This is a genomic window from Cupriavidus sp. HMR-1 (assembly GCF_000319775.1).
GTDB classification, from domain to species: Bacteria; Pseudomonadota; Gammaproteobacteria; order Burkholderiales; family Burkholderiaceae; genus Cupriavidus; species Cupriavidus metallidurans.
The window spans coordinates 1-45,292 of the sequence record NZ_ANKP01000078.1 but is presented as its reverse complement, the minus strand read 5'-3'; the positions used below and the strand labels follow the sequence as shown (position 1 = coordinate 45,292).

The 45,292-nt window shown below is 64.7% G+C and carries 37 protein-coding genes and 1 pseudogene; 25 read left to right on the top strand and 13 right to left on the bottom strand.

What is annotated here, in order from left to right; genetic code table 11:
- Window positions 1-206 (bottom strand): annotated as a pseudogene (locus D769_RS32520) (hypothetical protein); the annotation flags it as partial.
- A gap of 34 nt (window positions 207-240) precedes the next feature.
- On the opposite strand from D769_RS32520, the gene D769_RS31010 reads away from it, so the two are divergent.
- On the top strand, window positions 241-4,800 hold the full coding sequence (locus D769_RS31010) for an autotransporter domain-containing protein (protein ID WP_241227854.1): 4,560 nt from the start codon (window positions 241-243) through the stop codon (window positions 4,798-4,800).
- Window positions 4,787-4,984, top strand: coding sequence for a hypothetical protein (locus D769_RS31805; RefSeq protein ID WP_152414974.1), 198 nt, complete (start codon window positions 4,787-4,789; stop codon window positions 4,982-4,984). The genes D769_RS31010 and D769_RS31805 overlap by 14 nt, the downstream gene beginning before the upstream one ends.
- Window positions 4,985-5,029: 45 nt before the next feature.
- Here the strand turns inward: D769_RS31805 and D769_RS11900 are convergent, their stop codons facing one another.
- The 6 genes from D769_RS11900 to D769_RS11875 form a co-directional block, all read right to left on the bottom strand.
- The gene (locus D769_RS11900) at window positions 5,030-6,328 is read right to left on the bottom strand and encodes a DUF1254 domain-containing protein (protein WP_008645323.1); all 1,299 of its coding nucleotides are present in this window, start codon (window positions 6,326-6,328) and stop codon (window positions 5,030-5,032) included.
- A 21-nt stretch (window positions 6,329-6,349) separates the two neighbouring features.
- Complete coding sequence (locus tag D769_RS11895) at window positions 6,350-7,375, bottom strand: tripartite tricarboxylate transporter substrate binding protein (protein ID WP_008645321.1); 1,026 nt, start codon at window positions 7,373-7,375, stop codon at window positions 6,350-6,352.
- 9 nt (window positions 7,376-7,384) lie between these two features.
- A complete protein-coding gene (locus tag D769_RS11890; RefSeq protein ID WP_008645316.1) occupies window positions 7,385-8,638 on the bottom strand; it encodes an alkyl sulfatase dimerization domain-containing protein in 1,254 nt (417 codons plus the stop codon).
- 200 nt (window positions 8,639-8,838) lie between these two features.
- Entirely contained in the window at window positions 8,839-9,795 is a 957-nt protein-coding gene (locus D769_RS11885) for a LysR substrate-binding domain-containing protein (protein WP_040010995.1), read from the bottom strand.
- Between the two features lie 129 nt (window positions 9,796-9,924).
- Complete coding sequence (locus tag D769_RS11880) at window positions 9,925-11,508, bottom strand: acyl-CoA synthetase (RefSeq protein WP_008645313.1); 1,584 nt, start codon at window positions 11,506-11,508, stop codon at window positions 9,925-9,927.
- Between the two features lie 43 nt (window positions 11,509-11,551).
- Entirely contained in the window at window positions 11,552-12,364 is an 813-nt protein-coding gene (locus tag D769_RS11875; RefSeq protein ID WP_008645312.1) for a helix-turn-helix domain-containing protein, read from the bottom strand.
- Window positions 12,365-12,574: 210 nt separating this feature from the next.
- Here D769_RS11875 and D769_RS11870 point away from each other — a divergent pair, with 210 nt between their 5' ends.
- The 5 genes from D769_RS11870 to D769_RS11850 all read left to right on the top strand — a co-directional run bounded on the left by D769_RS11870 (window position 12,575) and on the right by D769_RS11850 (window position 17,704).
- A complete protein-coding gene (locus D769_RS11870; protein WP_008645311.1) occupies window positions 12,575-13,753 on the top strand; it encodes a thiolase family protein in 1,179 nt (392 codons plus the stop codon).
- Window positions 13,754-13,790: 37 nt separating this feature from the next.
- On the top strand, window positions 13,791-14,558 hold the full coding sequence (locus D769_RS11865) for an SDR family NAD(P)-dependent oxidoreductase (RefSeq protein ID WP_008645304.1): 768 nt from the start codon (window positions 13,791-13,793) through the stop codon (window positions 14,556-14,558).
- A gap of 10 nt (window positions 14,559-14,568) precedes the next feature.
- Window positions 14,569-15,333, top strand: coding sequence for a crotonase/enoyl-CoA hydratase family protein (locus D769_RS11860; protein ID WP_008645301.1), 765 nt, complete (start codon window positions 14,569-14,571; stop codon window positions 15,331-15,333).
- Between the two features lie 171 nt (window positions 15,334-15,504).
- Entirely contained in the window at window positions 15,505-16,494 is a 990-nt protein-coding gene (locus D769_RS11855; RefSeq protein WP_008645299.1) for a tripartite tricarboxylate transporter substrate binding protein, read from the top strand.
- A 64-nt stretch (window positions 16,495-16,558) separates the two neighbouring features.
- Window positions 16,559-17,704: an acyl-CoA dehydrogenase family protein gene (locus D769_RS11850; RefSeq protein ID WP_008645297.1), complete on the top strand. Its 1,146-nt coding sequence runs from the start codon at window positions 16,559-16,561 to the stop codon at window positions 17,702-17,704.
- A 66-nt stretch (window positions 17,705-17,770) separates the two neighbouring features.
- Here D769_RS11850 and D769_RS11845 read toward each other — a convergent pair whose 3' ends face one another.
- The 3 genes from D769_RS11845 to D769_RS11835 all read right to left on the bottom strand — a co-directional run bounded on the left by D769_RS11845 (window position 17,771) and on the right by D769_RS11835 (window position 20,715).
- Complete coding sequence (locus D769_RS11845) at window positions 17,771-18,679, bottom strand: LysR family transcriptional regulator (RefSeq protein ID WP_008645295.1); 909 nt, start codon at window positions 18,677-18,679, stop codon at window positions 17,771-17,773.
- Between the two features lie 209 nt (window positions 18,680-18,888).
- A complete protein-coding gene (locus D769_RS11840) occupies window positions 18,889-19,683 on the bottom strand; it encodes a crotonase/enoyl-CoA hydratase family protein (protein ID WP_008645293.1) in 795 nt (264 codons plus the stop codon).
- A 45-nt stretch (window positions 19,684-19,728) separates the two neighbouring features.
- Entirely contained in the window at window positions 19,729-20,715 is a 987-nt protein-coding gene (locus tag D769_RS11835) for a tripartite tricarboxylate transporter substrate binding protein (RefSeq protein ID WP_008645291.1), read from the bottom strand.
- Window positions 20,716-20,948: 233 nt separating this feature from the next.
- On the opposite strand from D769_RS11835, the gene D769_RS11830 reads away from it, so the two are divergent.
- The 12 genes from D769_RS11830 (at window position 20,949) to D769_RS11775 (ending at window position 33,698) form a co-directional block, all read left to right on the top strand.
- A complete protein-coding gene (locus D769_RS11830; protein ID WP_008645289.1) occupies window positions 20,949-22,172 on the top strand; it encodes a CaiB/BaiF CoA-transferase family protein in 1,224 nt (407 codons plus the stop codon).
- A 35-nt stretch (window positions 22,173-22,207) separates the two neighbouring features.
- Entirely contained in the window at window positions 22,208-23,170 is a 963-nt protein-coding gene (locus D769_RS11825; RefSeq protein ID WP_008645288.1) for a tripartite tricarboxylate transporter substrate binding protein, read from the top strand.
- Window positions 23,171-23,173: 3 nt separating this feature from the next.
- Window positions 23,174-23,632 (top strand): MaoC family dehydratase, encoded by a 459-nt coding sequence (locus tag D769_RS11820; RefSeq protein WP_008645287.1) that lies wholly within the window; start codon window positions 23,174-23,176, stop codon window positions 23,630-23,632.
- 18 nt (window positions 23,633-23,650) lie between these two features.
- Window positions 23,651-24,433, top strand: a complete 783-nt coding sequence (locus D769_RS11815; RefSeq protein ID WP_008645286.1) for an enoyl-CoA hydratase/isomerase family protein — start codon at window positions 23,651-23,653, stop codon at window positions 24,431-24,433.
- A gap of 118 nt (window positions 24,434-24,551) precedes the next feature.
- Window positions 24,552-25,709, top strand: coding sequence for an acyl-CoA dehydrogenase family protein (locus tag D769_RS11810; RefSeq protein WP_008645285.1), 1,158 nt, complete (start codon window positions 24,552-24,554; stop codon window positions 25,707-25,709).
- Between the two features lie 18 nt (window positions 25,710-25,727).
- Window positions 25,728-26,711, top strand: coding sequence for an acyl-CoA dehydrogenase family protein (locus D769_RS11805; RefSeq protein WP_008645284.1), 984 nt, complete (start codon window positions 25,728-25,730; stop codon window positions 26,709-26,711).
- Between the two features lie 108 nt (window positions 26,712-26,819).
- Window positions 26,820-27,944: an acyl-CoA dehydrogenase family protein gene (locus D769_RS11800; RefSeq protein ID WP_008645283.1), complete on the top strand. Its 1,125-nt coding sequence runs from the start codon at window positions 26,820-26,822 to the stop codon at window positions 27,942-27,944.
- An 8-nt stretch (window positions 27,945-27,952) separates the two neighbouring features.
- The gene (locus tag D769_RS11795; RefSeq protein WP_008645282.1) at window positions 27,953-29,191 is read left to right on the top strand and encodes an acyl-CoA dehydrogenase family protein; all 1,239 of its coding nucleotides are present in this window, start codon (window positions 27,953-27,955) and stop codon (window positions 29,189-29,191) included.
- Between the two features lie 75 nt (window positions 29,192-29,266).
- Window positions 29,267-30,844, top strand: a complete 1,578-nt coding sequence (locus D769_RS11790) for a fatty acid--CoA ligase (protein WP_008645281.1) — start codon at window positions 29,267-29,269, stop codon at window positions 30,842-30,844.
- Window positions 30,845-31,055: 211 nt separating this feature from the next.
- Window positions 31,056-32,780, top strand: coding sequence for a ribonucleoside triphosphate reductase (locus D769_RS11785; protein WP_008645280.1), 1,725 nt, complete (start codon window positions 31,056-31,058; stop codon window positions 32,778-32,780).
- A 47-nt stretch (window positions 32,781-32,827) separates the two neighbouring features.
- On the top strand, window positions 32,828-33,019 hold the full coding sequence (nrdD, locus tag D769_RS11780) for an anaerobic ribonucleoside-triphosphate reductase (protein ID WP_008645279.1): 192 nt from the start codon (window positions 32,828-32,830) through the stop codon (window positions 33,017-33,019).
- A complete protein-coding gene (locus D769_RS11775; protein ID WP_234707072.1) occupies window positions 32,997-33,698 on the top strand; it encodes an anaerobic ribonucleoside-triphosphate reductase activating protein in 702 nt (233 codons plus the stop codon). The genes nrdD and D769_RS11775 overlap by 23 nt, the downstream gene beginning before the upstream one ends.
- 1 nt (window position 33,699) lies before the next feature.
- Here D769_RS11775 and D769_RS11770 read toward each other — a convergent pair whose 3' ends face one another.
- The 3 genes from D769_RS11770 to D769_RS11760 all read right to left on the bottom strand — a co-directional run bounded on the left by D769_RS11770 (window position 33,700) and on the right by D769_RS11760 (window position 39,119).
- Window positions 33,700-34,446, bottom strand: a complete 747-nt coding sequence (locus D769_RS11770) for a hypothetical protein (RefSeq protein WP_008645275.1) — start codon at window positions 34,444-34,446, stop codon at window positions 33,700-33,702.
- Between the two features lie 57 nt (window positions 34,447-34,503).
- Window positions 34,504-37,635, bottom strand: a complete 3,132-nt coding sequence (locus D769_RS11765; RefSeq protein ID WP_241227853.1) for an autotransporter outer membrane beta-barrel domain-containing protein — start codon at window positions 37,633-37,635, stop codon at window positions 34,504-34,506.
- Window positions 37,636-38,228: 593 nt separating this feature from the next.
- Complete coding sequence (locus D769_RS11760) at window positions 38,229-39,119, bottom strand: LysR family transcriptional regulator (protein WP_008645272.1); 891 nt, start codon at window positions 39,117-39,119, stop codon at window positions 38,229-38,231.
- A 108-nt stretch (window positions 39,120-39,227) separates the two neighbouring features.
- Here D769_RS11760 and D769_RS11755 point away from each other — a divergent pair, with 108 nt between their 5' ends.
- The 6 genes from D769_RS11755 to D769_RS11730 all read left to right on the top strand — a co-directional run.
- Window positions 39,228-40,781, top strand: a complete 1,554-nt coding sequence (locus D769_RS11755; RefSeq protein WP_008645270.1) for an AMP-binding protein — start codon at window positions 39,228-39,230, stop codon at window positions 40,779-40,781.
- A 10-nt stretch (window positions 40,782-40,791) separates the two neighbouring features.
- Window positions 40,792-41,967, top strand: a complete 1,176-nt coding sequence (locus tag D769_RS11750) for an acyl-CoA dehydrogenase family protein (protein WP_008645269.1) — start codon at window positions 40,792-40,794, stop codon at window positions 41,965-41,967.
- A gap of 100 nt (window positions 41,968-42,067) precedes the next feature.
- Window positions 42,068-43,066, top strand: coding sequence for a tripartite tricarboxylate transporter substrate-binding protein (locus D769_RS11745; RefSeq protein WP_008645268.1), 999 nt, complete (start codon window positions 42,068-42,070; stop codon window positions 43,064-43,066).
- A 314-nt stretch (window positions 43,067-43,380) separates the two neighbouring features.
- Entirely contained in the window at window positions 43,381-43,734 is a 354-nt protein-coding gene (locus D769_RS11740) for a PepSY domain-containing protein (RefSeq protein ID WP_008645267.1), read from the top strand.
- Between the two features lie 5 nt (window positions 43,735-43,739).
- The gene (locus tag D769_RS11735) at window positions 43,740-44,411 is read left to right on the top strand and encodes a response regulator transcription factor (RefSeq protein WP_008645266.1); all 672 of its coding nucleotides are present in this window, start codon (window positions 43,740-43,742) and stop codon (window positions 44,409-44,411) included.
- Window positions 44,408-45,292, top strand: an 885-nt coding sequence (locus tag D769_RS11730; protein WP_008645265.1) for a HAMP domain-containing histidine kinase, incomplete at its 3' end; no start/stop codon positions are given. The genes D769_RS11735 and D769_RS11730, both read left to right, overlap by 4 nt.

Genomic DNA, 45,292 nt, shown 5'->3' with positions numbered 1-45,292 from the left:
CTGGCGGCCGCGCTGGCCATCATCGGCAGCCCGCCGGGCGTCTGGGCGCAATCGGTCACGGGCGGCGGGGATGTTGCTCCGGGGGGAGCGCCCGCCCAGACGCCATCCTGGATCGTGAGCTCCTTGCTGACAGTGGGGGGTGGTGGCACCGGCTGGCTGAGTATCGAGGGTGGCGGCACGCTGATAACGACCGCGGGGGCTTCCATCGGTGCCCGTGCGGCTGGAATTGGGGCGGTCAGCGTGTCCGGCCAAGGCTCGCTTTGGGATAGTTGGCAGAGCATGGAGGTCGGCGGCTACGGCACCGGCACGTTGAACATTGCCGATGCGGGCCGCGTGTCGGTGGTCAACGTACTAACGTTGGGGCAGACCGTCGGCAGTGTCGGCACCATCAACATCGGCGCCGCCAGCACCAATGCGGCCGACGCGCGCGGCGCAGGCATGCTCGACACCCCACGCATCGACTTCGGCGCCGGCGCGGCCACGCTCAACTTCAACCATACCGACAGCAGCTACACGTTCGGCACGGTCTTGAACAGCGCCAGTACCGGCACGCACGCACTCAATCACTATGCCGGCGTCACGCGGCTGACCGGCGACAGTTCTGGCTTCAAGGGCACCACCACGGTCGCGGGCGGCACGCTGGTGATTGCCAACGTCCTGGGCACCAGCGCGGGACAGATCGACAGTGCCAGTGCGTTGGCACCGGCCGGCGTGGAGGTGTCTGGCGCGCTGGCTGCCTGGCGGGCCAACGGCGACATTCTCGTCGGCGGCAATCGCGATGGCCATCTGACGATCGACGGCGGCGGCCAGGTGACCAACACGAGCGCCAGGATCAACGCCACGCAAGGCACGGCACGGGCAACGGTGACTGGCGCGGGCTCGCTTTGGGCGAGTCGCAGTGGTCTCCATGTCGGCGCCGATGGTGGCAGTGGCCGGCTCGATGTGATGGCGGGCGGCAGAGTGACCAGCAACGATGCCTTCGTCGGGCGGTACGGCGGCAACGGTGCGGTCACCGTGTCGGGGGCGGGATCGATCTGGAGTAACGACGGTTACCTGCGCGTCGGCGAACGGAACGGCATTGGCTCGGTGTCGATCGAAGCCGGAGGCTTGCTTGTCACGCAGCACAGCATCATTGGCAGGCTGCCGGACAGCTTCGGCTCGGTCAGCGTGAGCGGTGCCGCATCACGCTGGAGCAACGCCGGCGGTCTCATTCTGGGTGACGGCTATCTGACCAACTATGGCTCGGGCGCGCTCACCATCGCCGATGGCGGTACAGTCGAGCTTGGCATCCGGGGGAGCAGCGCGTTGTCATTAGGCGTGAACGGCAATTTTGCTTCGGCGGGCGCCGGCACGCTTACGATTGGCGCGGCGTCGACCGATCCGCTGGCTGCGGTGGGGGCAGGCATTCTCCAAGCGACACGCGTCGAATTCGGCACGGGGTCGGACTCGCTCAACTTCAACCACACCGCTGTCAATTACCGCTTCGACCCAGCCTTGATCGTCGTCGGCACGGGCAGCCACGCCGTCAACCACTATGCCGGCGTGACGCACCTGGCCGCCGACAGTTCCCGTTTCGACGGGACCACGACGGTGGCGGGCGGCACGCTGATCGTCGATAACCGGCTGGGTGGCAGCGCATCGGTGATCGGCACGGGGCATCTGCGGGTCGATGGCACGTTTATCGGCAACGTCAGCGCGTCCGCGCGAGGCGAGGTTGGTGGTGTCGGTCGCATCCAGGGCGACCTGGATGCCAGTAGCAGCGGCGTGATCGGGGGCCAGCAAGGCCAGACGCTGGCCGTGACCGGCAACCTGACGCTGGGTACGAGTAGCGCCATAAACGTCGCGCTTGGCGGGGCTACAGGCAACGCACTGTTCGACGTCGGCGGCAACCTGAGACTGGAGGGCACGCTCAACGTGACCGATCAGGGCGGCTTCGGTGCAGGCATCTATCGCCTGTTCAACTATGGCGGCAGCCTGACGTACAGCGGCGTTGTTATCGGCACGACACCGGCAGGGGTTCGAGCGGACAACCTCAGTGTGCAGACCGCTGTCGCGGGCCAGGTCAACCTGCTCTCTACCATCGGCAACTCCCTTGGCTTCTGGGACGGTGGAGACCCCACGCGCCGGAACAACGGCGTGGTCGATGGCGGCAACGGTACGTGGCGGGCCGATGGGTACAACTGGACCGGCGCCGACGGTGCTGCGAATGGTCCATTCCAGCCCAATCCGACGTTTGCGGTGTTCCAGGGCGTGGCGGGCACGGTGCAGGTCGACGGCAGTGCCGGCGCCCTTGGCGTAACCGGCATGCAGTTCGCTACCGATGGCTACCGCGTGCAGGGTGACGCCATCACGCTGCAGGGGGCGGGCGGTCAAAGCATCATCCGCGTTGGCGATGGCACGACGGCCGGCACGGGCCAGACGGCCACCATCGCCTCGGCGCTCACTGGCGCGAGCACGCTGGTCAAGTCCGACTACGGCACGCTGGTGCTCTCTGGCGTCAATACCTACACGGGCGGCACCGAACTGCGTGGCGGCACCTTGCGAGTGTCGGCGGACGCCAACCTTGGCGCGGCACAGGGTGGGGTGACCTTCACTGGCGGCACGCTGGCGAGCACCGGCAGCTTCGACACAGCACGCGCGGTGATGCTGACGCAGTCGGGCGTCTTCGATGTGGCTGCTGGTACCGAGCTAGGCCTGACCGGCACGGTCTCTGGCAGCGGCAATCTGACCAAGTTGGGTACTGGCACGCTGCGGCTGGACAACACCGGCAACGCCTATGGCAATACCGTCGTGCAGTCCGGCACGCTGATCGGCAATGCCGCTTCGATCTCGGGTCAGGTTGGCAATGCGGGCACCGTCATCTTCGATCAGGCGACCGATGCCCATTTCGCTGGCGACATCGTCGGTTTCGACGGTACGAACGGCAGCATGGTCAAGCGTGGGGCGGGCGGGCTCGTGCTCGGCGGCACCTCGGTGCTGGACTGGTCGATCCAGGCCGGCGGCCTGACCAGCGCCGCCGAACGCTTCAGTGGCAACGCGGCCATCGCGTCGGGCGCTTCGCTCACCTTCGGGCAGGCCACCGATGCGAACTACGCAGGCGTTCTCTCCGGCAGCGGCGTGTTCAACAAGACGGGCACGGGCACGCTCAGCCTGAGCGGAAATAGCGCAGGCTTTGCAGGTACCACCTCGATCGCGGGCGGACGGCTGGCATTGAATGGCGCGCTCGGCGGATCGTTGATTGTCGGTAGCGGCGCGGTCCTCGGCGGTAATGGAACGATCGGCTCTGGCCAGGGTTCGCACGTGACGATCGCTTCGGGCGGCACGCTGTCGCCCGGCAATTCCATCGGCACGCTCACGGTGAACGGCGACCTGACCGTGCAACGCGACGCGCGCTTCGTCGTCGAGGTCAATCCGCTGGGCACCGAGGCTGATCTCGTCCACGTCACCGGCAAGGCCACGCTGGATGGCGGCACGGTGGCCCACGTTGGCGCCAGCGGCGACTACCAGCTGCGTTCGACCTACACCATCCTGACGGCACACGGTGCGCTGTCCGGCAAGTTCGACAGCGTCACTTCGGATTTCGCATTCCTCGCGCCCAGCGTGAGTTACGACTATGCCGCCGGCAAGGTCATGCTGGACCTGAAGCGCAATGACATTGGTTTCGCCACGGTCGCCGGCACGCGCAACCAGCGTGCCACAGCCGCCGCCATCGACAGCATCGGGCTGGCTGCGGGCCACGCGGTGTATGACGCCGTCGCGCTGTTGCCCGATGATCAGGCGCTGGTCCGGGCCAGCTTCGATGGGTTCTCCGGGGAGATCTACGCTTCCGCGAAAACGGCGCTGATCGAGGATAGCCGCTTCGTGCGCGATGCCGCCACCGGGCGCTTGCGCGCGGCGTTCGATGGCGTCGGGGCTTCGGCCGCGCCGGTGATGACGCGAAGCGACGGTCGCAATGTACTGGCTGCCCCCAACGCCGCAGGACCGGTCAGCTGGATCCAGGCCTTCGGCAGTTGGGGCCACAGTGACAGCGACGGCAATGCCGCCCGCCTGAGGCGATCGACGGGTGGTGTGTTGCTGGGCCTGGATACCTCCGTGCTTGGCGACAACTGGCGCGTGGGCGCGCTGGCCGGCTACAGCCATACCAGTCTCGATGCGGACAACGCATCGTCCGGCGGCAGCGACAACTATCATCTCGGCCTGTACGGCGGCACGCAGTGGGGCGCGCTGGGTTTGCGCACCGGCGTGGCCTATAGCTGGAACAACCTCGACACGCGGCGCTCGGTGGCCGTGGCGGGCATGAACGACTCGCTCAAGGCCAATGCCGACGCGGGCACCGCGCAGGCTTTCGCGGACCTCGGCTATCGCATCGACGCGCGCGCCGTTGCGTTGGAGCCGTTCGCCAACCTCGCGTATGTCCATCTCCACACCGATGGCTTCCGCGAGCAGGGCGGCGCGGCCGCATTGCAGGCAAGCGGACAGAACACCGACACCACCTTCACCACCCTTGGCACGCGCGTCTCGACCCGCCTCGAATTCGGCGGCGCGGACGTCACCGCGCGTGGCGCGCTGGGCTGGCGCCACGCGTTCGGCGACGTGACCCCGCTCGCGACGCTGGCCTTCTCGGCCGGTGGCGCCTTCACCGTGGCCGGGGTGCCGATCGCCAAGGACAGCGCCGTGATCGAGGCCGGATTCGACGTCAAGGTCGGCCGCACGGCAACGCTGGGTCTGGCCTATCAGGGACAGATCGCCGGCAATGCCCAGGACCATGGCGTCCAGGCCACGCTCAATGTTCGTTTCTGAGCGCAGGCAGGCAGCGCCAATCGCATACCCAACTATAAGAACGTACTGGGAATTCGTCGATGCGATGACGCCGGAAGCGGGTGCCAAGCCCTATGGCCGAGCCGTGCCCCGCTTCCGCGACAGCGATATGCGCAAGTTCCTCAACAAGAACCTGCCGGGCGACTGGAAGGGCGGCAAGTTCTGACGGCTGTCAGGCGGGGCGCCGACGCATCGGACTGCCCCGCCCAGATTACCCGGCGACGCGCTCCGTGTCCGCCATCACGAACCGGTGCTCGATCAGGTCGGCCTGTGGGTGGTAATACCGCAGGGCCATCGAGAACCGGCCCGCAGGCGCGGGCAGCCAGTTGGCGGTGCCGCCCTCGGGTTGCGCGTGCTGGATGGCGATGTCGAGCGATCCGTCCGCATTGCGTATCAGTCCGGGTGTGCGGTCCCCAATCGCATAACGGCGGAGCGGGTTGGCCGTGAAGAAGCGCCGGCCATCCGGTTCGAACTCGTACATCGACAACGACCAGAATGCGTCGACAGGCATGTTCGCAGGCACGCGCAGCCGATAGCAGTGCCCACCGTCGAATGCCTGTCCGTCGCCATCCACCAGGGCGGTTGCATAGATCGCTTCCGCGCGTTCCAGCGCGCCGAGTCCGACGAGCGCGATGTAGGCGCGGTACACGTAGTCCTTGCCGAAGTTGCCGATATGGTCCATGCCACTGAACCACGAGCCCTTGGGACCGCTTCGACGGATGCTGCCCTTGGGCGGGTGTTCGAGCCGATGGCGCAGCGCCGGCCACAGCCGCGTCCAGGCATCGCGCACCTGCGGATCGAGCGTGCTCCATGCGTCCAGCGCGTCTGCCCGGATGCCAAGATCGGCCCACCCGTCGACCATGAACTGTTCGTCGGCTGGTACGCCGTTGCGCGCCAGGGCCTCGTTGACGAGCGACAGATATGCGGCCGGACTGGATTCGTCGGGTGTGGTGATGAACCGCTTGGGTTCCATGGCGCTGGCCTGCAACAGCATCTGGTCCTGTAGCGCATGTACGGCGGGTGCATCGTGTTCGCCATCGACGAGCGTGCGCGTCAGCAGCCAGACATCGTTGCAAGGCGCCCGGACCAGGGTCGCGCCGACCGGTAGCACCTTTGCCGCGCTGGCATGGTGTGCCGGGCCGGCTATCACGAACGTGTGGGCGCCGGGGCCGTTGGTGCGCGGGCCCAGGCAGGCGAAGTTGTTCGTGAAGGCATCGAGCAGTGCCACGCTGTAGTAGCGGTCACCCATGTCAGGCATCGCCAGCGTCACGGGTGCGTCGGACAGGTCGAGCCACGCCGACGAGTACAACGTGTCGTTATTGGGCATTGTCACTTGCCGGGCGCGATCGTCCAGCAGATGCCGGTTGTGATACAGCCGGTTAGCCGGCTTGCCGCGCGTGGGCGCCTGCTGCGTGAAGCGCCAGCGCGTGCGCGCCACGTCATGCAAGGGGAAGGTGTAGGCGAAGGCGTCGCCAATGCGCTGGTCAAGTGTGGTGGCGTTCAGGGTCATGGTGTCTTCGGGTTTCGATGGTCAGTCCACGGTGATGTGGTTGGCGCGGATCACGTTGCCCCACGCCGTCACGTCGTCGCGCACGGTCTGCGCGAACTGCGCGGTGGTCTTGATCGGTGGATCGGCCATGTTCAGCTGCATGAAACGTTCGCGCATCTCGGCGCTGGCAAGGGCGAGGTTCACTTCCGCGTTGAGCCGTTGCACGATCGCGTCTGGGGTGCCTGCTGGCGCGAACATGCCGTACCAGCTGTTGGTGTCGAACGGATAGCCTTGCTCGGTCATCGTGGGCACGTCGGGCGAGGCGGAGCCGCGCCGCGTGCCGCTGACAGCCAGCGCGCGCAGCTTTCCCGCACGAAGCAATGGCAGCGACGACGAGGTGTCGACAAAGGCCACGCGCACGACGCCGCCCTGCATGTCGTTCAGGATCTGCGGCACCGTCTTGTAGGGCACATGCCGCAGGCGGATGCCCGTCTGCATCTTCAGGGCCTCCATCGTCAGATGGCCGCCCGAGCCGATGCCCCAGGACGCGTAGTCATAGGCATCCGGCCGCGCGCGTATGTGCGCGACGAACTCCTTGAGGTTGCGGGCGGGGAAGTCGGGCGCCACCACAAGGAAGTTGCCGCCTGCGCCGATCTGGGCGATGGGAGCGAGGTCGCGCAGGCCGTCGTACGGCATCTTTGGCTGCAGCGTCTGGTTGATGACCACCGTGGCGGCGTAAGTGAACAGCAAGGTCTGACCGTCCGGTGCGGCCTTGGCGACGATGTCGTTGCCGATGATGCCGGTGGCGCCCGGCTTGTTGTCGATCACGAACGATTGGCCAAGACGCTTGCCGATCATTTCAGCCAGCGGACGGGCGAAAAGATCGGGGCCGCTTCCGGCTGAAGCCGGCACCACGAGGCGGATAGGGCGCGACGGCCAGGTGGCAGCCGCGCCGGCGGGCCGCAGCGCGGCGCCCAGACCGAGCATCGCGAACAGGCGCAATGCATTGCGCCGGCGATGGTCGGCGATGTCGTTGGCAATGTCATCGACAGACTGTGGGAACGGCATGGCGGGCTCCTAGTGGATGCCGAAGTTGTCGTCCGAGCCGCTTTCCAGGACCATGGCCGCCGCGACGTAGAGGCTGCGCGATACATAGCTGCGCACCTGTTTCGAGCGGGCGCGCAGCCATTCGGCCTTGAGCTGACGAGCCTCCACGACATGCGGAGCATCGCCGGATGCCTGCGCCAGCAGGTCGATCACATGCAGGGCCAACTGGATCTCGCCGCGATCCGCCAGTCCGCGGGCGTGCCGTACGATCGCGCCGTGATCGGCGATGGCCGCTGCGATCTCGTCGGCTACCGCCTGCGGCGCGGCCGGATGCAGCGTCGTGGCGTTGCGATCCCACCAGCCGTTTTCAGAGCGGTAGATATCGCGGGCGATATAGGTCGGGTCACCGTAGGTAGGCTGCATCCACGGCTGCTCGAACAGATCCGGTGGTGGTTGCAGCGCGACCAGCATCTCGCGCTCGTTACAGCCCGCGTTCATCAGTCGCACCACCTCTTCGCGCATCCAGCGCAGTGCCCTGGCGGTGTGCAGCAATACGTGCTGGCAAGTGTCCTCGCCTTTGAGGGACGGCCCGAATTCACGGACGACGGTTTCGGGTCGCAGGCTGGCCAGCCGTTCCAGCGTCTCCGCCCAGCGCACGGTGTCGCGCATGGTGCGGAACGGTGTGCCGACATTCGGGATGGAGTCGATCACGGCGGGGCCGCCGTAGAGCAATCGGCTTCCGGGCAGCCAGACGGCGACGGCATCGTCGGTCTCCGATGGCGCCCACAAGATCTCGGCGCGCCGGTCGCCATGTCCGACCGTGATGCCTTCGGTGAAGGTCTCGGTAGGGCGGTTCTGGCCCAGCTTGCCGGCCAGGGCGCCGCTGGCATGGCGGAACTGGATCTCGGCCATGCGCTCCTGCATCCGCTGCGTTTCCCGGTAGCGCTTCTGGCGGGCCAGCACATTGACATGCGCCAGGATGCGCGGCGCGGGGTCGCCGCGTTGCGCGGCATGGTCGAGCCACTGCTTCACGCCGGCGTTGTAGCCCAGGTGACCGTGGCTGTAGCAGATCGCCAGGACGGGCAGGTCCGTCTGCGTGCGCAGGACCTCGATCATGCCCGCCGTAATGCGTCCGCCGGGACCGCTGTCGACCACCAGCAACCCGCCACCCACATCGGCGACGAAGCTCTGGCCTTGGCCATGCAGCAGCCAGATGCCATTTCCAATGGCGTCGATGCCCTTGCCGGTGATCAGCGCGGCGGGGCGGTCCTCGATTGCGTTCATGTGGGTCCCTTCCAGTTGACGAAGGGATATTCACGCGCAGATTCGCCGTTATATGCAGTGGGGAAAGTCCCGGCGGGACCACCGCTGGAGCCGGCGAGAGTAGTACTGGCGCGGGCTGGCGGCGTTTCGGGGCAGGTCGGGTGTGAACCGCTGGTTAGCACCCGCAACTGAAAGTGAGTTCCCGACCCGCCTGCGGTACGCTAGCCGGCCATTTCCGGGGTGCGGGGTACCTGTCTGCGCAGTGGGCTGTCCGGCTGCTTGCCGAGATAGTGCACTTCTCGCCGCAACAGCGTGGCGAACTGCTCCGCCACGGGCGTCATCGGGGAATCGGCCCGGTAGATCAGGCATACCGCATGGCTGGGCAACGGATCCTCGATGGGCAGCGCCACCAGATTGGCGCTCGCCAATTGGCCGGGTACCAGCTGGCGCGGTAGCAGGCAGAGCAGCGACCGGTCTTCGAGCAGTGTCTGGATCATGCCGATGGTGTCGCAACGCACGGCCACGCGCGGCAACGGCAGATCAAGTGCCCGGAAGGCGTCCAGAATCGCGGCGCCCGGGCCGTGCATCCGCTGGCCCGTCAGCACCCACTCCGACCCCACCAGTTCGCGCAGCCTGCGGGCGTTGCGCAGCGGATGGTCCTTGTGTGCCACCACCACCGAATCATTGTCGTACAGCGGCTCGGAGACAAACTCGCGCTCGATGCCCTCGTCCGGAATCGGGCTGACTGCCATGTCCATGACACCGGCGCGCAGATCGGAAAGGTGGGCGGGATAGACGCCGCTGTCGATGCAGACCTGGACGTCCGGGTGTTGCGAGCGAAAGCGCTTGAGCACGGCCGGCAGCAGCAGGTGCGCCGGGCCGCCCGTGGCGCCGATACGGACCACGCCATTGCGCGTGCCCAGCATCTGCGACATCTCGTCGGTGGCCTTGCGCGCCTCGCTGGCGATGAGTTGCGCGCGCCGCAGAAATGCCTCGCCATAGCGCGACAGCACCACGCCGCGCGTGGTGCGTGTCAGCAACGGCACATGCAGTTCTTCTTCGAGCAGGCGAATGCTCTTGGTGATGGCCGGACCCGAGACATCGCGGGCCTTGGCGCCGGCCCGGATGCTGCCGGTCTCGGCCACGGCAATGAAGTCCTGAAGTTGGCTCAGGCGCATGAATTGTCCCCAGTGGCTGGCGTTCTTGATGACGTTTTGCCGCCAGCATAGCCGCATTTCCATGCGCTGGGGCCCCAACCCTCCAACCCTGCAGTCATCAGGCGGCCGGGCCACGCCGGGTCGATACGGTCAGGCGCGACCGGTCCGCACGGCATGCCCGGAGTGCGGTTGCTCGCGATGGCGGTCCTTCAGTTCGCGTCGCAACAGCTTGCCGGTGGGGGTGCGTGGCAGGCGTTCGTCGAAGACCACCGTGCGCGGCAGCTTCAGGCGACCGAGCCTGCCCTGGCAGTAGTCGACGATGTCCTGCGCCAGATCCGGCGTGGCGGCCCTGCCGTCACGTAGTTCGATCACGGCCTTCGGTACCTCGCCCAACTCTGGATCGGGCACGCCGATCACGGCGACGTCCGCCACCGACGGGTGCTGCATCAGCACGCTTTCGATTTCCTGTGGATAGACGTTTACGCCGCCCGACAGGATCAGGTCCGCGCGCCGGTCGCTCAGGAACAGATACCCTTCCTCGTTGACGTAGCCGAGGTCTCCGTAGGTGGCCCAGCCCTTGTCGTTGTACGCGGATCGCGTCTTCTCCGGGGCGTTGTGATACGAGAACGTCGCCACGCCCGAGAAGAAGATCATGCCGACTTCGTTGGGCGGCAACTCGTTGCCGGCGTCATCCACGATATGGATGACGCCGGCCGACGCGCGTCCGACCGAGCCCGGATACTTGCGCCATTCCAGTGGCCCGATGGAGGTCGTGCCGGCGCCTTCGGAGCCGGCGTAGTACTCGTAGAGGATGTCGCCCCACCAGTCGAGCATGGCCTGTTTGACATGGACCGGACATGGCGCGGCGGCGTGGATGGCGACCTTCATCGACGAGAGGTCGTAACGGCGGCGTGCCTCTTCGGGCAGGCCCAGCAGGCGCACGAACATCGTCGGCACCCACTGGCTATGTGTGACGCGGTAGCGCTCGACTGCGGCCAGTGCGCCCTCGGCGTCGTATTTCGCCATGGCGACGCATGTGCCGCCGACGTCAAGCGTGCGCATGATGTAGCGCAGCGGCGCGGCGTGATAGAACGGCGCGGTGGACAGGTAGACCGTGTTCTCGTCGAAACCGAATGCACGGCGCCAGGCGATGATTTCAAGCTCGGGTTTGTCGCGGTCTTCGTACGGCGTGAGCGGCCGGCGGATGCCCTTGGGGTGGCCGGTGGTACCGGACGAATAGAGCATGTCGCGGCCGACCGGGCGCGGGGGCAGGGTAGCGTCGGGGGCGAACGCGGAGATCGCGGCTTCGTACGCTTCAAAGCCTGGCGGCAGGTTTGACGCGCCAGCCAGCACGAAGACAGGCAGATCGAGCGCGTGGGCATCGGCCGCGCGTACTGCTTCGACCAGCGGCAACATGGCGGGCGACGCAATCAGCAGTTTCGCCCCGCAATCTTTCAGCACGTAGGCCGCTTCCGCCGGGCTCAGGTGCGTGTTGACTGCGGTGTAGTACAGCCCGACGCGCCGCGCCGCGGATGCAATCTCGATCAGGCCCGGGTGATTCTCCACCAGCACGGCGATGCAGTCGCCGGCTTCCAGTCCACGCGACACCAGCCATTGCGCCGCGCGGATCGCGCGCGCGTCCAGCTCGCCATACGTGATGACGTGGCCCGATTCAGCCTGGATCAATGCCGGCTTTTGCGGCGCCACGGTTGCCCAGTCGTGCAGCGTTGTCATAACAGGTCGTCTCCTCCTGTTGGTTTTGTATTCTTTTGCGACGCTATGCGCCCAGCGATGCCTCCACATTGCGCAAGAGCGTCAGCAGGCGCGGGCCGAGGTCTTCCTTCAACCGTCTGCACTGTTCGCTGTAGATCGGCACGGCGGCGGCGAGCACCCAGGCTTCACCATCGCGGCGTTTCTGCATCGGCACGGCGATGGTTTCGATTTCGCGGTGCAGGTCGCCGTAGCTGCGCGAGAAGCCATGCTCGCTCAGATCGCGCTGTGCCGTGGCAAGGCGCTCGTCGAGCCATTCCTTGCGCGATGGGTCACGCCGCGCGAAGCCGTCGAGCCACGCCTTGCGTTCGGACTCGGACAGCATCAACAGGTACGCCCGGCCGGATGCCGTGCGCGACAGCGAGACGCGCATCCCGATTTCCGAGCGGAACAACTGCGAACCTACACCCTGCGCCACTTCGACGTAGCTCAGATTGGTGCCAATCCCAGCGAGTAGCTGGACTTGTCCTTCGATGTGATCTGCCAGTTCCTGCATCAGCGGGCGGGCCAGCTGGCGGATCGTCATGCGAGCGAGCGCCGGCGCGGCCAGGTTCAGCAGGCCGAGTCCGGGCACGTATTTCGATAGCCGCTCGGAATAGCGCAGCAGGCCGAGTTCGCACAGCGTGTCGAGCAGGCGGAACAGCGTGGGCTTGGGCAGACCCGTCAGCTCCGCCAATTCCTTGCCGGACAGTTCCTGGACGGTGGTCGAAAAGCAGCCAAGGATGCCGATGCCGCGTGCGAGCGCGCTCACCAGGCGGCCTTCCTGTTCGCCTTCGCTCTCGCCCGCCGTGACGGGTGCGGTAGGTGGCAGTGATGTCACTTCAGATGCTCCCGGTTAAATGCTGATGCTTTTTTTGGCGCGCGTGTCTCATAAATTCTATTCTGTAATTCAAAAAAAGATTAGGTCAAGAGAAATTTTGAGGCGATTTGCTGGACTTTCTGGTAAAACTTGATTGAAGATATGTCACGCCAACCGATATTTTGAGCCACCAAACTCATTTTTCCTACTACCAGGATCAGGGGGAGACACATGCAGCAAGCCTTCATCATCGACGCAATCCGTTCGCCGCTGGGCCGTTCCAAGCCCGGCTCCGCCTTTACCGAACTACACGCCACCGAACTGCTGGCTCAGGTGCTGTCGCAACTCGTGCAGCGCAATGACCTTGACCCGGGTCTGGTCGACGACGTCATTACCGGTTGCGTGACGCAGGCCGGCGAACAGTCCGCAGGGGTTGGGCGCGTGGCCTGGCTGGCAGCGGGATTTCCGGAGCACGTGCCGGCCACCACCATCGACCGCAAGTGCGGTTCGAGCCAGCAGGCCGTTCACTTTGCCGCGCAGGGCATCATGGCCGGCGCGTACGACATCGTGATTGCTTGCGGCATCGAGTCGATGAGCCGGGTGCCGATGGGCGCGGCGCGTATTGGCCAGAACCCATATGGTCCGTCGTTCGAGGAACGCTACGCGCCGGGGCTGGTCGGGCAGGGCGTGTCGGCCGAGTTGGTTGCCGCCAAGTGGGAGCTTTCGCGCCACGACATGGACAGCTACTCGGCGCGCTCGCACCAGCGCGCCGCCGCCGCCCAGGCAGCCGGCGGATTCAAGCGCGAGATCGTCGGCATCCAGACCGTGAACGGTCTGGTGGAGCAGGACGAGACGATCCGCGCCAACACCACCGTGGAGCGTCTGGCGACGCTAGAGTCGCCATTCCGCAACGACGAACTGAGCGCCCGCTTTCCGCAGATCGGCTGGAACGTTACCGCCGGCAACGCCTCGCAGATCAGTGATGGCGCGGCGGCAATCCTGATCGTCAGCGAGCGCATGGCCACGAAGCTCGGCCTCAAGCCGCGCGCGCGTTTTGTCGGCTTCGATGTGATCGGCGCCAATCCGCTGGAGATGCTGACCGCGCCGATTCCCGCCACCCAGCGCGTGCTGGCAAAGACCGACATGACGCTCGAGCAGATCGCGCACTACGAAATCAACGAGGCATTCGCCAGTGTGCCGTTGGCCTGGCAGAAGACGATGAAGGCCGATGGCGCGCGCCTGAACCCGCGCGGTGGCGCGATCGCGCTGGGGCACCCGCTTGGCGCATCGGGCGTGCGGCTGATGACCACCATGCTCCATGCGCTGGAAGACAGCGGCGAGCGCTTCGGCCTGCAGTCGATGTGCGAAGCGGGCGGCATGGCAAACGCCACGATCATCGAGCGCGTCTGACGCCCATCGCAATCCCATACGAACAGGAAAAACAAGCATGAAACTCGACCAGACCATGTCCGCCGTCGTGACCGGCGGTGCCTCCGGCCTCGGCCTTGCCAGCGCCAAGCGCCTTGTGGAGAAGGGCGTCAAGGTGGTGATTGCCGACATCTCGGAAGAACGCGCCGCTGCCGCGCTTGATGCGCTGGGCCCCAATGCCACGTTCGTCCAGGCCGACGTCACCGATACCGACCAGATGACGCGCGTGTTCGACGCCGCAGTCGCGATGGGGCCGCTGCGCGCGCTCGTGCATTGCGCGGGGCTGGGTGGCGCGGTACGTGTGGTGGAAAAGGACGGTTCGCCCGGTTCGCTCGAAGCCTATGAGCGCGTGGTGCGGATCAACCTGATTGGCACCTTCAACGTGCTGCGTCTGGGCGCGGCACGCATGGCGACCAACGAGCCCATCGACGGCGAGCGCGGCGCCTGCGTGCTGACCGCGTCTGTGGCGGCCTACGAAGGCCAGATCGGCCAGATTCCGTACGCATCGGCCAAGGCGGGCATCGTCGGCATGACCATCGTGGCGGCACGTGATCTGGCCCAGCGCATGATCCGCGTCTGCACGATCGCCCCGGGCCTGTTCGATACGCCGCTGCTGGCCCGTCTGCCCGATAACGTGAAGGCCTCGCTGGGCGCGATGGTGCCGCACCCGGCCCGCCTGGGCGCGCCGGACGAGTACGCGTCCACCGCGTTGCACATCCTCGAGAATCCGATGCTCAATGGCGAGACCATCCGTCTGGATGGCGCCATCCGCATGGCCCCGCGCTAAGGAGTCGATCATGACCGATACGCTAGTCAAGGAGATCCGCGGCAACGTGATGGTGCTGACCATCAACCGCCCCGAAGCGCGCAATGCGATGGACTTCGAAACGGCCACCGCCATTGCCGCAGCGCTGGACGAACTCGATGCGCGCGACGACCTGAGCATCGCCGTGCTGACCGGTGCCGGCAACACCTTCTGTTCTGGCATGGACCTGAAGGGGTTCCTCGCCGGCAAGCGGCCCAGCATTCCGGGGCGCGGCTTCGGTGGTGTGACCGAGCGCCCGCCGCGCAAGGTGTTGATCGCCGCGGTCGAGGGCTACGCGCTGGCGGGTGGCTTCGAACTCGTGCTCGCCTGCGATCTGGTCGTGGCCTCGCGCGAAGCAAAGTTCGGCCTGCCAGAAGTCAAGCGAGGCCTGGCTGCAGCCGCTGGCGGCCTGATGCGCTTGCCGCGTCGCGTGCCGTACCACGTCGCCATGGAGTACAGCCTGACCGGCGACATGCTGCCGGCCACGCGTGCCTACGAACTGGGTCTCGTCAATCGCTTGACCGAGGCAGGCGGCGCGCTGGATGCCGCGCTGCAACTGGCCGCTGCGGTCGGCGCCAACGGGCCGCTGGCCATCGCCGCGAGCAAGCAGGTGGTGGTGCAATCGGGCGACTGGACCCGCGAAGAAATGTTCGAGCGCCAACGGCCGCTGATCGAGTCGGTTTTCACCTCGGCCGACGCGCGTGAAGGCGCGGCGGCATTTGCGGAGAAGCGCAAGCCGGTCTGGACCGGCAAGTAACACCCTGTCTGGATTGGCCGCCCCGAGCCTGATCAGGGGCGGCCTTTCGCGGTGGCAACATCCGCGATAACAGACCCGTCGCAGCAAGAAAGACATGCGCCCCCGTGTGAATGCGCGGGCGGTGACAAGAAAAAAACGGTTGAGCCGACACAACCAATCAGGAGACGACAAATGCAACGCAGGACCTTCAGTTCGCTGGCGTTTGGCGCCAGCCTCGCGCTTGGCGCGATCGGCATGGTCGCCGCGGAACCGGCGAACGCGCAGGCATGGCCAACGCGGCCCATTACGATCATCGTTCCCGGCGCGCCGGGTGGCACGACCGATATTCCGGCCCGCATCGTCGCGCAGAAGCTCTCGGCACTGCTGGGCCAACCCGTGGTGGTCGACAATCGCGCCGGCTCGGGCGGGATCATTGGCACGCAGGCCTTCCTGAATGCGCCCGCCGATGGATACACCTGGCTCGTCGGCAATACCGGCTCGCACGCGATCAACTACACGGCCTACAAAAAGCTGAGCTACAAGCCGCAGGACTTCGTGCCGGTCACCGACATGATCTCGTTCCCGAACGTGCTGGTCGTCAATGCCCAGTTGCCCGTGAAGAGCGTGGCAGACCTCTTGGCGCTCCTGAAGAAGGAACCGGGCAAGCTCACGTATGCGTCGGCCGGCATTGGGCAGACCACGCATCTGACGTCGCTGATGTTCACGCAGCGCACGGGCACCAACGCCATCCATGTGCCCTACAAGGGATCGACGCCTGCCACCACGTCGGTGATCGCCGGCGAGACCACATTCATGTTCGACAACCTGACCCAGTCGCTGCCGCAGATTCGAAGCGGCAAGCTGCGCGCGCTGGCGGTAACGAGCGATGAACGTCAGGCCAGCATGCCAGACGTGCCGACCATGGCAGAGGCCGGGGTGAAGGATTTCGTCGTGCAGGGCTGGCTGGGGTTCTTCGGCGCGGCAAAGACGCCCCCGGACGTGGTCGCGAAGATGCAGGCGAGCCTGGCGAAAGTCATGGAGGACCCTGAAGTCGTGCGGCGCTTTCGCGAAATGGGTGGTATGCCTGGCGGAGAGCCGCAGCCGAAATTCGCCGAACTGGTCAGCAAGGATCAGAAGCGCTGGGGAGAGACCATCCGGCTCGCCAACCTGACACTCGACTGATGACGCCGGCATCGTCCAACGCATCCAACGTATCCAACACAATCAAAGCAGGAGACATCGCATCATGACCAACCCTTTGCCCTGGATCAGCGGCGACCTGGAGATCTTTCAGGATGGCATTCGCAAGTTCGTCGAGCGCGAACTTGCGCCCAACGAGGATCGTTGGTGGAAGCAGCAGTACATCGACCGCGAAGTCTGGTACAAGGCTGGCGAGATGGGGATGCTCTGCGCGAGCATTCCCGAAGAATACGGTGGCGGCGGCGGAACGTTCGCCCATGAGGCCATCATCACGATGGAACAGGCGCGGGCCGGCGTAAGCAGCCTCGGCACCAACGTGCACAGCGGCATCGTTGCCCACTACATCCTGCGCTACGGCACCGAGGATCAGAAACGCAAGTGGTTGCCGAAGATGGCGACCGGCGAGCTGGTTGCCGCCATCGCCATGTCGGAGCCCGGCGCGGGTTCGGACCTCAAGAGTGTCAAGACGCGCGCGCTGAAGGACGGCGACAGCTACGTCATCAATGGTTCGAAGACCTTCATCACGAACGGCTATCACGCCAACCTGATCCTGGTGATCTGCAAGACCGATCCCGAGGCGGGCGCGCGCGGCGTGTCGATCGTCGTGGTCGAGACCGATGGCCAGCAGGGATTCCGCCGCGGTCGCATCCTGGAGAAGATGGGGCAGAAGGGCCAGGACACCGCCGAGTTGTTCTTCGACGACATGCGTGTGCCTTGCGCGAACCTGCTCGGCACCGAAGAGGGCAAGGGCTTCTACCAGCTTATGCAGCAGTTGCCGCAGGAGCGCATGATCATCGCGCTGGGCGCATTGGCATCGATGGAGCGCGCGCTGGGCCTGACGATCGAGTACGTGCGCAATCGCAAAGTCTTCGGCGAGTCACTGATCGAGTTGCAGAACACCCGATTCCGGTTGGCGGAGTGCAAGACCAACGCGACCATCGCGCGCAGCTTCGTCAACGATTGCATGGAGAAGATCCTGCGAGGCGAACTGGACCCGGGCACGGCGGCGATGGCCAAGTGGTGGTGCACCCAGCGTTCGTGCGAGATCATCGATGAATGCCTGCAGTTGCACGGCGGCTATGGATACATGATGGAGTACCCGATTGCGCGGATGTACGTGAATGCGCGGGTCAGCAAGATCTACGGTGGCTCGAACGAGATCATGAAGGAGCTGATCGCGCGCGAACTCTGAGGTGCCGCCGGCGAGGCGTCGTCGCTGTGGCTTCGGTCAGGGTTCGCTTTCGATCCGGACCGAAGCCTATGCGGCCGGCGCGTCGCCGGCGAATTCCGCAATCGCCACTTCGCGGAAATGCCTGATGGCCGGACCATCGGCGTGCGGGGAGCAGGCCAGCGCGATGCCGATGCTTGTAGTGTTGGGATAGTTGGCCAGTGTCGAATAGACCAGCTTGTCGCTGCCGAATCGACGCATGATCGACGGGACCAACGCGACGCCAAGGCCGCTTTCCACCAGTGCCAGTACCGTCTGGATCTGCGTGGCTTCCTGCGTGATCCGGGGAAGAAACCCGGCGGTCTGACATGCCGCCATCGCAGCGGCGTGCAGGCCCGAGGCTTCGGTCTGGGCGTACATGACGAACCGCTCTTGGGCAAGGTCGGCGAGCGTAAGCGGTTGCTTTGCCGCCAGCGGATTGCGCCGTGGCAGCGCGGCAACGAACCGGTCTTCCTGCAGTGAAATCAGGGTGGCATTTCCCCTCGACATCAATGGCGTCCTGATGAGGCCGACATCCAGGACTTCCTCTTCCAGGCTCCGAAGAATGCTGGTCGACGTTGCCTCCTTCAGTACGAGTTCGATGCCCGGATACTCCTCGCGGAAGCGCGAGACGAGTCGCGGGAGTACCTGATACGTCGTGGAGCCGACGAATCCCACGCGCAATGTGCCACCCAGACCGCTGGCGGCTGCGTGTACCCGCTCGCTGAACTGGCCAGCGTGGAACAGGATGCGCTTTGCCTCCAGCAACGCGACCCGCCCGCTGGCAGTCAGCGCCACGCCCCTGGCATCGCGCAGGAACAAGGTCGTGTCCAGCTCTGCTTCGAGTTTCTGTATGGAGACGGTCAGGGCCGGCTGGGCAATATGCAGCCGCTCGGCGGCGCGCCGGAAATTCAGGGTCTCGGCAAGTACGACAAAGTGCCTGATGCGACGTAGATCCATATTCCTGGAAGGGTGACAGAGCGCCGCATTTCAATGTCGTGTCGTGGCTCCGGAGGGCGCTTGAGACCTGGAGCTTATTGAAACATGCTGTGCGTCGCAATACGGACACATACGCATGTCGCGGGGCATTCCCGCTACGGCCCCATTGCTCTCAGGCGAGCCGTTTCCCGCCGCCACGTCGGTGCGGGAAACGGCCGGCCGTCACCTCTTTATCCCTTGAATACGGGTTTGCGCTTGTCGAGGAACGCTTCCACGGCTTCCTTGTGATCGGCGGCCTGATGCGAGACCGCTTGATAGACGGCCGAGAGTTCCAGCAGCGTGCCCAGCGACGTGTGCATGCCTTCGCGCAGCAGGCGCTTGGCCAATCGGACCGCATGCGGCGGGTTTGCCGCGATGGCGGCCGCGATCTCCCGGGCCGTGGGCAGCAGAGCCTCAGGTTCGACTACCTGCGAAACGAGATTCCATTCGAGCGCCGTTTGCGCGTCGATGGCCTTGCCCGTGAACGTAAGCTCCGCCGCGCGCGACATCCCGATGATCCGCGGCAACAGCCAGGCGCCGCCGTCGCCGGGAATGATGCCCAGCTTGACGAAGCTCTCCGCAAACTGGGCGGCCCGCGACGCGATGCGGATGTCGCACATGCAAGTGAGATCGAGACCTGCCCCCAGTGCCGGACCGTTGACGGCGGCGATGACCGGGACCTCCAGATTGAACAGCGCAAGCGGCAGCCGCTGAATGCCATGGCGATAGTCCCGTCTGACGTCCATTGCCGAGGCAGTCCCGGATGCCTGCCGCTTCATTTCGTGGATGTTGCCGCCCGACGAGAATGCGGTACCGCTTCCGGTGATGATCACGGCGCGGACCGACGTATCGGACTCGATACGCTCGATCGCGGCCAGGAATTCGGGCACGGCCGTATTGCCCGTCAGTGGGTTCCGGCGCTCGGGTTCCGACATCGTCAACGTGACGACGTGCCCGTCTTGTTCGTAGGACAGGAAGTTTGACATGGTAGGTCTCCGGGATTGGATGGATCGTTTCGACTATAGTTGCGTCTACTGTTTCGGCACGCCTGCGCGCTCGGCGGCGTCCGACCACTTCTTGATCTCCGCGAGCTGGAAGGTCCTCAGCGCTTTCGCGTCGCCGACAAAGACGTCCCAACTGGTGCGCGACAGGAATTCGCTGGTTTCAGGTGTCCGGTAGATGTCCACCATCAGCTTTTCCAGCTTGGCGATGATCGGCTTTGGCGTATTCGCCGGTGCGAACGCGGCGGTCCAGTTCACCATGAAGTAGCCGGGGAATCCGCTTTCCTGAAGCGTGGGCGTGTTGGGCTGGCTGCCGAGCCGCTTGTCGCTGGTGACCGCGAGCAGCCGGAGCTTGCCGCCGTTCAGCAGCGGAAGTACCGCGCCATAGTCGGCAAACACGAAATCCACCTGTCCTGCAGCCAGATCGGTCAGCGCCGGCGCCGCGCCCTTGTATGGCACATGGTTGGCCTTGATGTGACCCATTGCCAGAAAGAGCTCGGTCGCGATCTGATACGAGGCGCTGCCCGCGCCATAGTTGAGGGTGCCGGGGTGTTCGCGTGCCGCGCTTAGCAGCGCGTCGACGGTTTGGTAGCGGGAAGTCGCGCTCACGACCAGTGCCATGGCGCCCACTCCCAGACGGGCAATGGGTGCGAGTTCGCTGACGGGGTCATAGGGGAGCTTGCGGAACATCGCGACATTGGTTGCCACCGGCGAGTTGCTGGCCAGCAGCAGCGTATATCCGTCGGGTTCGGCGCGAGTCACGGTTTGCGCGGCGATGAAGCTGTTGCCACCCGGGCGGTTCTCGACGACGACCGGCTTGCCTAGCCGTTCCTCCATCTGGCGTGCGAGATATCGGGCGTTGGAGTCCGTGCCGCTCCCCGGCGGAAAGGACACTACCAGCTTGATGGGCTTGTCCGGGTACTCGCTTCTGGCGTCCATCGGCGTCAGTGCGCCGCCAATCGTCACCACGAGCGCGCACAGCATGGCCCACCGGCGCGTGGCTGATGTGAGTTTCATTCCTGTCTCCGTGTTATCCGGCTTCGTCTAGTACGCGAAGCGTCAGCAGAGACTATGCGCAGCGCTATGGCGCTGTCCAATATAGAAACGACGATTTCCGATATCCAAAATATATCGGCGTACTGCCGGGCAGTGATAAACGCAGCTTATCGAAGTCTCGCGAATCGCTATTGGACGCGGCGTTGGCACGTGGCTACGCTCATCGCTACAACTCGAAAGCAGGAGACAACGATATGAGCAAGGCGCTTGGCCACATCAAGGTGCTGGACCTGTCCCGTGTGCTGGCCGGACCCTGGGCTACCCAGAATCTGGCGGACATGGGAGCCGAAGTCATCAAGGTGGAACGGCCTGGTGCCGGGGACGACACGCGCGGCTGGGGGCCGCCGTTCCTGAAGGACCCGCAAGGCAACGAGACCGATGATTCGTCGTACTTCCTCAGCGCAAACCGGGGCAAGAAATCGATCACGATCGACCTCGCGTCGCCAAAGGGCCAGGACATCATCCGGGCGCTGGCTCGCGAATGCGATGTCGTGGTGGAGAACTACAAGGTGGGGACGCTGGCCCGCTATGGCCTGTCCTACGAAGACCTGCGCAAGCTCAACCCGCGTCTGGTGTACTGCTCGATCACGGGATTCGGTCAGACCGGGCCCTACGCGGCATTGCCGGGCTACGACTTCGTTTTCCAGGGTATGGGCGGTCTGATGAGCATCACCGGGATGCCGGATGGCGAGCCCGGCGCCGGCCCGGTGAAATCCGGCATCGCCATCACAGATCTGCTCACCGGCATGTACGCCACATCGGCCATCCTTGCCGCGCTTGAGCACCGGAACGTCAGCGGAGAGGGCCAATACATCGATATCTCCTTGCTCGATTGCGTGGTCACCATCAATTCGTACCAGGCCATCAACTACTTTCTGTCCGGCAAGGTCCCCCAGCGGATGGGCAATGCGCACTCGAACATGGTGCCGTACCAGGTATTCCGCTGCAAAGAGGGCGACGTCATCGTGGCGGTCGGCAACGACACCCAGTACGTGGCGTTTTGCGGCGTCATCGGGCGTCCCGATCTGGCGGAGGATGCCCGGTTCACCACGGCGGCACAGCGCAACCGGAACCGGGAGACGCTGATTCCCCAGGTTGCCGAGGCGATGCTGGCCAGAACCATGACGGAATGGGTGACGCTGATGGAAGCGGCTAACGTGCCTTGCGGACCGATCTACAACATGAAGCAGGTGTTTGAAGACCCGCAGGTCAGGCATCGGGACATGCAGCTCGTTCTGGAGCACAACAGCGGTTCGAAAGCCCCATCGCTTGCGAATCCGATTCGCTTCTCCGATACGCCGATTCGCTACCAACGCTCCGCGCCAACCCTGGGCGAACACACCGACAGGGTTCTGCAGGACATGCTTGCCTTTTCAGAAGAGACCATCGACGCCTTGAGGGAGCAGGGCGTGATCTGATCGTTGCACCCAAAAAGAAAACTCAAGGAGACAAGATGCTGCATTCCGCAAAGATGCTTTTTCTGGCTGTTGCCGTGTTCGCCGTGTCAAATGCCGCGTCCGCGGCAGATCAGCCCATCCGCTTGGTCGTGCCATATCCGCCGGGCGGCGCGGCGGATCAGATCACCCGGCTGGTGACCAGCGATGCGTCGAAGTTCCTGAAGGCGACGATCGTCATCGACAACAAGCCAGGGGCAGCGGGCATCATCGCCGCGGAGACCGTGGCCAGATCCGCGCCCGACGGCAAGACGCTCCTGGTCGGCTCGAATGCGCCCCTGGTGATCAACAGCGCGATCTACGAAAAGCTGCCTTATGACCCGGCGCGCGATTTTGTGCCAGTGGCGGGGCTGGGCAAGACGCCGCTGATGCTCTCGGTGCGGGCGGAACTGCCGGTGAAGTCAGTCAAGGATCTGGTGGCACTGGGAAAGAGCCAGCCCGGGAAGCTGACCATGGGCTCGGCGTCGAGCGGCAACATCACGCACCTTGCCGGCGAGAACGCATCAAGCAAGCTCGGCGTGAAGGTCACCCATGTGCCGTTTGCGGGTAGCGCGCCCGCCATCGTCAGCCTGATCGGTGGGAACATCGACCTGATCTACGACGCATTGCCGTCCTCCATGCAGCAGGCCAGGGCAAACCGGATTCACGCGCTGGCCATTCTCGATACGAACCGCTTTCCACTGTTGCCGGACGTGCCCACCATGCACGAACTGGGCTACTCGGGGACCGAGGCAAGCGCCTGGTTCGGTGTGGTCGCGCCGGCCGGCACGCCCGCCGCGCCAATCGCGGCGATGAACAAGGCGATCAACGACGCCCTTCGCAATCCCGAGCTGGTCGAGAAGCTACGCGCAATCGGCGCGCAGCCGATGCCGGGATCTCCCGCGAGCTTTGGGGAATTCATTAACGAAGAGCGCGCGCGCTGGATTCCCGTGGCGAAATCGCTCAACGTGAAGGCGGACTGAAGCATGCAGGCGCTGAGTTCTGTCGAGGCCGTCAAGGCGCTTCGCGACGCGCCGGCCGCGGTGAGCGACTACATCGTGCTGGACCAGGAGACGATCGATACGTTCGCTGGGCTGACCGGCGATCGTCAATGGATCCACGTCGATCCGGTACGCGCTGCAGCAGAGTCGCCGTTTGGCTGCACGATTGCTCATGGACTCCTGACATTGTCGATGGTCACCACGGCGTTCACCCAGTGCTTCTCGTTTCCGGGCCGCAAGATGTCCGTGAACTACGGGTTCGACAAGGTGCGTTTCACTGGTGCCGTACCCGCGGGCGCCCGGGTGCGCGGTGTGTTCGTCCTGCAACGCGTCGAGGATGTCCGGCCGGGCGAGATCAGATGCTTTTGGCAAGTGGAAATGCAGGTGGAAAACAGCGAGCGTCCCGCCATGGCGGCGACGTGGCTGGTGCAGATGCGCTACTGAAAACACAGGAGACAAGCAATGACGGTACTGGAAGTCAGGCACGTTGGAACGACCGCCGTGGTGACGATGAATCGTCCGGAGCAGCGCAACGCGCTCGACATGACGATGCGGGACGCCTTTGCCGAGGTCATTCCGGCGTTGCGCGATGACAAGGCGGTAAAGGCCATCGTGCTGACCGGCGCTGGCGGGCACTTCTGCGCGGGGGGCGATGTGAAGGCAATTGCGGCCGGGCAGGGTGGCGAGCGCGACATCTTCGAGGGACGCGAGCGCATTCGCAAGATCCATCGCTGGTCCGACGAATTGATCGACATGGAGAAGCCGGTCATCGCGGCCGTGGACGGCGTGGCGTTCGGCGCGGGACTCTCGCTGGCGCTTTGTGCGGACTTCATCCTGGCATCGAAGCGGGCCACATTCTGTTCGGTGTTCTCCCGCATCGGATTTGTGCCGGACGTCGGGGCCTTGTATCTGCTGCCTCGCTGGATCGGTCTCGCGCGCGCCAAGGAACTGGTCTTCTCCGCGCGCGTCGTGAAGGCCGATGAGGCGCTCGACCTTGGGTTGCTCCATTCGATCTCCGAGGACGATGTCGTGGCCGATGCCATTGCGCTGGCGAATCGCTTCGCGCACGCCCCGACCGACGCCATCGGCGCGGCGAAGTCCGTGATGAACCGGGCGTTCGAGTCCGACCGTCATACCGTCCATGCACAGGAAGCGATGCTGCAGGCCATGTGTCGCGAGAGCGCCTATCACCAGGAGGCGGTCCGGCGGTTCATCGACAAGGAACCCGCGAAGTACCAGTGGTGAAGACTGCCACCGTGAACATGATGTGAGGCACCGGCTGCCGGCGTGTTGCGGGCACGCGGCAGCACCGTGCCGGCTTTTGCACTGACGCCTTGCGGCAGTGCCAGATCAGGAGTTTTCGTTGAATCATCTACTCGATACCTTTCATCTCGCGCAGTTGCCCCCGGAGGCGGAGGCGTTTCGTGCCGAGGTGAAGGCCTTTCTGGCGGACATGCAACCCAAGGCCCCACCGAGCAAGCGGGCCAGGTCGTGGATGGGCTTTGACGCTGATTTCAGCCGGAAGCTTGCCGGCCGCGGATGGGTAGGCATTACCTTGCCCGCGCAGTATGGCGGGGCCGGCCTCGATCCGTTCCGACGATTCGTGCTGGTCGAGGAGTTGCTGAGTGCTGGAGCGCCCGTCGCGGCGCACTGGATCGCGGATCGGCAAAGCGGGCCGCTGATCCTAAGGTACGGGACAGAGGCGCAGAAGGCGGCTTACCTGCCGAAGATCTGTCGTGGCGAGGCATTCTTTTGCATCGGCATGAGCGAGCCGAACTCCGGCTCCGATCTGGCGAGTGTCCGGACGCGCGCGACACCGGCTTCGGATGGCTGGGTCCTGAATGGCCAGAAGATCTGGACGACCAACGCGCAGCATTGTCAGTACATGATCGCGCTGGTCCGTACTTCAGGTGTTCCCGAGGACAAGCAGAAGGGGTTGTCCCAGTTCATCATCGATCTTTCCCTGCCCGGCGTGACGGTGCGTCCCATCCGGGACCTCACGGGCGATGCGCACTTCGCCGAGGTGGTATTCGAGAATGTGGCGCTGCGGCCGGATGCCCTGATTGGCGAAGAAGGCAGTGGTTGGGAACAGGTGAACGCGGAACTGGCTTTCGAGCGTAGCGGCCCGGAGCGCATCTATTCCAGCATCGTCCTGCTGGATGCCTGGATCGAACAACTTCGCCGCACGGAAGCGACCCGAGACCAGGTGGCCGCGCTTGGCCGCTTCGTCACGCATGTGGCGACGTTGCGCAACATGTCGATCGCCGTGACATCGAAGCTGGCACGCCATGAGAGCCCGGTGGTCGAGGCCGCGTTGGTCAAGGACCTGGGCACCGAGCTGGAGCAGGCGATTCCGGCCTATCTGGAAGCGGCGATTGCCTCGGACCCCGAGTCGGCCGGCGATGGCGAGCTGCTGCGCACGGTGGCCTATCTGAGCCAGATTTCCCCGACGTTCTCGTTGCGTGGCGGCACGCGAGAGATTCTCCGCGGCATGATCGCCCGTAGCCTCGGGCTGCGCTAATACGAGGGAGGACAGTGAATGTTCGTAGAAGCCATCGCAGATATCCTGAAAGACCGTTTCTCGCCGCAGGCGCTCCGGAAGTTTGAACAAGGCGTTGAAGTCAGGGAGGCATGGAGCGCCATCGAGGAGGCGGGATTTCTCGAACTCCTGACGCCCGAAGAAGCTGGAGGCGCCGGGCTGGCGTTGGGCGAGCTGTTTCCGATACTTCTGGAGATCGGAAAGCACGCGGTGCCACTGCCGATCGGCCAGACCATTGTGGCACGGGCGATTCTCTCGAAATCCAGGGGCGGGGCACCCGCGGGCATGATCACGATCGCGCCAAGATGCCGGCGCGAACCGGACGGCAGCCTGCGCATCGCCAACGTGATCGGTGGCGTGGTCGCGGACCATGTACTCGTAGGCTGTGGCGATGCGGTGCTCTTGCTGGATTGCAGCACGGCGCAGCGGGACTGGATCGGGGTGCACGGCAGTCTCTGCGCGGATTTGACGTGGGTGCGGAGTGATGCCGTGCCTGTCGAGGGCGTCACGGTGGACGAACTGGACGCCTGGGACGGCGCCGTGCTTGCCGTGCTGATGGCGGGGGCGGCCCGACGCGCGGGAGATTTGACCCTCCAGTATTGCCAGGACCGTTCGCAGTTCGGACGGTCGATCGGCAAATTCCAGGTCATCCAGCATCAGCTTTCGGTGATCGTCGAGCACATTGCCGCTATGTCCGTCGCCGCGCAAATGGCTTTCGCGGGTGGGGAGCGGCGCCCGGGGGGACTTGCTGCCGCCGTGGCGAAGGCCCGCTGCGCGGAGGCCGTGCAGGTTGTCGCGGCGGCCGCCCACGGCCTCCACGGCGCCATCGGCATCACGGAGGAGTATGACCTGCAGCTGCTCACGCGATGCCTGCACGAATGGCGCATGGCGCACGGGTCGGAGTTGTACTGGAATCGCGTTGTCGGCATGGCGATTCTGGGGCGCGATGGCGTGAAGGTGAGCGATTTCGCACGTCAGGTCTAGGCGCTCGGGTGTACGCATAGTCTGGCGCGAATAGTTCGTTCGAACGTCGCCGGCATGGCCGGCGCGGAACAGAATGGCTGTGTCGCGTCCCCACCGAGGAGTCAACACGTGGATTTCCGCTTCAGCGAAGAACAGGTCATGCTGCGCGACACGCTCGCGCGCTACCTGTCCGATCACTACACGTTCGATGCGCGCCAGGCTGCCGTGCATTCGGCCGCCGGCTGGCGTCCCGACTGCTGGCGCGCGTTCGCGCGCGACCTTGGCCTGCTTGGCATCGGGATTCCCGAGCGCTTCGGTGGGCTGGGCGGCGGCATCGTCGACCACATCGTGGTGATGGAACAGTTCGGCCGCCATCTTGTGCTGGAGCCCTACCTTGGCACGGCCATCCTTGCAGTTGATGCGCTGCAATATGCCAACGAGACGCTGGCCGCTGAAGCGCTGCCCGCCATCGCGGCAGGCGAGCTGGTGGTCGGCTGGGCGCACGCCGAACCGGAATCGCGCTACGGCATGATGGTGCGAACATGCGCGGACGCTGCGGCCGGCGGATACCGGTTGCATGGACGCAAGGCGCTTGTCACCGGCGCGCCCTGGGCCACGCACTTCATTGTCAGCGCGAACACGGATGCCGGTCCGACGCTGTTCTGGGTCGAACGCACGGCGCCGGGCCTGACGTTGATCGAAGCCCCCACCTTTGACGGCGGCCGTACTGCTGACCTGATACTGGCCGACGTGCCGGTGAGCGCCGCACAAGTGCTGGGAATGCCTGGCGGCGCATTGCCGCTGCTGGAGCAATTGAGCGACACCGCCACCGTGGCGCTGTGTGCCGAAGCCACCGGCGCCACGGCGCGAATGCTGGAGGACACCGTCGAGTACGCGCGTCAGCGCCAGCAGTTCGGGCAGGCCATCGGCAGCTTCCAGGCGCTGCAGCATCGCATGGCCGACATGTACATGTTGCACGAGCAGGCCGTCGCCCTCACACAGGTGGCTGCCATGCGTCTTGCTGGCGAGCCACATGAGCGCGCGCTGGGTGCCAGCACCGCCAAGGCCCATGTCGACGAAGCAGGCCGCCGCATCGGGGAGGGCGCGGTGCAGATCCACGGCGGCATGGGCGTGACCGAGGAAACGGCGGTCGGCCACTACTTCAAGCGTGTCACCGCCATCGGCCTGCAGTTCGGCAACGTTGCCTACCATCTGCGCCGTTGTGTCGACCTGCGCTACCCGGCCAACGCATAAGGATCGCCATGGATATCGACGACTCTCCGCAAGACCTGCAGTTTCGCGCCGAGGTGCGCGCCTGGATCTCCGAAGCGTTTGATGACGAGCTTCGCGCCATGATGGCGCAATCGAAGAACGGCCATCTCGACAAGGCGGCACAGGTACGCTGGCAAAAGGCGCTGCACGCGCGTGGCTGGGCCGCACCGAATTGGCCGCAAGCACATGGCGGCCCTGGTTGGACACCCACGCAACGTCACCTCTTCCAGAGCGAACTGGCCGCCGCCGGTTGCCCGGCAGTGTCGCCGATGGGGCTCAAGATGGTGGCGCCCGTCATCATGAAGTACGGCAGCCCCGAGCAACAGGCCCGCTTCCTGCCGCGCATCCTGGCGTCCGACGACTGGTGGTGCCAGGGCTACTCCGAACCGAACTCAGGCTCCGACCTGGCATCGTTGCAGATGCGCGCGACACGCGGCATCGATGCGGATGGCGAGCACTACATCCTCAACGGTTCGAAGATCTGGACGACGCACGCCCAGTGGGCCGACTGGATGTTCTGTCTGGTGCGGACCTCGCGCGAGGGCAGGCCGCAGGAGGGGATTACGTTCCTGCTGCTCGACATGCGCACGCCGGGTATCACCGTATCGGCGCTGCCTACGCTCGACGGCCCGATGGAAGGCCAGCAGGAGGTCAATCAGGTTTTCTTTGACGATGTGCGCGTGCCGGCCGCCCAACGCATTGGCGACGAGGGCATGGGCTGGACCATTGCCAAGTACCTGCTCGAGTTCGAGCGTGGCGGTAGCTTCGCGCCGATGCTGCACCGGCAACTGGACAAGGTGGTTGCCATGGCCGCCGCTCAGCCCGGTGAGGATGGCACCGGGCGGCTGATCGAGGATCCCGTCTTCCGGCAACGGCTGGGCGCCATGTATGTGCGCGTGGCGGCGGCCGAGGCGGCGGAGTTGCGGCTGTTCTCCGGCGTGGCCTCGGGTACGTCGATTGGCGCGGCGTCGAGCATGATCAAGTTGGTCGGAACCGAGACGGCACAGGCCATCTCCGAGCTAGCCGTCGACGCGCTCGGACCCTATGCGCTGCCATTCGTGCGGGATACCTGGGCCGAGATCCAGGGACGCGCTGCCGACCCGCGTCTGGGCCCCGACGATGCCGCCCCGATCGCGCCGCGCTACTTCAACTACCGCAAGGCATCGATCTACGGTGGTTCGAGCGAGGTCCAGCGCAACATCATCGCGCGACAGGTATTGCGGCTCTGAGCGCCCGCTTTGGCGTCCCTCGACGCCATTTGTCACCAGTACCCATCCTATCAATCAGAAAAGGAGACAAGGCTCATGGAGACGGAATACCTCGCGACGCTGCCCAGCGCGATTCGCCACTTCGCCCGGGAGCGGGCCGGGGCCATTGCGTACGCCTTCGAAGGCCGCGAGACCACGTTTGCCGATTTCGATCGCCATACGGATCGTGTGGCGCAGGCCCTGCTGGCCGACGGCGTGAAGGCTGGCGACCGCATCGCCTATGTCGGCAAGAACAGCGACCACTATTTCGAACTGTTCTTTGGCGCGGCCAAGATGGGGGCCGTCATTGCGCCGGTGAGCTGGCGGCTGGCAGGGCCTGAAATCCAGTACATCGTCTCGCACTGCGACGCGACGCTGGTCTTTGTAGGGCCCGAGTCATCGGCATCGGTTCGCAACCTGCTGCCAGCGCTGCCACTGGTGCGCCGCGCCGTGGCGATGGAGGGCGGGGAGCCAGACTGGCCGACCTACACGGACTGGCGCGACGCCTGCCCGGATACGCCACCTGCGCACGAAGCGAAGCCCGCCGACGTGGTGCTGCAGCTCTACACCTCTGGCACTACCGGACGTCCCAAGGGCGTGATGCTGATGCATCGCAACCTGACCAGTGGTACCGAGATCTCGCTGCGCGAAGGCGCCGACTGGTCGCTATGGAACGACGATGATGTGTCGCTGGTGGCCATGCCGGTGGCGCATATCGGCGGTTCGGGCTGGGGCGTGCGCGGTGTTCTAGTCGGCTGCAAGGGTGTCGTGGCGCGCGAATTCGATCCGGGCAAGGTGCTCGACTATATCGAGCATGACCGCATCAGCAAGCTGTTCATGGTGCCGGCCGCGATGCAGATCGTGCTGCGCGATCCGCGCGCGCGCCAGGTGGACTATTCACGCCTCAAGCACATGCTGTACGGCTCGTCGCCAATTCCCGCGGCGCTGCTGCGCGAGGGCATGGCGGTGTTTGGCTGCGGCTTCGTGCAGCAGTACGGCATGACGGAGACCACGGGCACGATCGTGGCACTGCCGCCCGAAGACCATACGCCCGCCGATGTCCCGCGCATGCGCGCCGCCGGCAAGGCCATGCCCGGTAGCGAGGTGGCGGTGGTCGGGCCGGATGGCCAGAGGCTGGCTGCCGGCGAGGTGGGCGAAGTGGTGATCCGCTCGCCGCAGAACATGGCGGGCTACTGGAAGCAGGAGGAAGAGACCGCCCGCACCATCGACGCCGACGGCTGGCTGCGCAGTGGCGATGCCGGCTACATGGACGCGGACGGTTACCTCTATATCCACGACCGGGTCAAGGACATGATCATCAGCGGCGGGGAGAACATCTACCCGGCCGAGGTGGAGAGTGCCATCTACGGCCACCCGGCCGTTGCCGACGTGGCCGTGATCGGTGTGCCGGACGAGCGGTGGGGCGAGGCGGTCAAGGCGATGGTGGTGCTGCGCCCGGGTGTGGCCGCTGATGCCGACAGCATTCTGGGCTGGGCGCGCGAGCGCATCGCGGGTTTCAAGGTGCCCAAGAGCATCGACTTCATCGACGCCATGCCGCGCAATCCATCCGGCAAGCTGCTGCGCCGGGCGCTGCGGGAGCCGTACTGGACGGGCCGCACCCGGCAGGTGAACTAGGCACTCCGGGGCCGGGGAAGGGCACATCCGGCGGCAGATGCCGCCGGGCGGTCGAGGTCGGGGTCGCCCTCCGGGCCATACCCGGTCGATGCGCCACCCGATGCGTCGTCCCCCCGCGGCGGTGCCGCCGTTTGATCTGCCGCAACACTACCTATGGTATCGATATAGATAATCCATCCCATATTTTGTGCGTAAGCACGGGAGGGGTGCGATGCAGCAGAACATCCGGGGCGCGACGACTGTCGACGTCGAGTCGTCCATCAATGAATACCTGGACCGCAAGGACTGGCGGATTCACGCCAATGCCAACCAGGGTTATTCGCTGGGCGGCCTGATCCTCAATGTGGCCGGCAAGGTCACCGCCAACTACTGGCTTTCGCATGTCTACGCGCCCGAGGCTGGCGCCGCGCACCGGGAAGGCGACCTCCATATCCACGATCTCGACATGCTGTCCGGCTACTGCGCCGGCTGGTCGTTGCGCACTCTGCTCCATGAAGGCCTCAACGGCGTGCCTGGCAAGGTGGAAGCCGCGCCGCCGCGGCATATGTCGAGCGCAGTCGGGCAGATCGTGAATTTCCTGGGGACGATGCAGAACGAATGGGCCGGCGCGCAGGCCTTCTCGTCGTTCGACATCTATATGGCGCCCTTCATCCGCAAGGACGCGATGACGTACCCCGAGGTCAGGCAGCACATCCAGGAGCTGATCTACAACCTCAACGTGCCGTCGCGCTGGGGCACGCAGACGCCATTCACTAACCTGACGTTCGACTGGACATGTCCCGACGATCTCAAGGAACAGGTGCCCGTCATCGGCGGCGAGGAAATGCCGTTCCGCTATGGCGACCTGCAGGCGGAGATGGACATGATCAACCGTGCGTACATCGAGGTGATGACGCAGGGCGATGCCAAAGGGCGCGTCTTCACGTTCCCGATCCCCACCTACAACATCACGCCGGATTTCCCGTGGGAAAGCGAGAACGCCGCGCGGCTGTTCGAGATGACGGCGAAATACGGCCTGCCGTACTTCCAGAACTTCGTGAACTCGGACCTGACGCCCAATATGGTCAGGTCCATGTGCTGCCGCCTGCAACTGGATCTGCGTGAATTGCTCAAGCGCGGCAACGGTTTGTTCGGCAGTGCGGAGCAGACCGGGTCCCTGGGTGTGGTCACCATCAACTGCGCGCGACTCGGTTATCTGTATCGAGGCGATGAAGGCGCACTACTGAGCCGGCTTGATTCACTGCTGGACATGGGCCGCGACACGCTGGAGGCCAAGCGCGAGCGTATCCAGCAACTGATGGACGAAGGGCTGTTCCCCTACACGAAGCGCTACCTGGGCACACTGCGCAATCATTTCTCGACGCTTGGCGTGAACGGCATCAACGAGATGATCCGCAATTTCTCGGGCGATGCGTACGACATCACTACGGAAGCCGGGCACGCGATGGCGGTGCGTCTGCTGGACCATGTGCGCGGGCGGATCGTCGAATTCCAGGAAGCCACGGGCCACATGTACAACCTGGAGGCCACGCCCGCGGAAGGCACCACGTATCGCTTCGCGCGTGAAGACCGCAAGCGCTGGCCTGACATCCTGCAGGCCGGCACGGCCGATCAGCCCTACTACACGAACTCGTCGCAGTTGCCCGTCGGCTTTACCGACGATCCATTCGAGGCGCTGGCACGTCAGGAATCCCTGCAATCGAAGTACACCGGGGGCACGGTCCTGCATCTCTACATGGGCGAGCGACTGTCCAGCGGCGAGGCCTGCAAGCGGATGGTGCGTCGCGCGCTGGAGTCGTTCCGGCTGCCTTACATCACGATCACGCCGACGTTCTCCGTCTGCCCCAAGCACGGCTATCTGGCCGGCGAACACCGCTTCTGCCCGAAGTGCGACGAGGACATTCTCGCGCGCAAACGCGCCGCGCTGGCGGCGTGAGGTTTCCCGATTTTCAACCCGACGTTTCGCACATGAGGAGCAACGCCATGACTGATCTCGCTGTCGCCCGCCATTTCTCGATCGAACCCGCACTGACACTCAAGGACGAAGAGCGCCAACCCTGCGAAGTTTGGACCCGCGTGATGGGCTACCACCGTCCGGTGGCGAGCTTCAACACCGGCAAGAAGGGCGAGCATGCCGAGCGCACGTTCTTCGATGAGGCCCGCTGCGCGGCCTGAGCCCATCTTGGCAGACCTGAAAGTCGGCGGTTTCACACCGCTGACCAGCATCGACTTTCCCGGGCGGCTGGCCGCGGTGGTGTTCTGCCAGGGATGCCCCTGGCGTTGCGACTACTGCCATAACCCGCATCTGATTCCGGTCGGCAGCCCGTCAGCGCGGGCCTGGGAAGACGTGCTGGTATTCCTGGCGCGGCGGCGTGGCCTGCTGGATGGCGTGGTGTTTTCCGGCGGAGAGCCCACGCTGCAGGCCGCGCTACCCGCCGCCATGCGCGATGTGCGGCAACTGGGTTTCGAGGTCGCCCTGCACACGGCCGGCATGTATCCGGACCGCCTGGAGGCTGCGCTGCCATGGGTCGACTGGGTTGGCTTCGATATCAAGGCGCCCGCGCACCGCTACGACCACGTGACCGGCACGCCCGGAAGCGCCACACGCGTGATGGACTCGCTGGAGCGTCTGGTGGCAAGCGGTGTCGCCTATGAATGTCGCACGACCTGGGACCCCGAGCTATTCGATGAGGCCGAATTGATGGCGCTGCTGCATACGCTGGCGGAGAAGGGCGTCCAGCGCTGGTCGTTGCAAGTCTGCAATCGCGCCGGAATGCCGGTGCCGCACCCGGCGGGGATTGCAGACCGCATCGCAGCGGCGTGCCCGCGGATTGCCGTGCGAATGCAAGCCTGATTTACTCAGCCACGAAGCGTTGCCACGCGCCGGTTTCCTGACACACGCCAACCCTTTCGCAATGTAGTCGGACCTGCTCTTCGTCGAGATCGCGTGCAATTGATACGTCGCTGTCGAACGCGATCTTGAGCGCCCGTGCCACGTGGGCATTCTCGATGGGAAGTTCCCAGGTCAGGAATAGCTGGGTGCAATCCTGATTCGTCGGAAAGTCGGCGGCATTGAAACGGCTGCTGCCGCGCGGAATCACTGCGTGAGGCTGACAGGTATCGAAGATCAGCACCGTGCCCCGCTGCAGCGGAATACGAAGATCCAGCAAGGGGAAGTGGACGTCCTGTCCCTTGTCATCGCTCAGGAAGAGATTGCAGAATGCGGCGCCGCCATACTGGTCGCCGTCATGGTGATACCGCGCCCCGCGACAGACCATAAGCGCGACATCGCTCGCGGCCAGCACTTCGGGCAGGCCGAGCGTGCTTGTCCAATCCGAGACGGCGCGCACGCAGCACGAATAATCCGACCAACGCGCGCGTGCTCGCGCCAGGGGCATGACCTCGACATCCCCCACTTCCAGGTTCATGTGATGTGAGATTTCGCGCGCCCAGTCTGCGGTCAGCCGGGCGGGGGGCTCTGGAATGTCGACGGTGCCGGAGAGCACGACGTCACTCACGCGCCGGCTGCGAATGGCGTCGCCACTCCAGTAGTAGGCGGTGAGGGAATCCTGAAGATGAGGTTGCGGGTGGCTGCGGCTCATAGGCTGCAGTGTAATGCGTTAGCCGGGGCCGTGGGGACGGCCCCAACTGTGGAAACGCTACCAGGTGTACTTCACGCCCACACGAAGCGCGTACTGGTAGAAGCTCTGCGCGCCCCACGCCCCCGACACATTGGTCCATCCAGTCCAGCGCTTGCTGAACTGGGCATTGGCACCAATCTTCACCTCGTAGCGGTTGCTCGGATACATGCTGCCCAGCGGGAGTTCGTTGAACGAGATGTTGCTGGATACACCGGTGTGCCACCAGTTCAGCGTCAGGTAAGGCTGCCACGTGGTCTTGCCTTCCTCGCGCACATACGTCCGGTGAAACCGCACGCCCAGGCGCGAAATCCAGCCGTGGGAGTTCGCCCCGTTGATCTGGGTGCCGTTGGGCTCGGTGATGTTGTCTTCGTTGTAGCCCACGTAGATCAACTGGCCCTGCGGCTCGACGATCCAGTTGCTGCGCGTCGGGATGGCGTAGCCGGTCTCGCCCGAGACGGCCCAGCCGGTAGCGTTGTAGCGCACGGTCGGCAGCAGTTGGCCTTCGACGCGATTGGCGAACCAGCCGTACTGGAACCAGGTGTCGACGTAGGCGCCCAGCTTCTGCTCGTCGTTCTGGTACCACGTGCCGTAAGCGCCAACGCTCCAGCCCTCGACCTTGCCCTTCGCGCTGAACGGGTTGCCCCGGGCGTTCGCATCGGTGCTGGCAAAGCCGTAGCTACCCATCACGCCAAGGTGCCCGCGATCGTTGCCGTCGTCGCGGAACAGCTTCCACTTGGCCAGTTCGGCGCCGCCGTGCAGCAGGAAGGAATCGGTGCTGGTCTTGAAGACGCCGTCGGCGCTATGGCTGCCCTCCCATTTGCCGACCATGCGCAACCAGCCGGAGCGGGGTTTGTCGTCGGCACGGTCGAAGCCTTGTTCCTCGACATACTGCGGCTCGCCCAGGCGGTCGTGCAGGCTGTGGACGAACATCTGGCCGGCCAGGCGCTGATTGGCCAGATAGGCGGCCACTTCGGGGCGGTACAGTGGATCCGGCGTTGGTGGCGCGGGGGGAGAGGGCGGTTCCGGTGGCGCGGGCGGCGTGGGCGTCTGATCGGAACGCAGGTACCACGAATTCGCATCCGTGCCGTCGTTGGCGCCACGGAACAGGCGATACTCGTAGGCACCCGCGACGGCACGGCCATCAAGCGCGAACGCTCCGGCGGCGGTGGTGCCGCCATTGGTCGCGTTCACTACCTGAATGCCGTTCGCCACGGTCAGCGCGCCGGCGCCTCCGGCATTGTTGATGCGCAGTTTCGAACTGCCGGTTGCCGTGCCGCCATCGACAACGAGCTTGTCCGACGGCGCGCCGTCGCTTGCCAGTACCGTGTTGAGCGCGATGGTGCCGTTACCGCTGTAGTTCTGCACCGTCAACGTCTTGAACGTATTGTTGACCGGCGCAGCGAAGATGATCTGGCTCGGGTCATTGACCAGCGTGGACAGATTAGAGTTGTCGGTGAGGTTCCAGGTGCTGTCCTTGAGCGTCAGGTTGAACGTGGATCCGTCCTTGCGCGTGGTGGCTCCGGTGAACACGGAGCCGGGCGTCATTGTGAGGTTGATCTGTGCGTTGTTCTGCGATTGCAGATTGGCGATCACATTGAACAGGCCCGTACCTGAAATGCTGGAGTTCGCGCTGCCCAACACACCGAAGGCACTCTGGTCGGCCAGGCGGATCGTGGCGCCGTTGAGGACAACGGTACCGGCCTGATCGGCGAACACGGCGTGGGCGCCGCTGCCATTAGTCGTGATCGAGGTCGGACCGGAGAGCTGGATAGTGCCGTTGTAGGTAGCGGGCGAGGTCTTGCCAGAGGCATAGACGCCGTACGCATTCGCGCCGCTGGTAGTGATGGTTGCGCCGTTCTGAATGTCAACCAGGCCACCAATGCTGCGGACACCGCCCGAGGTCGCCTGCGTCGTGTTGACAGTCAGCAGCCCCTTGAAGGTGGTGGTCCCGCTCAGCGCGCTGTTGACGCCCCAGGCGCCAACGGTTTCGTTGGAACCGGCGGCGGACCCTGGCCTGTACCACGTCACGCTTCCGCTGCCTCCAGTCGTGTTGACGTTGACCGGCCCTTGAAACGTCATGGTCCCGCTATTGCTGTCGTTGTAGATGCCATGGGCGGCAGGGCCGCTGGTGGTGATCGTGACCGGACCGCCAAAGGTCATTGCAGATCCACCACCGGCGATCCGGCTGGCGCTGGTATTCCAGATGCCGTACGCGGATTCATAGGTGTACGAGAGGAAACTGCTTCCGACCGGCGTGATGCCGCCCACCGTGTTGATCGTAGTGGCGCCCGTGACGTTCAACGTCCCCAGAATCCCGCGAATCCCCGCAGAGCCGACTCCCGAAGCGCCGGCAACCGGATTCACGCCGGTTTCAATCGACAGGTCGCCGTTGAGTTGTACGGTTCCCGCATCGAGTCGTATCCCGAATCCCTGGTCTCCATATGTATGAATGGCGGAGTTCCCGTTCGCGGTAATGGTGCCGCCGCCGACGCCGGTCCACATCCCGTATCCGCGCCCCTGGCTTGCTGCCAGCTGCGAGTTGCCCGTGATGGTGACGGCTCCGGAATCGGCCCGCAGGGCGGCCGCTTCATTGACGTTGTTGATGCCTGAGTTCTGGCCGTTGATCAGTGAAATCTGTATCGGCTGCCCCTGGCTGTTAACGTTTGCAATGGCGTTTGCGGCGGCCGCGTAAATCCCGGAGCCTGCCACGCTATCCACATTGATCGTTAGCGCGTTGTTGGCGTTGAAGGTGCCGCCGCTGTTCACGCGAACGCCGTTGTAGAACGTGTTGGCAGTGCCGCCCGGCAGCGCGTTGATGACCGTGCTGCCATTCGTCGTGACGGTGCCGCCATCGACGAAGATTGCACCCGCGTTGCCGGTGGCGACCGTACTACTGATGTTTGCCGCCCCAACTGTTACCGAGCCGGCCGATGACGTATGAATTCCACCCTGACCGCCGGTCAGGGTGACGGTGTCGGCCGAGATGCTGGAGCCGCTTCCGGAAGCATCGAACACGTACCCACTGCTGCCGTTGATGCCGAAAGTGGACGTGCCTGTGAACGCGACGCTGCCACCGCCGGTAGCCTGTACCGTGGGAGTGCTCGACCCGGCGGGGATCGTGCCGGAGATGCTACTGCCGGTATAGGTCACGCCAGGTCCTGTGGCGCGGATGATCGCCACGCTACTGGCAGAGGTTCCGTAAGCGTGATTCGGCGTATCAACGAAGGTATTTCCCTGGCCAACACCCTGAATAAAAACCTGGGCGATGGCGGGCTCGTATTGCATCAGCAAAAGCACTGCCACCGCCGCAGACGTTGCCTTCAGTCTCGGCCTTCTATGTCGGGAGGAAATTGGGATCGATCTGATCGTCATGCTCTCTCCAGTTAGTCGACTTGCTGATGGTCCGAAAGCGAGCCCGTGCGAGACGGGGAGACTATTGCCGGGGTCTGAAGGCTCCGGAGAGGCGGGTCCCGCGACACGTGGCAAAGATCGTGTTGATGGAGCGCCTCATGCAGATTAGTGTCGTAAAGGAATATTTTTGTGTGAAACTTTTAATATCTTGATATTAATATTTTATTTTAATTTATGATTATTGATCCACGTGATGACGGGGTGTCAAATCCAGCAATCAAGCCGAATCTCTGCCGTGCAATCCGATCGTGGGCGACGGATTAAATGCCGGAATTACGAAAATCTGATTTTTGAGATTTAGTTATTCGACATGGTTTTCGCGTGGCGATCGCTCATTGCATCCGCGCCTCGAAAATGCCGATCATGCGCAGGGCCAGCGGCGAGAGATAGGCACCCGCCCGCGACATCACGCCCACCCGTCGGCCCAGGTCTAGGGCATCAGGCCGCAGTGCGATGGGGCGCAGGCCCGCCTGGGCGCCATTGCTGGTTGATCCCGCGATGCAGAGCATTTCGGTGCCGCGCACCAGATCGAAGAGGGCCGTGCTGCCGAAGTCGGTCTCCACGCGCAGGATCGGCGCGGGCAAGCCCAGTTCCGTAAAGGCGGCGTCGATCTGCTGGCGGATCAGCACGTGCGCGCTAGGCAGCAGCCACTGCTGGTCGGTCAGGTCCGCCAGCGTCAGGTTGCGTCGTCGTAGCAACGGATGATTCTCGTCGGCCACCACCGCCAGGCGATCGGTGAACAGCTCACGCGATACCAGGGCCGGGTTTGCCTGACGCGGCAACGGGGCGATGGCCAGGTCGAGTTCGCCGGCCTGCAGCAGGTCCATCAACTCGCGCGCCACACGCATCGTCAGGCGCAGCCGTGCCACTGGCCGCTCGCGAATCAGTTGCCGGCACGCGCCCAGCACCAGCGCATTGGGCATCGACGGGGAATAGCCGAGGCGCAGCATCCCTTGTTCGCCGGTCTGGATGCCGCGCATTTCCTTGATCGCGTCTTCATATTCCAGCCGGATCCGGCGTGCCCGTTCCAGAAAGACCGCTCCCGCCTGCGTGACGCGCATACCCAGCGTCGTGCGTTCGAATAGCGGTACGCCCAGTTGCGCCTCCACGCGCTGCACGGCCTTGGTAAGTGCCGGCTGGGTCATGTCCAGCGCCTCGGCGGCACGCCCGATGCCACCGTGGGCTTCTACAGCCAGCACGTATTCCAGATCGCGAGTCTCCATCGCACATTCCTGATGTTTATGACTTTATTCCAGTCAATGCATTGTAGTGATGCCCGTCATCTTACAGACTGGGCGCACAAACACCAGACAAGTTGCAAGGAGACATGCATGACGTTCGCCTACTTCCTCAGGCGCGCCGCTCGTTACTGGGGCGATAGTCCGGCCGTGCTGTACCGGGATCGCGTGCTGACCTATCGCCAGCTCGACGAGCGTTCCACGCGGCTGGCGAACGCGCTGCTGGCACTGGGCCTGACCCGTGGCGACCGCGTGGCGATCCAGGCGCGAAACTGTCCGGAGATCGTGGAGATCGAATGCGCGCTGTACAAGGCCGGGCTGGTCAAGGCCGCGCTGAATCCCCGCTTCACTGCCGAAGAGGCGTCGGATGTCGTGGAAAACTGCACGCCGCGCGTGATGATCGTCGGCCCCGGCTACACGCGATACCAGCGGGAATCGCGCGGGTTCGGCTGCGTGGAGCATTTCTTTGCGATTGCCGGGGCGGAGGGCCAGTACGGTGCCTATGAAGCACTGATCGATGGCGGCGCCACCACCGCCATCGACTATGTGCCACAGCCAGACGACCTCGCCGTGCTGCATTTCTCGTCGGGCTCCACCGGCAAGATCAAGGCGGCAATGCAGAGCTATGGCAACCGGCTGGCGTCGATGCGCAAGATGATCCTGGGCATGGATCGCCCTGCACGCCCGGGCGATCGCCTGGCGTTGATCGGGCCGATTACCCATGCGTCTGGCATGTTGATGCAGCCGTATCTGTTCCTTGGCGCCACGCTGGTCCTGTTCGAGAAGTTCGAGCCCGCGCACTTCCTGGCCGAGGTGCCGCGTCTGAACCTGACGCACGTGTTCATGGTGCCGGCGATGATCAACCTGCTGCTGGCCGAGCCCACACTGGCCACGGCAGACCTGAGTTGCCTGAAGACGCTGGCCTACGGCGCCGCGCCCATGGCGCCCGCACGCATTCGCGAGGCGTGGGAACGCATCGGTCCAATCCTGTCGCAAGGCTACGGCGCCAGCGAATCGACGTCCGGCGTTACCCGGCTATCCACGGCGGATCATGCCGAGGCACTCGCGCGGCATCCAGAGCGGCTGGCATCGTGCGGTCGCGCCATGGGGGAAACCGAAGTGCGGGTCGTCAACGAACGCGGTGAGGAGGTCAGCGACGACGAGATCGGCGAACTCGTGATTCGTGGCGAGGATGTGTTCCAGGGCTACTGGGGCGAGCCCGGTCTCACCAGCGAAGTACTGATCGACGGCTGGCTGCACACCGGCGACCTGGCGCGTGTGGATGCCGATGGCTACCTGTACCTCGTCGATCGCAAGAAGGACATGATTATCTCCGGCGGCTTCAATGTGTACCCGACCGAGGTGGAGGCGACGCTGTACCAGCATCCGGACGTCATGGAAGCCTGCGTGATCAGTGTGCCCGACGAAACCTGGGGCGAAAGCGTCAAGGCCGTGGTGGCGCTGTGGCCGGGCCGGCAAGCCAGCGCATCGGAGTTGATCGGCCATTGCCGCGCGCGCATTGCCGACTACAAGTCGCCGCGCACGGTCGATTTCGTGGCCGAACTGCCCAAGAACGCAAGCGGAAAGCTGGCGCGCAAAGTCGTGCGGGAACAGTACTGGGTGGGCGCCAGCCGCCGCGTCAATTAAGGGACACATCATGTTCGATCACCTGACCAACCCCGTGCTGCTGGAAACGCGCGCGGCGATCCAGCGCTTCATCGACGAGGAACTGCGGCCGCTGGAGCGCGAGCTGGATCTTGGCGCGGAAGACCCGTGGCCGCGCGAGGTGCTGCGCAACGTCTGGCGCCGTTCCAGCGAACTCGGGCTCTACGCGGCCTGTCTGCCCGTGGAACTGGGCGGCAAGGGTCTCAATATCGCGGAGCAGTGCGCGCTCAAGGCCGATCTGGCCGCCAGCGGGGCGGTGTTGGCGCCGCACGTGCTGGGTGATCTCGGCGGGCCGCCGCGCGTGGGTAACATGCTCAAGTACGCGACGCCCGACCAGATCGAACGCTACTTCCAGCCGGTCATTCGCGGAGAGAAGTCCACGTGCTTCGCGCTGACGGAGACGCATTCTGGCTCGGATGCGCAGAGCATTCGCACCAGTGCCGTCGTAGATGGCGATGATCTCGTTATCAACGGAGAGAAGCACTACATCAGCGGCGCGCCGTTCGCGGACTTTGCCATCGTGATGTGCGTGACCGATGCCGCCACCGCGCCACCGGCGATCACGGCGGTCCTCGTCGACCTTGATCTGCCGGGCGTGACTGTCAGCACCGAGTACGTACCGATGTCGGGCCAGCATATTGACGGCGATATCCGCTTCGAGAACGTGCGTGTGCCGCGTGCGAACATCTTCGGTGGCGAAGGGCGTGGCTTCAAGCTCGGCATGTCGCGTATCAACGTCAACCGGCTGTTGCATTGTCCGTCGATGCTGGGGCTGGCCACGAGTGCCTACAAGGCGTCAGTACAGTACGCGGGCACGCGCCGCCAGTTTGGTGGCCCGATCGCGCGTTTCCAGGCCATCCAGCACATGCTGGCCGATATGGCCGCCGCGCTGTGGGCGTGCGAGAGCATGATCGCGCAGACTGCGATGCTTGCCGATGCCGGCGCTGACCTGCGGATGAAGGCGGCGGCGTGCAAGCTGTTCGTGTCGGAGCGCTGCTTCGAGGTGGCGGACAAGGCGGTGCAGATTCACGGCAACGTGGGCGTGACGCGCGGCCATCCGGTGGAGCAGACCTGGCGCAAGCTGCGCATGTTCCGCATCTTCACGGGCACCAGCGAGATCCAGCGGAATACGGTCGCCAAGGCGATTCTGGATCCCACTGGGGCATGACCATCTGGCCTGATCGGGTCTGACCTGATCGACGGGCCTCAACGCATTTGCGTGGCGACATTGCGATACAAGACAATGCGCCGCATGACAGGAGACAAGCATGAATCGTCGTCAGTGGTTTGCCACAGCAGGCGCCGTGGCCGGTGCCACGGCCCTGAGCGGCATGATGAGCCGCGTGGCCAGCGCAGCCGCGCCCTATCCATCGCGCCCGATCCGTCTGATCGTGCCGTTCATCGCGGGAACCGCGCCCGACTCGATGGCCCGTACGATCTCCGCCGAGCTGGCGCCCGTGCTGGGCCAGCCGTTGGTGGTGGAAAACATCGGTGGCGCGGGCGGCATCATCGGCGCTCGGGCGCTGAAGCGTGCCGAGCCGGATGGCTACACGCTTGGCGTGCTGGCCAACCAGCACGTGATCAACGTCCACCTGTATCGTGACCAGCCGTATGACGCGACCAAGGACTTCACCGCGATTTCGGCGCTGTCCGGCGGCCCGGTAGTGTTGGCCGTGCCGGCCTCGTCGCCATACAAGACAGCGCGTGACCTGATTGACGCAATGCGCCGGCAGCCAGATGGCTTGAACTATGGATCGGGCGGAAAGGGCAGTGTGTCGCACCTGGCAGTGGAGTCGCTGCTCCACCAGACGCGAACCAAGGCGGTTCACATCCCCTACAAGGGTGCCAGCGAAATTGTCACCGCGATGATGAGTGGGCAGACGCAGTTCGGCATGCCCGTTCTATCGACAGCGGCACCGTTCCTGCGTAACGGACAACTTCGTTCGCTGGCGGTGTCGTCAGCCGCGCGGTCGATCTATTTTCCCGACGTGCCGACGCTGGCGGAATCGTTGCCGCCAGGCTTCGTGCTCGACAACTGGAGCGGCCTGTTTGCCCCGGCTGGCCTGCCAGCGCCGCTGACGAAGAAGTTGTTCGATGCCATGGCCGCATTGCAGGCCAGTGGGAAACTCGATGCGTCGATGAAGGCAAACGCGGGAGAGATTCGCAGGAGCGCATCGCCCGCCGAATTCGCGCAGATGGTAGCCGCGGATAACGCCCGCTACGACAAGCTCATCGGCGAGATCGGGATGCGGGGGGAGGTGGGCTGAGACATCCGGCAGCCCGCACGGGCGGGCACCGATGGCACGCGACATCATTGCCACGCTCGGCGCTTGAACCGGGGTGACCGGATCTCCGGTCAGCGGGAAAGCGTGCTGTACCAGAAGGGCAGTGCCGCGGCGGCCATCGCCACGGCCAGCGGGGCGAGTTGAGCCAGGCCGGAGAGCACTGCGTGTAGGGCGGATCGTTGTGACATGGCGGCGACGGAGTGAGAATGTCGTGGCATCATGCGCTGTCGAACCTGAACCGCGCCTGAGCGCGGCGTTCAGCTTCTGTTCAGGCTTGCCCCCGCAACATGCGCCCCATGAATGCCTTGACACGCTGGCTGCGCCCCGCAGCGCACATCCTGATCCTCGTTGCCGCGCTCGGCCCTTTTGGCACCGCCGGCATCGCCCATGCCGATACCGATGCCGACCGCGCCCGCGAGGCGCTGCGCTCGGGCGAGATCCTGCCCCTGTCCCATATCCTCGAGACCGTTTCGAACCAGTACACGGGCGATGTCATCGACGTCAAGCTGGACCGCGATGACGGGATATGGACCTATGAAGTCAAGCTGCTGCTGCCGAACAGCGCGGTGGCCAAGCTCAAGTACGATGCCCGCAACGCGCGCCTGCTGAAGGCAAAGGGGCATGACCTCGACAAAGCCCGCAAGCCCTGACGACGATGCGCATCCTGCTGATCGAGGACGAAGCCACACTGGCGCGCCAGCTTGCCGATACGCTGTCTCAGGCAGGGTATGTGGTGGACCACGCGTCAGATGGCATCGACGCCGAGCATCTCGGTACCGAGAATCCCTATGATGCGGTCATTCTTGACCTGGGCCTGCCCAAGCTCGATGGCCTGACCGTGCTCAAGCGTTGGCGCCAGGCCGGCAACGGCGTGCCGGTGCTGATTCTGACCGCGCGCGACAGTTGGGTGGAAAAGGTGGAAGGCATCGACGCGGGCGCGGATGACTATCTCACCAAGCCGTTCCGTGCCGAGGAACTGCTGGCCCGTATTCGGGCGCTGATCCGTCGCTCCACCGGGCATACCTCGCCCGTTCTCGCCTGCGGCCCGGTCACGCTGGCGCCCGCCACTGGTCAGGTCAGCGTGGACGGATCGCCCATCATCCTTACCGCCCACGAGTACAAGGTGCTCGACTACCTGATGCACCACCAGGGTGTGATCGTCAGCAAGACCACGCTGACCGAGCATATCTACGCGCAGGACCACGACCGCGACAGCAATACCATCGAGGTATTCGTCGGTCGCCTGCGACGCAAGCTGGGCGTCGATGTCATCGAAACGGTGCGTGGCCTCGGGTACCGGCTGCGCCCGCCGGAACACGGCGCATGAAGCGGCCCACCATCGCGGGCCGGCTGCTGCTGATCGCCACCCTATGGGTGGTCGGCACGCTATGCGCGACGGGCTGGGTGCTCGATACCCTGTTCGGTCGCCATGTCGACAAGACTTACGTGACCGAGCTGGACCGGGATCTGACCAGCCTTGCCGCCGCGCTCGAATGGAATGGCCACGGCCAGCTGGAACTGACGCGCCAGCCCGCCGATCCGCGCTTTGAACGGCCGTACTCGGGCGCCTACTGGCAGGCCGCGTCGGGCACGCAATCGCTACGGTCGCGGTCGCTGTGGGACATCGATATCCCCACGACGATCGAGCGCAAGATTCCGGCGGGAGACGCCGATATCCGGAACGGCCCGGAAGGCCAGTCGCTGCTGGTGAAGTCCCGCAGGCTCCAATTGACCGGGGATGACGCGTACGTCCAGATCACGGTGGCACTGGATCGCACCGAACTGCGGGACGCCAAACGCTCGTTCCGGCATCTGTTGTGGCTGTCACTCGGCATCCTTGGTGTGGGCATTCTCGGCGCCGTCTGGGCGCAGATCCGCTTTGGGCTGGCGCCGCTGAGCCGCCTGCGTGCGGCGGTGGCAAAGCTGCACGGCGGTGGCGACCCCACGTTGCAGGGAGTATGGCCGGCCGAAGTGAAGCCTCTCGTCGATGAGATCAACGCGCTTCTCAAACGCAATCACGATGCCGTGGAGCGGTCGCGCAGGCAGGCGGCGGATCTGGCCCACGCGGTCAAGACGCCGCTGGCGATCCTGGCCAACAGCGCCACGGCCTTGCCCGGTCCGCTCTCCCAGAGCGTGCTGCAGCAGGTGGACGCGATGCGCCAGCAGGTGGACCGGCATCTGTCGCGGGCCCGCGCAGTGGGTGCCGCC

Bases quoted from the DNA above. Each gene is read 5' to 3' on its own strand.
- D769_RS11890 (WP_008645316.1), bottom strand. From the start codon at position 8,638: ATGAACGCAATCGAGGACCGCCCCGCCGCGCTGATCACCGGCAAGGGC.
- D769_RS11735 (WP_008645266.1), top strand. From the start codon at position 43,740: ATGCGCATCCTGCTGATCGAGGACGAAGCCACACTGGCGCGCCAGCTT.
- D769_RS11870 (WP_008645311.1), top strand. From the start codon at position 12,575: ATGCAGCAAGCCTTCATCATCGACGCAATCCGTTCGCCGCTGGGCCGT.
- D769_RS11760 (WP_008645272.1), bottom strand. From the start codon at position 39,119: ATGGAGACTCGCGATCTGGAATACGTGCTGGCTGTAGAAGCCCACGGT.
- D769_RS11740 (WP_008645267.1), top strand. From the start codon at position 43,381: ATGAATGCCTTGACACGCTGGCTGCGCCCCGCAGCGCACATCCTGATC.
- D769_RS11865 (WP_008645304.1), top strand. From the start codon at position 13,791: ATGAAACTCGACCAGACCATGTCCGCCGTCGTGACCGGCGGTGCCTCC.
- D769_RS11745 (WP_008645268.1), top strand. From the start codon at position 42,068: ATGAATCGTCGTCAGTGGTTTGCCACAGCAGGCGCCGTGGCCGGTGCC.
- D769_RS11900 (WP_008645323.1), bottom strand. From the start codon at position 6,328: ATGACCCTGAACGCCACCACACTTGACCAGCGCATTGGCGACGCCTTC.
- D769_RS11805 (WP_008645284.1), top strand. From the start codon at position 25,728: ATGTTCGTAGAAGCCATCGCAGATATCCTGAAAGACCGTTTCTCGCCG.
- D769_RS11785 (WP_008645280.1), top strand. From the start codon at position 31,056: ATGCAGCAGAACATCCGGGGCGCGACGACTGTCGACGTCGAGTCGTCC.
- D769_RS11830 (WP_008645289.1), top strand. From the start codon at position 20,949: ATGAGCAAGGCGCTTGGCCACATCAAGGTGCTGGACCTGTCCCGTGTG.
- D769_RS11845 (WP_008645295.1), bottom strand. From the start codon at position 18,679: ATGGATCTACGTCGCATCAGGCACTTTGTCGTACTTGCCGAGACCCTG.
- D769_RS11790 (WP_008645281.1), top strand. From the start codon at position 29,267: ATGGAGACGGAATACCTCGCGACGCTGCCCAGCGCGATTCGCCACTTC.
- D769_RS11825 (WP_008645288.1), top strand. From the start codon at position 22,208: ATGCTGCATTCCGCAAAGATGCTTTTTCTGGCTGTTGCCGTGTTCGCC.
- D769_RS11850 (WP_008645297.1), top strand. From the start codon at position 16,559: ATGACCAACCCTTTGCCCTGGATCAGCGGCGACCTGGAGATCTTTCAG.
- D769_RS11880 (WP_008645313.1), bottom strand. From the start codon at position 11,508: ATGACAACGCTGCACGACTGGGCAACCGTGGCGCCGCAAAAGCCGGCA.
- D769_RS11835 (WP_008645291.1), bottom strand. From the start codon at position 20,715: ATGAAACTCACATCAGCCACGCGCCGGTGGGCCATGCTGTGCGCGCTC.
- D769_RS11820 (WP_008645287.1), top strand. From the start codon at position 23,174: ATGCAGGCGCTGAGTTCTGTCGAGGCCGTCAAGGCGCTTCGCGACGCG.
- nrdD (WP_008645279.1), top strand. From the start codon at position 32,828: ATGACTGATCTCGCTGTCGCCCGCCATTTCTCGATCGAACCCGCACTG.
- D769_RS11755 (WP_008645270.1), top strand. From the start codon at position 39,228: ATGACGTTCGCCTACTTCCTCAGGCGCGCCGCTCGTTACTGGGGCGAT.
- D769_RS11885 (WP_040010995.1), bottom strand. From the start codon at position 9,795: ATGCGCCTGAGCCAACTTCAGGACTTCATTGCCGTGGCCGAGACCGGC.
- D769_RS11815 (WP_008645286.1), top strand. From the start codon at position 23,651: ATGACGGTACTGGAAGTCAGGCACGTTGGAACGACCGCCGTGGTGACG.
- D769_RS11775 (WP_234707072.1), top strand. From the start codon at position 32,997: ATGAGGCCCGCTGCGCGGCCTGAGCCCATCTTGGCAGACCTGAAAGTC.
- D769_RS31805 (WP_152414974.1), top strand. From the start codon at position 4,787: ATGTTCGTTTCTGAGCGCAGGCAGGCAGCGCCAATCGCATACCCAACT.
- D769_RS11770 (WP_008645275.1), bottom strand. From the start codon at position 34,446: ATGAGCCGCAGCCACCCGCAACCTCATCTTCAGGATTCCCTCACCGCC.
- D769_RS11840 (WP_008645293.1), bottom strand. From the start codon at position 19,683: ATGTCAAACTTCCTGTCCTACGAACAAGACGGGCACGTCGTCACGTTG.
- D769_RS11855 (WP_008645299.1), top strand. From the start codon at position 15,505: ATGCAACGCAGGACCTTCAGTTCGCTGGCGTTTGGCGCCAGCCTCGCG.
- D769_RS11895 (WP_008645321.1), bottom strand. From the start codon at position 7,375: ATGCCGTTCCCACAGTCTGTCGATGACATTGCCAACGACATCGCCGAC.
- D769_RS11860 (WP_008645301.1), top strand. From the start codon at position 14,569: ATGACCGATACGCTAGTCAAGGAGATCCGCGGCAACGTGATGGTGCTG.
- D769_RS11750 (WP_008645269.1), top strand. From the start codon at position 40,792: ATGTTCGATCACCTGACCAACCCCGTGCTGCTGGAAACGCGCGCGGCG.
- D769_RS11795 (WP_008645282.1), top strand. From the start codon at position 27,953: ATGGATATCGACGACTCTCCGCAAGACCTGCAGTTTCGCGCCGAGGTG.